A 48,328-nucleotide genomic window follows, 5' to 3' on the forward strand; every position below is an offset into this window, starting at 1 on the left:
AGATGGATAATTCCTTACTGGCTGTAAGGGATATTAACCATAAACATATTGTAGTAGAATGGAGAATACAAAAAATGAACTTATTAGAAGAATTCAAAAAAAATCCCGGATTCGTCTACCGAATCGGGACTGATTACTATTATATAGGAAAATGGATCTGCAAGCCATGCACAGACGAAGCTGTTACAGACTGCCATGCCATGTATGAAATGTGCATCCAGGCAAAAGAACAGGCAAACGCAGCCCTTTATTTTCAGAAGCTGCGTGCCTACAGTGAATTTGCCCTAGACATTCCATACAATCCGGCAAAGATCCTTCAGTACCAGACCGCTCTTGTCGAAGCACTTTCCGATGCTGATATCCAGTCTCTTACCGACCAGCTTCGGCATTTTCACGATCAAGCATCTTAATCACATCCAGAAGTGTAGGATACACATACCGGCATAATCCTCTCACTTCTTCATCCGGCTGTGCAAGATCCGGGATCATCACCGGGATCATACCCGCAGCCGAAGCCGAGCGGATTCCTGCCGGTGCATCTTCAAGCGCAATACTATGTACCGGCTCTGTGCCGATCGCCTCGCACGCTTTGAGGTAAATTTCCGGATCCGGCTTTGCATGTTTCACCGAATCGCCAAAAACCCCGCCATCAAAATATTTCCACAAACCGACTTTCTCAAGAGATGCCTTTGCGTGGATCTCTCTGGAGGACGTCGCAAGTCCGACCTTGTATCCGTGTTCCTTCGCATAGATAAGAAGCTCCCTTGCTCCCTCTTTTACGCCGATCCCTTCTTTGTCACAAATGCCGTAATACTTCTCCCGCGTCAGCTCATTAAACTTGTCCATCGGAAAATCTTCGCCATATACACTTTTAAAATACTGCTCTCTGCGGACTACATTGAATCCCAGCGTATGATAAATATGCTCCCCGATCCGTCCGTATCCGAGCTTCTCTCCTGCATAATTCCAGGATCTCTGCACAACACGTTCCGAATCAAGGAGCAGTCCGTCCATATCAAATACCAGTGCTTCTACCTTCATCAGAATTCAATTCCCTTTCCGAGGGCATCTTTTAAATACGTGGTTACGTCTTCCAGTTTTTCCAGAATTTCTTCACGTTCTTCCCACTCTTCGCCGGTCATATCTTTGCTGACCAGTGCCTGCTTGACATCTTTTAATTTTTTGATCAAATCTTCTGTCATAGTAAATCCCCCTTTTCTTATCAATTACTGTTTTTCTATAAATTTATTTTACCGATATTGTCAGCAAATTTCAACAGTTCATCCGAAAATGTAAACAAATCTTAACATTCACCGCTATAAAAAACTCTTAGCTAACTTCCATTTTTCTACTTCCATTATATAGCAAATGTGCTATAATAATTCAGTATGTAAAAAAGTGTTATATTCATAAGGGGATTAAGAAATTGGATGACAACAAATTAGAAGCAAAACTGCTGAAGATTAAAGCGCTTGCCGAACGGGGAGAAGGTGGCGAGAAAGAGGCCGCCATCAAAATGTATCATAAGCTTCTGAAGAAGTATGATATTGATGAAAAAGCATTACAAAAAGACAAGCTCAGCAAGCACTGGTTTACATATGAGACAGATATCGAGGAAAATCTTCTGGTCCAGATTTTTTACATGGTGACCGGAGATCCCGAATATTTCCGCCGGACAAGCCGTACACGCGGAACCCAGTGCGGATGCATATGTACCGATTTTGAGAAAACTGAAATTCGTTTTTATTTTGAATTTTACAAAGATGCACTCAATCAGGAACTGGAAGCCTTTTTGATGGCTTTCAAATTAAAAAATCATCTGTTTCCGGATGAAAGTGCAAGATGCTTTGTTCCTGAGGAAGAGGAAGAGATATCAGAAATGCTGTTAAAAGCGCAGAAATTTGCAGAAGATATTGATAAGTCCAACCCGGTTCGCCGGATTGCATCTGCCGATCTTTCTGCTGATCCGAATGCACTGGAATCATAGGTATATACGCCGTTCTTTTGCGATATGCATTATAGCAAAAAAGCTGTTCTTAAAACAGGAGGGTATGACTCATATTAAATCATACCCTCCTGTTTTGATTTCTTGCGCTGTATCTGTGATAAAACTTATCTTCTGTACAATCTATAGCCTGCCGATACCGCCTTAACAACTCTTTTCCATCTGTCTGACCGCCTAGGCAAGATCCCGAAGCCTTGCAATTTCTTCTTTATGCCCCGCATCATCCAGTGGCGTTTCCAGATAAAACGGCAGATCTTTTAATTTCGGGTGACGCATGACATTTAAAAGCGCCTCCATCCCGATCTCTCCGCCGCCGATCATCGCATGCCGGTCTTTTCTTGAACCAAATGGCATCATACTGTCATTTAAATGAATCGCTCTCAAAAGCTCAAGTCCAAGTACTTTGTCAAACTCTTCCAGCACCCCGTCCAGATCATTAACAATATCATATCCTGCTGCAAACACATGACAGGTATCCAGACAGATTCCGATCCGCTCCGGATGTGATACCCCGTCGCGGATTGCTTTCAGCTCTTCAAATCTCCAGCCAATCTCTGTCCCTTTTCCGCTCATTGTCTCAAGCAGAACCGTAATATTCTCTTTTCCGGTAATCGCCTGGTCAAGCCCCGCAATGATATTCTGAATTCCTGCTTCTGCGCCAATTCCGGTATGGCTTCCCGGATGAAACACCAGATTCTCAATCCCCAGTCTGTCCATCCGCGTCACATCTTCCCGGATCACCGTGCAGGCGAATTCATACACCTCCGGCTTCGCACTCGCCAGATTCATCGTATAAGGTGCATGCGCCAGAATCGCTCCAAAACCGGCCTCTCTCCTGATCCTCTGAAACTCCTCCGCTTCCTTCACCGTCGGATCCTTATAATTCGATCCCCGCGGATTCCTGCTGAAAATCTGCATCGTATCTGCATTCATCTTCACCACATTCTCTGCAGTCTTCACAATCCCTTTCGCAATCGACATATGTGTTCCTATTACCATATTTATTAGATCGCTCTCGTATACTTCTTCAGCCATTCTTTCTCTTCATCATTCAGATAAGGAGACACCTTCTCATATACAGTTGCATGATAAGTATTCAGACGTTCCTTGTCTTCTGCATTCATGATATCCGGATTGATCGCATCCAGGTCAAATGGCACATAAGTAATCGGTTCAAAATACAAGAATTCTCCATACTCATTCTTCTCGCCTTCACAAACAAGCAATTCATTTTCCAGACGCACACCGTGAGATCCTTCGATGTAGATTCCCGGTTCATCCGTAATGACCATACCTGGCTGGAATGCATCAGACTCACCGGCTCTGTAAGTATAACGGAAGCCTGCCGGTCCCTCGTGGATGTTCAGAAGGTATCCAACCCCATGTCCTGTTCCGTGATTGAAGTCCAGTCCTCTGTCCCAAAACGGCTTTCTTGCCAGATAATCAAAGTTCATTCCGCAGCAGCCTTTCTTGAAGATCGGACTTGCAAGGTTCAGGTTACTGATCGCAACCAGTGTAAAATGATCTTTCATGATCTGTGAAACTTCTCCAAAAGCATATGTTCTGGTGATATCAGTAGATCCTTCGTAGAATCCTGCTCCTGTATCCGTCATCAGGAAAGTTCCCTCATGAAGCTCTACATTGGTCTCCGGTGAAGAAGAATAGTGTACGATCGCACTGTGCTCCCCGAATGCAGAGATCGGTCCGAAGCTTGGACGGATAAATCCACCCATCTCGGCACGGAACTCATCCAATTTGTCAGAAGCGCTCATCTCTGTGATCGTCTCTTTGCCAACATTTTCTTTCAGCCATTTCATAAATCTGACATGAGCCACGCTATCCTTGATCTCAGCGATACGGATATTTTCGACCTCTGTCGGATTCTTTACACATTTGAATAAGATCGCCGGATTTCTCTCTTCCACTTTCTTCACATTCTCCGGAATGTTCTTGTAAAGTGCAAAGTTCAGTCTTCCCGGATCTACCATCAGGACTTCTTCTGCTGCAACCTTCTTGATGTCCTCATAAATATCATTGTATGGGTGCAGAATGACCCCGTCTGCTGCAAGATGTGCTTTGATCTCATCGCTTAATTTTTTCTCATTCACAAAAAGATCCACTTTGTCCATTCTGATCACTGCATAGGTCAGAACCAACGGAAAATATTCTACGTCATTTCCACGAATGTTCAGTGTCCAGCAGATGTCATCCAGTGTGGTAAGAACGTGTGCTGTCGCACCTGCTTCTTTCATTGCTGCACGTGTACGTGCAAGCTTGCTCTCCACAGTCTCTCCTGTGTATTTCTGTTCCAGTTCAAATACCGGCTCTTCTGAAAGAATCGGACGGTCTTCCCATACTTCATCGATCAGATCATATGCATAAACGACCTTTCCGTTCTTCTCAGATGCGATCTTCTCGTATTCTTCTCCTTCTGTTACAGAAACAACACGTCCATCAAATCCTACAGTTTCGCCTTCTGCCAGAGCTGTTTCCAAATATTCCCCAATCTTCGGAACGCCCGGCTGTCCCATCTTCATCAGTTCTACTGTTGTTCCCTCCAGCTGCTTTGCCGCCTGGATAAAGTATCTTCCGTCTGTCCACAGGCGTGCTTCTGTCTTTGAAACCACTGCTGTTCCTGCAGATCCCGTAAATCCGGTAATATACTCTCTTGCTTTAAAATGCTCCCCCACATATTCGCTCTGATGAAAATCTGCAGTCGGAATAATATAAATATCTATTCCCTTTTCCTGCATTTTTGCACGCAATTTTTCAAGTCTTTCCGGTATTGTAGACATTTTAAAAAACCTCCTTTAATTTTTCCATTCTCTGACCATTATAACCCGTAAACTTTTGAAAAGCAACCTAAGAAAAGGAATCGGATTCAGCAAGACTAACTTACCTGTTCCAACTCCCTTTTCTATCCTCACAATCTGCCATTAGCAGACACTTTATCTCTCGAAATAATATCCGTCAAAAGAATATTTGTACACTCTGTATATAAATTTTTCCACATCCATCGTGTAAGATGCAATCAAGTTATGTTCTGCATCATACTCCGCAAAGACTCCTGCAAATCCGCTGTCAATCACATCATTTTCATTGACCAGATATTTATAATAATAAGATGTCTCTCCGTCTTTTGCTGTATTCGCGGTAAGCCCGATTGATGACCAGTCAAACTCCGGATTGGAAATACTCTTCCTCTTTTCCAAGAAGTGACGACATATGATCTTCGGTCCACTCCGTTGTACTCGCACCGGCTTCCGTGCTGGTTGTTTTTTCAGCTGACTTTTTTGCCCTGACAGCCTTCGCTCCGATGTGATTTTTCTGTGAAATCAGGACTGATGCATTGCTGCATGCTCCTTTTCCAGTTCTTTAAAAAGTTCCGGCACAGTCCACTGACTGTTTGTGTCTGTTAGAACCGCTTTATAATCAATACGTTTCATACCCTTCTTTCGCATCATAAATAAAATCTGATCCAGATGGCTGCCTGTCACTCCGGCAAATACCATCATCTCATCTGCCAGCTCTTCACCCTCATAAATCCTGTCTGTCTCTGACGCTTCTTTCATTCCGGCAAGTACACCAACCGTCTGAAAATACTCTTCTTTTTTTATCAGCCGCACCCGAATCCTGAGTGACATACAGATCATCTGCAGCTCCTGCGCACGCTTCTTATCTTTTATATTAAATAATAATACTGTTTCTCTCATAAATTTCCTCGACTACTCCGCTTTTCTCAAACGGTTCTTTTTATGTTTATTCCACTCTCCGATTACCTCACTGACAGTTGATACCGTAACAAACGCACTCTGGTCTGTCTCATGGATAAATGCAAGAAGCTTTGCATATTCACTCTTTTCCAGAATTGTAACCACTTCTGTCTGTTCCTGATTGCCCAGTCCTCCGACTGCCGGATAAAGAGTCGCCCCTCTGTGCAGCTCATGTACAACAAACTGCTGGATCTCCGGATATTTCTTTGACAGGATACACACCCTCTTACGGATACTGAAACCATCGATAAAATTATCCAGAACAATCCCATAAAGATAAGTTCCCAGAAGGCTCACTACCAGTGTCTTTCTGTCGTAGACAAGGATAGACGTCGCAGCGGTCACAAATCCTGCGATCGTAAGACTCTTTCCAATTTCAAAATGCAAATATTTATTTAAAACTTTTGCAACAACATCAAGCCCACCAGAAGATGCATTGACATTAAACAAAATCGCCTGTCCAATGCTGATCACCAGAATATGGCACAGCATATTGATAAACATATCATCCGTGAGCGGCGGAACATCTGGTGTCACTGTTTCAAAAATACGCAGATAAACCGGGAGCATTAAAGATGTAATGACCGTCTTACCTCCGAATTCTTTTCCGACAAACACAATCCCTATGATCAGAAGTGCTACATTTAGAATCATCGTCATCGTCGAAACCTTCAGCGGAATAAAATTTGCCAGAACCATGACAAGTCCCGAAATACTTCCCACAACAAAGGAATTCGGCATCATCAGATAATACACTGATGCCGATACAATAAACATTCCTACCGTGATCGTTGCATACTCTTTCAATATGTTTTTTGCTTTGTTCTTCTCTTTCAATTTTCTTTCCTCTCTTTCATACCGGTGCCTCTTATTTCCCCAAATATGCGGCACACTATATTTTCCAACATAGCATGTTCATCATAACATACTTCTCATCAAACTTCTACGCTATGTTTCTCATTAAAAACATGAAATCTTCTTTCCATTTATAGTAGTTTCAATTATAATAAAGGAAGAGTGAATTTTTTAACAATTTAGAGAAGAGAGGGTTTATTATGAATGCTGATGGAAACGTAATCAAAATCAAACATGACGTACTGTTCGAAGTAGCAAAGCTTGCTTTTGCAGGTGAACTTGAAGAACAGCGTGATCACCTCCCGCTGAAGCTTATTCCGGGACCGACCCCGCAGTTCCGCTGCTGTATCTACAAAGAGCGTGAGATCATCCGCCAGAGAATCCGCCTCGCAGAAGGCAAAGCTCCGGGACCGGAAGATGATGGCAATATCATCCAGGTTATTTCTTCTGCCTGCGAAGACTGTCCGATCTCCAGCTACACAGTAACAGAGAACTGTCAGAACTGTCTTGGAAAGGCATGTATCAATGCCTGTAAGTTTGGGGCAATTGAACCGGGACATTACCGTTCCCACATTGACGCATCCAAATGTAAAGAATGTGGTCAGTGCGCCAAAGCCTGTCCGTACAATGCCATTGCACATTTAAAACGTCCGTGTAAATTCAGTTGTCCGGTCGATGCGATCACCTACGACGAGCATGGCATTTCCATAATCGACAAAAACAAATGTATCCGCTGCGGTAAATGTATCCACAGCTGTCCATTCGGTGCAATTGCTTCCAAAACATTTATTGTTCCGGTAATCAATGCTTTAAGAGAAGGCAAACACATCTACGCAATGGCTGCTCCTGCCACAGAAGGTCAGTTTGGTGCTGACATTACCATGGAAAGCTGGCGCAAAGCAATGAAAGAGCTCGGATTCGTAGATTTCTACGATGTAGGACTCGGTGGAGATATGACTGCTGCTTACGAAGCTGAAGAATGGGCTGAAGCTTACAAAGAAGGACAGAAAAAAGTAACCTCCTGCTGCCCTGCATTTGTAAATATGGTTCGCCTGCATTACCCACAGCTTGCTGACAATATTTCAACAACTGTTTCTCCGATGTGTGCAATTTCCCGTATGATCAAAGCACAGGATCCGGAAGCGATCACTGTATTTATCGGACCTTGCCTTGCTAAGAAATCCGAAGTTGTCGATCAGCAGATCGAAGGAAATGCAGATTATGTTCTTACATACAGCGAGATCCGTGCGATCATGAAAGCAAAAGACGTTGAACTCGAGGCCTGTCCGAACGACAACCAGACCGCTTCTACCTTCGGAAAACGCTTTGCAAATTCCGGCGGTGTAACAGCAGCCGTTCTGGAAAGTCTGAAAGAATCTGACAACTGCATCGATGCGAAAGTCTGTCGTGCAAATGGTTCTCAGGAATGTAAGAAAGCCCTCCTTCTCATGAAGGTTGGACGTCTTCCGGAAGACTTCATCGAAGGCATGGCATGTGACGGCGGATGTGTCGGCGGTCCAAGTTCATTCAATGACCAGATGGCTTCCAAGAAGAACCGTGATGCCTTGATCTCTCAGGCTGACGATCGTGGAATTCTTGATAATCTGAAGAATTACGATATGGATAAGTTCTCTATGCATAGAGACTAAAATTATAAGGGCGTATGAAAAATGAGAAATCATTTTTCATACGCCCTTTTTAACAAAAATTCTTATTCAAATGCATCAAAAATCGTGCAGGCATCTATTTATTATCCCCTATACCACGGCAGCCTGTCCCGCAGCATCATCTTTTCCATCCGCTCCAGATTCTTATCCGAATGCTCAATCTCCCGCGAATACCGGTACACCAGCTCTACGATCTCTTCTGGTGTAAGCTCTCCTTCATTTTTTATCCACCGTGCTTTCCACAGCTCATAAATATGGAAAGTACTTATTACTGCCATCTGCACCTTCGCATAAATCCTTCCATCATAAACTGCGCCACAGAAATAAGTGAAAATGAAATACACCAGCAGCTGCTCTGCCTGGATCTGGATATTGCTCTCTTCCTTCGCCCACCTCTTAAAGTCAGACGAGATTCCTTTATACGCATCTGCTCCATGTGAATACAGAAGTTCTTCGCTCTCCATCAGAAGCATATCCCAGTCCTCACGTAGAAGTTCCAATTCATAAAGTTCCCGGAACATCTTATGCGCCATCTCCCATCTTTCCTGCACAGACGGCTTTTCTTCTTTCCAAAGTTTCCGTACAAACTTTCTGGCACTCTTTGTCTGATAACGTTCAATGACTTCCTCGCAGGAAAATAACTGTTCCCGGTTAAATCTGCCCTGCAGATCATGCGCCATTCCAAGAATCAGTCCCACTCTTATTTTTAATGAATGCTCCCGGTCCTGCAGAATTCCAAGCATTGCATCTCTCGCATCTACAAGCATAGAATACAGAAACGGATCAAATTCCTCGTATTCCTCTTCTCCTTCTTTTTCATAAGTAAGAAAACGGACCGGCTTTTTCTTCTCCATCAAAATCCTTGCCACCTCCGGACAGGATACCGACAGGGTAATCTCCCGTACATCCTCAAACTCCTCGACATGTCTCGGATACAGGCGGCAGGTTTTACACAGACTTTTCTCTCCGAGATTCGCATACATCTCACACAGATTACAGTCATTTAAAAATGCACATCGCTTTTCTTTATCCTGCCTGAAAATGCCACGGATCCAGTCCACGGATTTCAACATCGTAAACCGGAATTTTCCTTTCACATGCTTATATTTATTCAGTGATTTTTTGTCAATTACAATCTTCCACCCTGCACAACAGGTATCTTCACATTTGTCTGCGATGCAGGTGAATTCTTTATAATAATCCGGAATTGTATATTGCATTTATTTTTCTACCCCAACCTTCTTACAGATATCCGCCAGACAGCATCTGTCACAGTGCGGCTTCGTCCTTGCCGTACAAACTTCTCTTCCGTGGTACACCAGTCTGTGACAGAAATCGCTTCCTTCCTCCGGCGGAACCAGCTTCCAGAGTTCCATCTCTACTTTCTTTGGATCCTTAATCCCGTCTACCAGTCCAATACGGTTCACCAGACGGATACAATGGGTATCCGTTACGATCGCAGGCTCACCAAATACATCTCCCATGATCAGGTTCGCGCTCTTTCTCCCAACACCTGGCAGCTTTAAGATCGCATTAAAATCCTTCGGAATCTTTCCGCCATACTCATCCCGAAGCATCTTCATACAGGCACTGATATCCCGTGCCTTACTTTTCCCAAGTCCACAAGGACGTACAATCTCTTCGATATTATTTACATCTGCTTCTGCAAGTGCCTCTACTGTCGGATATTTTGCAAATAAACCTTCTACGACTACATTTACCCTTGCATCCGTACACTGTGCCGCAAGACGCACACTGACCAGAAGTTTCCATGCCTGATCATAATCCAGAGTACAGTCTGCATCCGGATATTCCTTTCTTAAGCGTTCTATTACTTCCAATGTTCTCTGTTTCTTTGTCATCTTTTTTATCCTTCTTTATCTCATATTTTGTATAGTAAGATAATTCATCTGCTTCATTAGTTTAAGATCTTCTTTGTTAAATGCAAGAAGATTCATAAGCTTTTCTTTATTTACAATTTCTTTTTCCGAAATCACTGCTTTAAAGGTCACCGGAAGCATCGTATAATTAGAGAGACCGGACACCAGTGCCAGCTGCTGTCCCGGATTCACCAGATTATTTACACAGGAGATCATGATATGTTCTGATTTCAGAGCCTGGTTATGAAGCATATAGGTTCCGATAAATCCTTCCTTTTCATACTCACCAGTATAAAGTCCGCCACATTCCCCCGGTTCTTTGACCTCACTTACATCATTAAACAAATGCACTTTATATTTGTTATTCTTTCCTTCCACCGCCTGCTGTTCAATCACACTTTTGACAATTACTTTTCCAATCCCGTCATAGCTGTACATGTACAATTTTTCAATCGTCTCCACATAAGTACATTCTTCCTCTTCCTCAGCAATCTCATCTCCGATAATTGCAAGAGGTGACACCTTAAAAATCTTAGACAATTCAAGAAATGTCGAAATATCCAATGAAATATCCCCTTTTTCGTATTTAGAAACTGTTGACACACTCTTATGCAGTCTTACAGCAAGTTCTTTCAGCGTCATATTATATGCCATCCGGTATTTTCTAATATTACGCCCTACCTTCTCATCTACATTCATACCAATTTTCTTTCCTTTAAATCAATTTTTTTATGATATGTGCATAAACTTTAACGCATTTCCCCAATTTTCTAGTATGCACCATATTTTTTCTCTTCTTTCAATAATAACACGTCTGATTTTTTCGTGTCAATAAAACGCACCTCTTTTGTCTTTTCTGATTTACCCGGATAAAATGATAGCATAAAAACACAAGCCACGGAGTCATCCGTATGACAAATATGTGGAAGGAGAATGCAAATGAAAGTAGAAAAAAGGTTACTCAAATACATCGCAATCAAAACACCATGCGATGAAAACAGCGATACAGTTCCAACCTCTCAGTGTCAGTTTGATCTTGCAAGAATCCTTGCTGATGAACTGAAAGAACTCGGACTTGACAAGGTTGTTCTGGACGATAAATGCTTCGTTTATGGAATCCTTGCAGCAACACCAGGATATGAAAATAAGAAAAAACTTGGATTTATCGCACATATGGATACTGTACCAGAATTTTGCGAGGCAGAAATCCATCCGGTCTGTACACCAGATTATGACGGATGTGATCTCGTTCTCGGAGACAGTGGACGTGTTCTTACAACCAAAGATTTCCCGCATCTGAAAGGATTAAAGGGACGTACACTCATCACTTCCGATGGAAATACCATCCTCGGAGTTGACGACAAAGCCGGTATTGCTGAAATCATGCAGCTTCTTGAGATCCTGATCACAGAAAAGATTCCGCACGGACAGATCAGTGTCGCATTTACACCGGACGAAGAATGTGGAAGCGGCGCTGCACATTTTGATTTTGATACTTTTGACGCAGAGGTTGCCTATACGCTGGACGGGGACGGCGAAGGCGAGATCCAGTATCAGAACTTCAATGCATGCGAAGCAAAATTTGAGATCAATGGCAAAAATGTACATCCGGGTTCTGCAAAAGATGTGATGATCAATGCCGTTCTCATTGCCGCAGATATCAACAATATGCTCCCAAGATTCGAGATTCCGCGTCATACCGAACAGTATGAAGGATTCTACCATCTTCTGAGCATACACGGAGATGAAGGGCATGCCGTATCCGAATACATCATCCGCGACCACGACAGCGCAAGCTTTGAAGCCCGCCGCAATACGCTCCGCCATATCGAAAAGATCTTAAATGAGCTCTGGGGCGAGGGTACAGTCACACTGACACTTACCGATGAATACCAGAACATGGAATGTATCATCAAAGATCACATGTATCTGATTGATTATGCTAGAGAGGCCTGTGCGAAAGCAAATGTTCCGGAGGATATTTCTCCAATCCGCGGAGGTACAGACGGCTGCAAGCTTTCCTTTAAAGGTCTTCCTTGCCCGAACCTTGGAACAGGCGGACACGGATATCACGGACCACTGGAGCACGTCACCATCGAAGGTATGGAAGCAGCTGTCCGTGTCATTGTAGAACTTGTAAAAATCTTTGCAAATGAGTAAATACCAAATAGGAAACGGAGATACTGATTATGAAAAAGAAAAAAATATCTTTCCCTTCTGCGCTCACTGTATTATTTATCGTCCTTATTTTCGCTGCAATTTTAACTGCAGTGGTACCGGCAGGGCTTTATTCCAAATTAACGTACAACGCAGACCATGATGTATTTGAAATCACAACACCGGAAGGTGAAGTGACAGAAATGGCTCCTACCCAGGAATCCCTGGACGAGCTGGGTGTTACCGGAAACTTAAATAAATTCCTTGATGGAAGTATCAGCAAACCGATCGCTGTTCCTGGAACCTACGAGAGAGTCGATCAGGAACCGCAGGGCGTATTTAAAATCCTCCTTGCAGCAATCAGTGGTGTTTACGATACCATTGATATTATCCTTTTTGTATTTATCCTCGGCGGATGTATCGGTGTCCTGAATTATATGGGTGCATTCAATGCGGCAATCGCAGCACTTTCCAAAGTCACCAAGGGCAAAGAATATATCCTGATCATCCTGATCACGATCATTATCGCAGCCGGTGGAACTACCTTCGGTCTTGCAGAAGAAACCATTGCACTTTACCCGATCCTTGTACCGGTATTCCTTGCAGCCGGATATGATGTTATGGTTTGTATCGCTGCAATTTACATGGGATCTTCTATCGGAACCATGTTCCCGACCATCAACCCGTTCTCTGTCGGAAACGCATCCAATGCAGCCGGAATCAGCCTTGCTGACGGTATGGGAATCCGTGGTGTTGCTCTGGTACTCGGCACTCTGATCACTTTGATCTACATCCTTCGCTATGCAAAGAAGGTAAAAGAAGATCCTACAAAATCAATCTGTTACGACCAGTATGAACATCATATGCAGAAATTCGGTCATCAGGGCGAGGTTCCTGAATTTACCGGAAAAATGAAGCTTTCCCTCCTCGTATTCGGCGTATCCTTCGGTGTGCTTGTATGGGGACTTGTAGCTCAGGGCTGGTGGTTCGACAACATGACTGCCCTCTTCCTTGCCTGCGCGATCCTGCTTGCATTTACTTCAGGAATCGGCGAAAAGAACTTTATGGATCAGTTTATCGGCGGTGCCGCTGACCTGATGGGCGTAGCTCTGGTAGTCGGTGTGGCACGTGGTATCAACATCATTCTGGAAGACGGTATGATTTCTGACACCATCCTGGAATTCTTCTCAGGTGCGATCAGTGGAATGAATCCGATCGTATTCATCATCTTGATGATGCTTGTATTTATCGTACTCGGATTCTTTATTTCCTCTTCCTCAGGGCTTGCAGTTCTGTCCATCCCGATCATGGCTCCGCTTGCCGACACCGTAGGTGTTTCAAGATCAGCAATCGTATCTGCTTATGCATACGGTCTTGGTCTGATTTCTTTCATCACACCAACCGGTCTGATCCTTGCATCCCTTGCGATGGTGGATGTTACTTATGATAAATGGCTGAAATTCATCATGCCGCTGATGGGTATGACTACCGTCTTCAGTGCGATCATGCTGATCATTCAGTTATATGTATAAGCTTCTTGCATAAGGAGGTAAACTCTTATGGATTTTGAAAAACAAATACAGACAGACCGTGAAAGTCTGATCCAGGATATTATGAAACTGGTGTCCATAGACAGCGTGGAAACCGCACCGGATGCAGGAATGCCTTTCGGTGCAGGCGCTGCCAAAGCACTTGACTGCTTTCTCGAAACGGCAGAATCCATTGGTCTTAAAACAGAAAATTTTGATCACTATGCCGGACACGCAGATTATGGGGATCAGGAAGAAACTCTCGGAATCCTCGGTCATGTTGACGTGGTTCCATGCAGTGGCAGCTGGGTATGTGATCCGTTTAAACCGGAAATCATTGACGGAAAGCTGTATGGTCGTGGCGTACTTGATGATAAAGGTCCTCTTCTTGCCTGCCTCCATGCAGTCAAGATTTTAAAAGAAATGGGTGTGCCACTCAGCAAAAAAATCCGTTTTATTGTAGGTGCGAATGAAGAGACAGACTGGAAATGCATGGACTATTATTTCAACAAGAAAAAGATCCCTGCTCCACAGATGTCCTTCACACCGGATGCAGTATTCCCACTTATTTACGCTGAAAAAGGCGTCTTTCAGTATCAGCTTGTAACCGATGTCTCAGAGGATATCACTTTATCCGGTGGAAATGCATTTAACGCAGTCGCAGACCATGCTTCCGTCCTGCTTCCTCTCGAACTGGAAACCGTGATCCGCAAGAGCCTGCTCTCCTGGGAGACACAGACCAGATGCCATTTCACAGTAGAAAATGCAGGTGCATCCCTCCGGCTGACCGCAGAAGGTTTTGCCGCACACGCAGCACATCCTTCTACCGGAATCAATGCGATCAGCGGACTGATGTCAGCTTTATCTGAGCTTTCTCCGGAAAATGAGTTGGCAAGGATTGCCACATTTTACATGGAGCACATTGGTTTTGACCTGACCGGAAAGGGACTTGGAATCGATCTTACAGATGAGATCTCCGGCAGATTAAGTTTCAATGTCGGAAAGGTTGAAGTATGCGATCATAAGGTGATTTTCTCCATCGACAACCGTGTACCGGTTACTTACCAGTGCGCCCAGGTTCAGGAGCTCATTCAGAAACAGCTTATCGGTTCCGGATTCCGTTTTGAGAACCCATATGCAACTGAATCCATCCACGTACCTGAGGATTCTTTCCTAGTTCAGACTCTGATGGAATCCTACCGCAATGTCACCGGTGATATGTCCGCAAAACCTCTGGTAGACGGTGCCTGCTCTTACGCAAGAGCACTGGATAACTGTGTCGCTTTCGGCGCACTCCTCCCAGACCAGCCTGATCTGATGCATCAGACAAATGAATGTCTGGAGCTGGATAAACTGGATCTCTGGATGAAGATTTATCTGGATGCAATCTACCGGCTTGCAAAATAAACAATAACGTACAACTAAGAGAGAATAACGTAATGCTTTTGTTATTTTTTACGTTATTCTCTCTTTTTTTGTTCATTTTTTGTTTATTATGTATATTTTCTATCCATTTCACATACAAATTCGATGACATCCCAGAACATTTATGGTATAATTTAGAAAATCTAATTACTTATTTGTTAAGATACCAGGGTCAAAAGGTCAGAAAGCCGATGCAAGCTTACTTGCAAGAGGATTTTTGACCTCTTGACCCGCCAAAAACATGAGTAAGTAGCCATTTTTCAAAGAAAAATGAGTGGATTACGAATGTTTTTGAGGATTGCGAGAGTGCAAAGCACGTAGCAATCTGGTATCAAAGGGGGCAAAAATACCTTTTGACCCCAACTTCTTGTTAACGCACAATATGAGGGGGATTTTACATGAAAAAATTATCACGTCATGAACTGATGCAATACGGAACGGCTATCATTTCGTTCCTTATTGTAATGACGTTCACACTTCTGATTTTTTTCTGGTTTGTACAACAGAGCGTTGATAAAAGTGTACAGAATGTTCTTCAAAAAAATACACTGCAGCAAAAGGATCACTTGGAACTGGTTCTGGAAAAAGAATATGAATTTCTGGAGGGGCCTGCTGCATACTTCGGAACAACTTCCGATCTGTTCAGCAACGATAATCTTCAGCTTCTTGCTGAACTGGCTTCTTCCAGCTCCTATCATCGGCTTATGCTTTTTTCTCCAGACGGTATCGGGCACTCCAGCGATGGAAAGAAGACCGATGCAAGTTCACGGGACTATTTTCAAAAGACATTGGAAGGCAGACGCGTCATTAGTTCTCCTCTGTCAAGCAGCGTAGACAACGAAACCCTTGTTGTCCTCACAGTTCCTGTTTATGACAAAGATCAGAATATTATCGGTGTCTTTGGAGGCTCCATCGATGTTACGGAACTGACTACCATGCTCTTTGAGGATCTGTATTCCGGTTCCGGCTACTCATTTATCACAGACTCGGATGGCAACATCATTTCCATTGAATCTACACACAACGAAATCCAAGAGAACTTTTTTACTTCTTCCTCTGACTGGGTATTTCAGACCTCGGAAGATGGTGCTACCCTTCAGGAAGATTTTAAGCAAGGACACGCAAACTGCCGCAAGATTACAGCAGATTTATCACATGCACGCTATATTTCCTACCAGCCACTAAAGTACAACGACTGGATGCTCTGCTATATCGTTCCTGCTGTCGAAGCCCGTCAGCACTTTGCTTTTATCAACAACTTTGAAATCATTCTGTTCGCCTTTTTTATCTGCATTGTGCTGCTTCTGATCTTCGCACTCTGGAAGATCAACCAGAAGAATCAGACTTCGCTTCTTCGCCAGGCGCATACAGATGCTCTGACCTGACTTCTGAACAAAGTTTATGCAGAACACACGATTTCCGAATGGCTGCGCGAAAAAGATTTTGAAGATTTACAGGCTTTAATGATGATCGATATGGATTATTTCAAGCAGATCAATGATACTTATGGACATGCAACCGGTGACCAGGTACTGAAAATATTTGCCGGATTTCTGAAAGAACAGTTCCGGACAACCGATATCATCGGTCGTGTCGGTGGTGACGAATTTATGATCCTGATGAAAAATGTACGTCTGGATTACAGTATCCATCTGCATTTGCAAAAGCTCTATACAAATCTTCAAAATATAGATATCCCGGAACTAAATGGTCGGAAACTTTCCTGCAGTATCGGCTGTGCTGTTGCTCCAACGGATGCTGAATCTTTCAGCCAGTTATACCGCCTTGCTGATCATGCTCTATATACAGCTAAGCAAAACGGACGTGGACGTTTTGTTATTTACCACGATATCAAGAACCAGCAGGAAACCGTTTTATCCTGATCAACGTCAGAAATTCTGGTACAGGTCAATATTCCTGTCATTTAATCTCAAAATTCCCGCCGGGCAGATCCTGTACCTGTCCGGCGGGAATTTCATTCTTCTTTATATCTCAGATATGCCCCGGCACATCCAGTCATTTTTAATCATCGTAAGTATCCAGGAAATTGTGTCTTACACCTTTTGCCTTGTAACCGACAACCGTATCCAGATTGACATTTTCCACACTCTTGAAAATATTGCCCTCCACAAACGGGTTCGTCTTCTTAAGCTCTGCAATCAGTTTTTTGATCTCCATACGCTTTGACTGATTTTCTTCATTGTTGCAGGTTGTACAGGTATCGGTAAACTTACATGCACACTGGATAAAATGCAGATCATTGTAATCTCTCCATGCCTTGATGTCATCCTCACGGATCAGATACATCGGGCGGATCAGTTCCATCCCTTCAAAATTTGTACTGTGAAGCTTCGGCATCATAGTCTGCACCTGTGCACTGTAGAGCATTCCCATCAGGATCGTCTCGATCACATCATCATAATGATGTCCCAGTGCGATTTTGTTGCAGCCCATCTGCTGTGCAAAATTATAAAGATATCCACGTCTCATCCTTGCACAGATATAACACGGTGATTTTTCAATCTCAAATACCGATTCAAAAATATTGGATTCAAAGATCTGGATCGGAATCTTCATCTTCCTTGCATTTTCTTCAATGACCTTCCGGTTCTCCGGACTGTATCCCGGATCCATCACCAGGAACTTTACTTCAAAGTTAAATTTGTTGTGACGCTTTAATTCCTGGAAAAGCTTTGCCATCAGCATTGAATCTTTTCCACCGGAAATACATACTGCGATCCGGTCACCTTCTTTGACCAGTTCATATTCTCTGACAGCTTTTGTAAATTTGGACCAGATCTTCTTTTTGAACTTCTTGCGGATACTAAGCTCCACATGTTCACAGACATCATCTGCTTCCTTTTTCTTCATATCTGCCATCAGCCATCCAACATAACCGCCCTTCAGGCTGTATGCTTCATATCCCTGCTCCTGCAGTTCTTCTGCGATATCCCTGCTGATCTGTCCTCTGCTGCAGCAGATAATGATCTTCTTTTCCTTATCTTCCGGCGGATTCTCCATCAGTACATCTGCTGAGCTTGCCGTCGAATTCGGCAGGATTCCATGGGCGCGCTCAATCTCGCCACGGATATCAAAAAGCTCGTAGGACTCTGCAGGAAGCGCTTCCATTTCCTCGATCGTAATATCTATACTCATTGATTTTCTCCTTGTAAAAAGAATGTCCCCTGACACATAATCCTCTTTATTGAACAGAAAGTTCCATCTGGATTGTTGTCAAATAAAAAATGCGCATGTATCGGTACATATCATAGCATAATCTCTGCATCTGGTCAAAGGGAGATCCATCCGAAAATACTGGATTTCCGCTTATTTCCGCTTATCGCACAGCATTTTCAACACTCCTGACTGCCGCAATTCCTTTCGGAAATGTAGCTGCACATGATCGGAATGGATTTCAGAAAAGCATTTTTTCTGATCTGTGCCTTTGTCATAGTGTTTTCTCCTTAAAATTTTCTGTGCACATCGAAAAAGACGAAGGTTTCGAAAAACCTCCGTCCAAAATTCCTGTGTGTATAATATTTATTTGCCCTGAACCGCTGCAAATCCACCTTCAAGATCTGCGATGATATCATCGATATGTTCTGTACCGATAGAAAGACGGATTGTGTTCGGTTTGATTCCCTGATCAAGCAGTTCTTCTTCTGTCAGCTGAGAATGTGTTGTTGTTGCCGGATGGATAACAAGGCTCTTAACATCTGCAACATTTGCAAGCAGCGAAAAGATCTTCAGGTTGTCGATGAACTTGTGAGCTTCTTCCTGTCCGCCTTTGATCTCGAATGTGAAAATAGATGCTCCACCATTCGGGAAATATTTTTCATAAAGTGCATGATCCGGATGATTCGGCAGTGACGGATGGTTCACATGCTCTACCATTGGATGATTAGAGAGGTATTCTACTACTTTCTTTGTGTTCTCTACATGACGGTCAATTCTAAGTGACAGTGTCTCTGTTCCCTGCAGAAGAAGGAATGCGTTAAATGGAGAAATTGTTGCTCCCATATCACGAAGAAGGATTGCACGGATGTAAGTTACAAATGCTGCCGGACCTGCTGCATCTACGAAAGATACTCCGTGGTAGCTTGGGTTTGCATCTGCGATTGCCGGGTATTTTCCACTTGCTTTCCAGTCAAATTTACCGGAATCTACGATGATTCCACCAAGAGTTGTTCCGTGTCCACCGATGAATTTGGTAGCAGAATGTACAACGATGTCTGCTCCGTGTTCGATCGGACGGATCAAATACGGTGTTCCGAATGTGTTGTCGATTACAAGCGGAAGTCCATGCTTGTGTGCAATTTCAGCGATCGCATCGATATCCGGGATATCACTGTTCGGATTACCAAGAGTTTCAAGATAGATAGCTCTTGTGTTATCCTGAATTGCATCTTCTACCTCTTTCAGGTTATGTGCATCTACAAATGTAGTTGTGATTCCGTAATGTGTCAGTGTGTGTTCAAGAAGGTTGAAGCTTCCACCGTAGATTGTCTTCTGCGCTACAATATGTCCGCCATCTGCTGCAAGTGCTTCGATGGTATATGTAATTGCAGCTGCTCCGGATGCTGTTGCAAGAGCTGCCACACCACCTTCAAGTGCTGCGATTCTCTTTTCAAATACGTCCTGTGTAGAGTTTGTCAGACGTCCGTAAATGTTACCTGCATCTGCAAGTCCGAATCTTGCTGCTGCATGTGCAGAGTTCTTAAATACATAAGATGTTGTCTGGTAAATCGGTACTGCTCTGGCATCAGATGCCGGATCTGGTTCTTCCTGTCCTACGTGAAGCTGAAGTGTTTCAAATTTATAATCGCTCATATTTTTCTACCTCTCTTTTCTACTGTCTGATGTATCGTGATCTCTATAGTGATCTTTCAAATTTGATAGTTGCATTATATCTACTTTTACCTACTTTGTCAATAGGTTAATAGGGAATTATTTTAAAAACATTTAATTTCAATATGTTTTATCTGTTTTTCTTCTATCAATATAAAAAAGACGCTTTTGGCGCCTTTTCTGTATAATAACATCCACTACTGCTCATCGGTGATCAGCCCGGCGATCAGTTCTGCTCCTGTCACAAGATCTTTGATTGTCGTATATTCATTTACCGAATGTGCCTGGTACATTCCATTTGACAGCACCAGTCCAGGAATCCCGTTCTTCGCAAAGCTGTTGTTATCACTTCCGCCAAATGTCTCTACAAGATTTCCTGCAAGTCCCAGCTCTTTGCTTACTCTTTCAAACCGTTTTACCGGCACACTGTCTTTTGCTGTCTCATAAGCGATCAGATGAACTTCGCAGGTAAGTTCTGATTCAGCTCCGTGTTTTTCAGCCACCTTTTTGAAGGTATTTCCCACTTCTTCTACACAACGAGTCGCTTTTTCATGTGAATAGCTCCGGATTTCTCCCTTTACGATACATTTTTCTGGAACAATGTTCGTTCCGCTCCCACCTTCGATCAATCCGATATTGCAGGTTGTCTCTTCATCCACATGTCCCTGACTGATCTGCATGATCGCTTCGGATGCAATAGCGATCGCATGAATGCCGTGCTCCGGATCAAATCCGGCGTGGGATGCCTTCCCGGTTACTACCACCTGATAAGAAATCAGAGACGGTGCTTTATATGCTGCGCTTCCAACCGGTCCGCTGATATCCAGTACATACGCTTCTTTTGCACGAACCTTTGAAAAATCAAATACGCTGCTGCCCTTGATATAAAGCTCTTCTGCAATTGCAAAAAGAATCTCAATATCCCGGTGTGGTACTCCCGCTTCTTTTACACTGCGGATTCCTTCCAGGATCTCCACAAGTCCTGCCACATCATCAGCTCCAAGAACTGCTTTTCCTGCGGAACGGATCACACCGTCTTCTCCGATGATCCCTTTCTTGCCTTTGGACGGCTCAACCGTATCCATATGGCCGGACAAAAGGACCGGATCTCCCGGAAGATCTCCCGGAAGATATGCATATAAGTTTCCGGCATTTCCTCCGAAATGTTCTCCGGCATTGTCTTCCTCTACTTCAAAACCAAGTTCTTTTAATTTCACGATCAGCCGGTCTGCCATCTGACGCTCCCCAAAGCTTGGTGCATCGATCGCAGTCAGTTCCTGAAATTCATCGACTGCCCGCTGTTCATTTACCTTTATTTTACTCATTTCTGCCACTTCCTTATCTGCACGGTCATTTTTACTGCAATATACTCATATCTACTTTAATACAGCTTCCAGATCTGCAATCAGATCCTCTGCTCCCTCAATTCCAACAGACAATCTCAGAATTCTGTCTGTAATTCCGTTCCGGTCAAGCTCTTCTTTGGAAAGATCCGCATGCGTCTGGGTAATCGGATAAGTGATCAGAGTCTCAGTTCCTCCGAGGCTTTCCGCAAACTGGATCAGTTTTACATTTTCCAGAATGTGATATGCTCTCTCTTTGGAATCTACTTCAAAGGTCAGGATCGAACCAAATCCTCTTGCCTGCTTTTTCATCAGTTCGTAGCCCGGATGTGATTCAAGTCCCGGATAAAGTACCCTTGTCACATACTCCTGCTTCTCCAGAAAATGTGCGATCTTCAGTGCATTTTCCTGTGCCCTGTCCATACGGACTCCAAGCGTCTTGATCCCTCTGAGGATCAGCCAGCTGTCCATCGGTGCAAGGGTTGCTCCTGTCGTCTTGATGATAAAACGAAGCTGTTCCTGAATGTCCTCGCGGTTTGTTATCAGAAAACCAGCAAGTGTGTCATTATGTCCACCCAGATATTTTGTCCCGCTATGCACAACAATGTCAGCACCAAGCTTCAGCGGATTCTGGAAATATGGTGATAAAAAGGTATTGTCCACGATCAGAAGAAGTTCATGTTTTTTTGCTATCTTTGAAAGTTCTTCCAGATCGGATACACGCATCATCGGATTGGTCGGTGTCTCTGCATAAATTGCTTTTGTGTTATCCTGGATATAATCCTCTACATCCACACTGCTTAAATCCACGCTGGTAAATGTCAGTCCATTTTTCACATTGATGCTGTGGAACAGACGGACACTTCCTCCATAAAGATCCTCATCAATGATGATGTGATCGCCCGGTTTGAAAATCTCCATCAGAGCTGTGATTGCTGCCATTCCTGTCGAAAATGCCAGTGCATCGATCCCTTCTTCCAGCGATGCTACGATCTTCTCAAGATGTTCTCTCGTCGGATTCTGTAATCTGGAATAGTCATAACCACTTCCTCCGCCTACTCTGTCTCTTGCAAATGTTGCAGACTGATAGATTGGATAACTGATTGCCCCATATATTTCATCCTTATTATCGTCAGCCAGATGCTGACATCGTGTATCAATTCCGTACTTCATTCTTGTCTATCTCTCCTGTTTCTATAAATCAATGTCGCTATTTACTGTACAATATCTTTCTGCCAAAATCCAGTTTTCTTTTCATAAATTTACGCAAGTTCTTTCTCCGTCATCACACATTCAAACTCTCCGGAGCCGCTTACCTGTGAAAAATCTGCGGTATAGCCGAGCTTTTCATAGAATCCAAGTGCCGCTTTTCTGGAATTGATATAGATTTTTGTCACGCCTTTTTCGTGCATCCAGTTTTCCGCCTCAATGATCCCTGCCTGTCCGTAATGTTTTCCCCTATAGGATTCCAGTGTTGCCACGCGCTCAATTTTTCCGGTATGTTCATCCAGATAATGCAGCCTGCAGGTGGATACCGGATAAATTCCGTCCATCACCAGAATATATTCATCTTCCGGTGTGTCATCTGAAAATTCTCCCTCAAGCGGGATCTTAAATCCCAGGCACATTGCCTGTGTCCGCACATAGTGTACGCCGGCTCTCTGCCATTCTTCTGTCACTCTGACTGCTTTCATCATTCATTCCCCTCTTTCTTTATTTTCCGGATAATTTTTCTCTTCCGTGTGGTGTCATCCATAAGGTTTCATCCGGTCCATTTGGCACGATCGCAAATTCATTGGACGGGCAGCAATCGATATGATAATGCTTCTTGATCGCCGCAAAATTCGTTGTGTCGCCAAATCCCGGTGTCTGATACAAATCTCTTGCATATGCCCACAGATTCGGATAATCGCGGAGAAGCTTTTTATTCAGACGAAATACCGGATAATATGCACAGTCAAATCGTACCAGTGTCACATAAAGACGCACATCAGATTCAGTCAGTCTGTCACCAAATAAGTATCTCTGGTTTGCAAGCCTTTCTTCCAGCCAGTCCAGACGGTTAAATACCATATTGTAAGCACGGTCATAAGCCTTCTGTTTTCTTGCAAATCCAGCTTTATAGACACCATTATTTACCTCACGGAAAATGATATCATTCAGCTTATCGATCTCTTCTCTTAAATCTTCCGGATAAAGATCCGGTGCTCCCTCTTTGTGATAAGGCTTCCATGCCGTCTCAAAGTAAAGTGTCAGGTTGAAATAATCATTATTTACCACCTTACCGGACGGGATATCTACAAGTGCCGGTACGGTAAAGCGTCCGGTATAATCCGGATCTGCTGCAAGATATGCCTCACTGATATAGTGGATTCCAAGAACCGGATCCACATCTCCTTCGTCCAGTGTAAATGCCCAGTCGCTTCTCGGCACATCCGGTCTCTTCGGATCTGCTGTTCCGAGACTGATCACATCTTCAAGGCCAAGGAGCTTTCTTACAATCACGCTGCGGTGCGCCCACGGGCATACCGGTGCCCACAAAAGGCGATAACGCCCCGGCTCTACCGGAAGCTCACCTTCGCCCTCACCAAACGGTGTTTCAAACTGATTCTTCTGACGGTTGAAATTTCCTTCACTGTCTACTTCTTTATTTACCCATTCTGTCGATGTATTTTCTCTCATAATCTTTTCCCTTTCCTACGCTGTCTGATTCTGTTTTTCCTGCTCTTGTCTGATGCTTCTTGGCGATACATATGGCTGTCTCTCATAATCGTTGTCACCAAAACGATAGCCTTCTTCCAGAAGAAATCCGGTATCTTCCATCCACTTCAGACTTTCTGCATTTCCATTGTCTGTCACCAGTCTGATACTCATTGCTTTCGCTCCCTTCTTTTATCCTGTTGGAAAAAATCGACTGATCCCTCAGCCGATTTTGTTTTTTCTCTTAAATTGAATAATCCGGTTCTTCCATCCGGTTGATCTTTGTAAAGAACTCTTTGACACGTTCGTTCTTTGGATTTCCAAACACTTCTCTCGGCGTTCCGTCTTCCAGGATCTTTCCTCCGTCCAGGAAGATCACTCTGGTTGCAACGTTTCGTACAAAGCTCATCTCATGAGAAACCAGAAGCATTGTATATCCTTCATTTGCCGCTTTTTTGATCGTATCCAGAACTTCTCCGACAAGCTCCGGATCCAGTGCAGATGTCGGCTCATCCAGAAGCAAAAGCTTTGGCTCCATCGCAAGTGCTCTTGCGATTGCAACCCTCTGCTGCTGACCACCTGACATATGTCTCGGATAATGGTTTGCGTGATCCAGAAGACCTACATTTTTAAGCTGCTCTCTCGCAATCCTTTCTGCTTCCTCTTTTTTCATCTTCTTTACCACGATCAGCCCCTCCATTACATTCTGAAGCGCTGTCTTCTTTGAAAAAAGATTGAAATTCTGAAAAACCATGCCGGTCTTTTTCCGAAGCTCTGTCAAATCTTTGCCATGAATATGTGCAAGATCCTGTGTCTCACCGTCAATCGTTATGGTTCCGGTTTCCGGTTTTTCCAGTCTGTCCACACATCTTAAAAATGTGGATTTTCCTGTTCCAGAAGGTCCGATGATCGCTACGACATCTCCCTGATTGATGGTAAGGTCGATCCCATCAAGAACCTTATTATTTTTAAATGTTTTTGATATATTTTTGATTTCGATCATACCTTATTCCACCTCTGTATCTCTGATATCTAAAAGTGCCGGTGCATCTTCCGGTACCCGGAGCTTTTTCTCAAGATAGCTGATCACTCTCTCAAGTACGAAAGTAATTACCCAGTAAATAATTGCCAGTGAGATATACACTTCAAAGTAACGGTAATTTCTTCCCGCAAGAATCTTTCCTTCTGCGGTCATCTCCACTACGGAACAGACAAATGCAAGAGAAGTTCCTTTGATCAGTCCGATAAATGCATTTCCAAGGGATGGGAGTGCTACCACGGTTGCCTCCGGAAGGATGATCCTTATCAATGCCTGGAAATAATTCATTCCTAAAGCGCTTGCTGCCTCAACCTGTCCTTTATCTACTGATTCAAGAGAGGCACGGATGATCTCTGCGTTAAATGCAGATTCATTGAGTGCCAGAGCAACGAATGCATATACGATTGGTGCGACTCCATTGACATTGTAGTTGGTTCCACATTTAAAATTGATATATTTCAGGAGCATCGGAATACCGAAATAAGTCACATATAACTGAACCAGGATCGGCGTTCCGCGGATAACCGAGATATAGATACTTACCAGCTGTTTCAGTACCGGTACCTTTTTAATCTTCACAAGTGCAAGGAGCAGTCCCAGGATGAGACTGGCGATCATTGCTGTGACAGCCAGTTCCATTGTGACCGGAAGATATTTTAAAAGTAGCGGTATCTGTGTAAATACCAGTTTTCCATCAAATAATTTACCCATTAATTAATCGTCTCCTCGAACTTATCATCCTCCGGTGCGGCATCCTGACCATACCATTTTTTACTGATCTCAGTCAGGGTTCCGTCTTCCTTCAGCTCCTTCAGCGCTTTGTCTACCTGTTCTCTTAAATCTTTCTGATCCTGTGGGAAAATATAATATGCATAAGAGTTTTCTGCAATCATTTTTGCTTCATCTTCCGGAATATCATTTTTCTGCACATCATAGTTAAATTCTTCCATGTAAGAGTTGTACATTGCCAGATCGATGATCGTAAAATCCTGCGATCCGTCTGCTACATGCTGTAAAAATACAGATGTATCTGCATCCGAGTAAGTAATATTGATCGCTTTATCCGGATTCTTTTCATTCCATGCTTCTACTGCATTGGATACGCTGATTCCTGTACCACCTTCAAAAGAAAGTCCTGCTGCATCTTCAAATGATTTGATCTCTTTTCCACCTTTCTTTGTTACGAATACATAGCTGATCTTGTCATATGGATAAGAGTAAAGATAACTTGCTCCACGGTCTTCGTTGTAAGAGAAGTTGTTGACTCCGATCTGATAATTTCCACTGTTCAGTCCGGAAAGTACAGATCCAAAATCAGTCACTTCGTATTCCAGTTCATAATCCGGAAGTTTATCAAAAACTGCATTCAATACATCCACATCGTATCCTGCCGGCTTGTCATCATCGCCTACATAGACATATGGTTTTGCGTTTGCTCCGGTTGCTGCTTTGATTACTGTCTTTCCACTGTCTGAAGAGCTGTCCTTTGAAGCACTTTCTGAAGAAGATCCGCATCCTGTAGCCAGGACTCCTGCTGCCAGTGTAACTGCTAAAATGCTTGCCAACTTTTTCATAATATTTTTCCTCGTCTTTCGTCTGTTATTTTTCTGCTTTAAATTTGTGTGCCGGATCTTTACTGAGTGATTCTCTTCCTGTCGGTGTCTTCCAGATAGTATCCCAGTCTGTTTCCTGCACCACGATATCATAGTATGTATTTTCCCAATACTCTTCATCTGCTTCATTCAGATCGACAGATGCCGCAAAATCCTTAAAATATGTGTTATGTCTGAATGCCGGGATCTGATACAGATCTCTTGCATATCCCCACAGATTCGGGTAATCTACCAGACGGTGTTTGCAAGGTCCGATATTTCTTGAATAAGACACATCCAGTCTTGCGATGGTTGTATAAAGACGGATATCACTGTCTGTCACATAATCTCCGAATAAGAATCTCTTGTCTGCAAGTCTTTCCTCCATTGCATCAAGCCCTGCGAAAAATGTCTCATATCCATCGGCAAATGCCTGTAAGGATTCAGCGAACTGCGCTCGATAAACAGCGTTGTTTACATTTTCAAAGAGCCATTTGTTCAGCTTATCGATCTCCGGTCTTAATTCTTCCGGGTAAAGATCCGGCGCTCCCTTTTTGTGGAATGGTCTGAACGCTGTTTCCAGATGATTTGTAAGCCAGTGGTAATCATTATTTACCACTTTCTTTGTCTTATAATCTACAAATGCCGGAACGGTTGTACGTCCTGTGTATTCTTCATCCGCATTGTAGTAAAGCTCACTTAAGAACTGTGCGCCCGTTTCCGGATTGATATGATCCGGGGAATTTACAAATTCCCATCCAAGATTCTCTTCCCGGTCTGTCCAGTCTACGATCTCAACTTTCACTGCATCCTCAAGTCCGAGAAGCTCTCTTGCGATCGCTGCCCGATTGGACCAGTTGCATCCTTTTGCCCAGAAAAGAATATATCTGTCTTTTTCTACCGGATTTTTCCTTTCTCCAAAACCTTCCGTGAAGCGGTTGGGCTGACGATGGAAATTTCCATATTCATCAATTTCCTGTGCAGTTTCTCTCGGTCTTACTCTGATCTGTCTTCCATTTACATCTACATATTCAAAATCTGCCATAATTCGTTCCTCCTACTGTTCTTCTGCCTTAAATTTATTGCCCGGATCGCTGCTTAAATGTGCACGGTCATGCGGTGCACCCCAGTATGCATCAAAATTGATCTCATCCAGAAATCTTGCATTGAAAGATTCAAAAAATAATGCGCCGACCTTCTTGTTGTTTGGATTTGCGAAATCCTTAAAGTAGGTGTTGTTTCTGAATGCCGGAATCTGATACAGATCTCTTGCATATCCCCACAGATTCGGATAATCGATCAGGCGGTGTTTGGTATGTCCAAGCTGCCAGGTGTAACGAATATCCAGTCTCGCCAGCGTCACATACAGTCTCACATCACTGTCTGTCACATAATCTCCAAAGAGAAATCTCTGATTTTCCAGACGTTTTTCCAGAATATCCATTGCTGCATAAAAAGAATTATAGGCATCCCAGTAAGCTTCCTTTGATCTTGCAAAGGTTGCTTTATAAACTCCATTATTAATGTTATCAAAGAGCCATTCATTCATCTCATCGATATCTTTTCTGAGTTCTTCCGGATAAAGATCCGGTGCTCCTTTTTTGTGGAACGGTTTAAAATCTACTTCAAAATAATTGGTAAGCCAGGTGTAATCGTTATTTACAACTTTTCCTGTCTTTGTATCGATCAGAGCCGGTACCGTTGTTCTTCCTGTGTAATCATCATCTGCTTTGTAATAAGCTTCACTTAAGAACTGGATCCCAAGGACCGGATCGATATGATCTTTGTCGTATACGAATTCCCATCCAAGATTCTTCTCATGCTTTGCATGATCAACCATGTTGACACTGATTGCATCTTCCAGTCCAAGAAGTTCTCTTACGATCGAAGCTCTGTTAGACCAGTGGCAAAGCTTTGCCCATACCAGATGGTATCTGCCTTTTTCTACAGGATTTTTTCCTTCTCCAAATCCTTCTGTAAAATGATTTGGCTGGCGGACAAAATATCCATTCTCATCTATCTCCGATACGACTTCCTGCGGACGTACACGGATCTTTCTTCCATTTACTACTTCATAATCAAATTCTGCCATTATTTCTTCCTCCGTTCATATTTATCAGTACTGGTTATTTTGTATAACCTTTATTTCCTATCAATTTAGTTGGTATAATATCATCTATTACCTACTAAGTCAATAGGTTAATTTATTTTTTTGTTTTTTTCTTGAAACACATATAACCCTACGGTATAATAGGTAAAAAAGCACCAGGGTTCATAAACTCTCTGGTGCTGCTATTGTACATATAAAAAAATGGGGGAAAACTAATTATGATTTCTACAAAAGGACGTTACGCACTCCGCGTGATGATTGATCTCGCCCAGCATAAGGACGAAGAATATGTTCCGCTTAACGAGATCGCAATCCGCCAGGAAATTTCCGAAAAATACCTGGAAATTGTCCTGAAAATTCTTGTAAAGAAGAAACTCTTAAAAGGACGCCGTGGCAAAGGGGGCGGATACCAGCTTACCAGGGAACCTTCTGAATACACTATCGGCGAGATTCTTGAACTTGCGGAAGGCAATCTTGCTACAGTCGCCTGCCTGGTTCCAGGTGCCGAGGTCTGCAGCCGTGAAGAGCAGTGCATTACGCTTCCTTTGTGGAAGAAATTTGATGGAATGGTACATGATTTCTTCTACGAGATTACATTGGAAGATGTGTTAAACGGAAATATTTAAGGAGATTTTTTATGAATACTTCGAATTTTGAATGGCCAGTTGATAAAAAGCCACTGTATTCCCTGCTTTCAATCCGCCTCCGCGGTCTGATTGACGGAATCCCTCACCAGATCTCAAATCTGGCAAATGCATCGGCCCTTCTCGGTGATGCGCTTCTGAACATCAACTGGGTTGGTTTTTATCTGATGAGAGAAGGCAGGCTCGTCCTTGGTCCTTTCCAGGGCAAACCTGCCTGTATTGAAATTGAAATCGGTAAAGGTGTCTGCGGAACCGCTGTGGCAAACGATCAGGTTATGCTGGTAAAGGATGTCCACCAGTTCCCGGGACATATCGCCTGCGACAGCGCCTCTAATTCCGAGATCGTGATTCCGCTTCATAAAGGAAATGAAATCGTTGGCGTTCTGGATATCGACAGCCCTGTTCTCGCCCGTTTTGATGAAGAAGATCAGGAAGGGCTGGAACACTTTGTCAGAATCCTGGAATCTATTTTTGACAGATAAGCTGTTCTTCCAGATAGCTTACAATCACCTCAGCTGCATATCCATGTGACTTTTCCCCCGGATGCCGGAGAGAACCCACTTTTTCCTCCGGCGTATCCGGGAGTTCTAAAAATCCATAAATCTTTTCATAGCGTGATGGCACATTATGATCCGGATTATTATCACATCCTGACAAAACTCCCCATCCTCTCTGCGAAACAGCCCGGAATTCTACTATTTTCCACACTTGACATTTTCCTTTTCTGCTTATACATTATTACATTAGCAAAACTATTTTTATTTGGAGAGATTAAGATGAATGAATTATTAAAAAAGATCCGCCTAAAAGATGCTTCCGCATTTACACATAGTGGAAAATTCCACGCAGATGATGTATTTTCCTCTGCATTGTTATTATATTTAAATCCGGAAATTACAATCCTTCGTGGTAATAAAGTACCCGAAGACTTTGACGGCATCATATTCGACATTGGGCGTGGCAGATATGACCATCACCAGAAAGACAGCCGCATCCGTGAAAATGGCATCCCTTACGCGGCATTCGGCCTTCTCTGGGAAGAACTTGGTACCAAAATCCTGGGGGAAGATCTTGCTGCTAAGTTTGACGAAGCTTTTGTCCAGCCACTGGATAATAATGATAATACCGGTGAAAAAAATGAACTGGCTTCACTGATTGGAAGCTTCAATCCTTCCTGGGACGAAGATGGCGGAACCGATGAAGCCTTTTTCCGTGCAGTCAGTGTTGCCGGAATGATCCTTGACAATAAATTTGCCCGTTACCTTGGAAATGAACGTGCTGACAAGCGGATCGAAGAAATTCTCGAAACACAAAATCCTGAAGCTGATTCCCGTATTCTGGTCCTTCCTGAATTCATTCCATGCCAGAAACGTCTTTCCGAAACAGATATCGCTTTCGTTATTTTTCCATCCAACCGCGGTGGTTACTGTATCCAGCCTCAGAAAAAAGAATATTCCCTGAATTATAAATGCAGTTTTCCATCTGAATGGCTCGGTCTGGAAAATGAAGAACTCCAGAAAGAAACCGGTCTTTCGAGTGCTTCTTTCTGTCACAAGGGCGGCTTTTTAATGACTACAGCTACTTTAGAAGATGCACGAAAAGCATGTCAGATCAGTCTGGATACCTTTACTGACGAGATTACCCTTGTAAATCTCAGTTCCGACACTTCTACAGACACACTTTTAATGAAACTGCCAGAACTCGCGCATGTAAAAATTATCCACAAACCTCTGCCTGATCTCCCTGCTTTAGATATCAATGGAATTTATGCTGAAATAGAAATGAAAAAAACAGAGTGGAAAAAATATATCAAAGATCTGGTAAAAGATCTGCTGAAAACGAAACCGGAAGCTGTCTATGTCGATGGAGATATGTTTTCTATTTACCCGGTCGTGCATCAGCTTCGCAAAAAGCATATCCCGGTTCTTACTTCTGTTACAAAAAACGGTGAAAAACTTATTATCCGTATCCCATCCGGTTCCTGATTTTTTATTATCAGGAATTTGATGATCTGAAAGTGTCAAAAAGAATGTGCCATAACACATTCTTTTTGACAAATGAGAGCTTAATTATCCCAGTATAATTTTCGCTTTTTATCATCCAGTCCATCCACAAACCTTCTTTTAAATACAAGGAATTCTTCCAGATCCATCAGGATATGGTACAGCATCGCACGGCTCTCAAATTCCTCTCTGGTCTTTGGAAGTGAATTGTTTCTGATAATCGCAAAAAGTTCATGTAGTTCATCCAACTGAGCTGTCGGAACTGTATGTTCCTTCACACATACCAGCATATCAAACACATAACTCGAAATGATCATTGCCTCATCTGGCATATGCCTGATTTTCTTCATCTCATAATGTAAGTTATGGATCACGTTGCACTGCTTCATACGCATTTCAAAATAATCGATATAGTATCCCGGATGTGAGTGAAACGTATTATCCTGATATTCATAGGCATCCTGGATAAAGCCCTGAACCTCTTTTTCCAACGCACAGATATCATCCCATACATTTCTCTGCATTTCCTTATTCGCCAGATATGCCGAGATCTCTCCAAGTATCATCTGCAGACGTTCTTCCGTATATCGCATATTTTCGACCAACGCCTTCCGCTGACTTCCATAATCATAAAACAAGTTCAGGACCAGTGCCATCGTAATTCCGATCAATACCAGCATAAATTCATTTGCAATAAAATCAACTTCAAAATCTCTGACTTCCAGAAAATGCATTCCGATCAGTGCATTTACAGAAATCGTCGCTCCCCATCCGATCATCTCTGAGATAATAACCACAAAAAAAACATAAATACCATATGCCATCCATTCTGATTCTACTGCCGAGAATATAATAAGCGCCATAAGTACTGAAATTATAAATGTTACAACCCTCGCTACCGATAATTTGACAGTTTTCCACTTTGTAGTCACCATCGTAAGAAGTGCAACACTCCCTGCCGCCAGTGAATACTTCAGTCCAAACAGATTGGCTATGTAAATCGCCAGACTGCTTCCTATCGCAATTTTTAGTGCCTGCATCCCAATCTTTTTACTTTTCATTGTTCCTCCTGAAATCTCATGCGTATATCCCCACAAATTCTGTACACTGCTGCATCATCCAGATCTTCCTGTTGTTTTTGCTGTTGCTTTCCATGCATGACAAGTATTTTTTCAATAAGCTCTGGATTATCTTCACCATCAACCATACCGTCAAAAATCATGAGTACTTTTTCGTTTTTCACATCATAATAGTATTGTGTATCATTAGCTGTGTTCCTTTTTTCGTCTGTCACTTTGATGCATACACAGTCATATATAATGCATTCGGAACCGACTGATCATAGCTGAACCACACACATCCATGTCACGCTCATATTACAAATATCTAAAATAATCCCTGTAATCATTATTATACCGATTAACAGACTAATAAACCACCTTTTTTTATCTTTACTCTCCTATAATGGTCTCATAAATTTAGACACTTTTTCGGACAGATTATAATGAATCTGATATACTAAAATCAGTATGGAAGAAAGAATTTTTGAATAATGCAGCCGTTATATTCGACGATAAGCGTGAAGAAAATCTCAAAGAAAAACTCGCCGAAGAACGAAAAGAAAAAGCTGCATATACTCTGTATTGGGAGAGACAAAATCGAACATGATTTTAGAAATTTTTTGAAATTATTTTTTGAAGTGCAAAAAGACATAAAAAAGATGCCAGGATTTCTCCTGACACCATAGTGACTGAACCAATATTCATGAGCTTTCATTTTACCATCTCCCCTTGTTTATTTAAATATGCAACTTTTGATGAAATATACAAACTTGAAGTTAGCGATTTCTTTTTCCGGTATTCTCTGTCCCACGGATTTCCTCATGATAGAAATAATCTACGATCACCGGATGCCCCTGCGGGACTCTGCCATAAGGCATTTCATTATCCACAAAGGCACAATCATACTTCTTAGCCATTTTCTCAGCTTTTACTTCAAGTGCTTCAAAGTAGCTGCGGTTATGCTTGTTATAGATCTCGTCGTAAAGTGGTACAAGATCAGGATATTTTCCGGCGATATAATCCATAATTGTCCTTTTGAAACCGCCTCGAAGATTGAGATTTTCGAGCCAGAACAGATCGCACTGATCTTTTACTCGCTCAAAGATTGCTTCAAAATCCGTGATACCGGGGAATACCGGGGATACGAAACAGACTGTACGGATACCTGCTTTATATACCTGCTTCATAGCAGCGATACGGCGCTCAATGCTCGAAGCAGAGTCCATATCGTTCTTGAAATTTTCATCTAATGTGTTGATCGACCATGAAACGGTTACACGTCCAAGCTTCTTCAGCAGATCAATATCCCGTACCACAAGATCCGACTTTGTGCAGATCAGAATATCTGCGTCACTGCCGATCAGCTGCTCCAGAAGTTTTCTGGTATTCCCGAATTGCTCCTCCTGTGGATTGTAGCCATCTGTCACAGAACCGATGACCACCCGCTGTCCGGCATATTTCTTCGGATTTTTAATTTCCGGCCAATGCTTCACATCAAGGAAAGTGCCCCATTCCTCCTTGTGCCCGGTAAAGCGCTTCATAAAAGAAGCATAGCAATACTTGCAGGCATGTGTACAGCCCACATAGGGATTGACCGAGTAACCGCCTACCGGCAGACTAGACTTAGTCATGATGTTCTTTGTTTCCACCTCACGAATGAGGATTCCATTTATTACTTCTGCCATGATTTCTGTACCTCTAACACTTTATTAGGATCTTTGCAAATACCGCGTCTCTCCATTCCGGCTTCCATCCGGAGAGATCGCTCATGCCGGCAAGAAGAAAGTTCTGCGGACATTTCTTTTCCATCATCTTGAGCTTACCCGGAAAGAATTCAGGGTCAGCGAAGTCATCAATCATATGCCAGCGTTTCACGTTGTTGCGGGCATAACAATATGCACACCCCACTGTGCATCCAATGACAATATTCATGTTCTGAATCTGATCTTTGATACAAATACTCATGACTTCTGCCACTCCTCAAGATTCTTTCTGATGCGGTCGAGGCATTCCTCAAACCGGGTAATTTCTTCCTCTGAAAAACCTTTGTAGTAAATACTGCCCATCTCATCAGATACAGAATCGTACTCGCCCTTTAAGGCATGTGCTTTCTCAGTCAGAAACAGGAGTGTTTTCCTTTTGTCCGTTTCAGACTGAACACGGCTTATCAGCCCTTGATTTTCCATTCTTTCCAGCATCGTAGTAAGAGATGTTATCGCTAATCCGCATTTAGTCGAGAGTGACCTGATTGAGATACCATCCTCCTGCCACAGCACATAAAGAATACGCCCCTGGGCTCCATTAAACGCATCAATATTCTTTTCACTGAGAATCTTCTCGAAAATCCGGTCTCCAAGCTGTTTTATTTTGGTTACAAGAAATCCTCCATTCATTTCCATACAAAAGCTCCTATATAGTAGTTTATTAACAACATACTATATAGGAGCTTTATTGTCAACAGTTTATATGTCCTAATAGGTAAATTCCGTTTTTTTTAATTCTCCAAACTTGAATTGTTCAAGCTTTTCAAATACTAACGTCCTTAATTCTGTTCAATAATTGATTTATAGTAGTTACCAAAGTCAGCAAGTGAATTAACAATTGGAAGCATTTTTGTTCCAAGTTCCGTTAAGCCGTATTCAACTCTCGGTGGCTGCTCATGGTAATCGTGGCGATATGCCAGCCCATCACTCATCATTTGTCTTAAACTATCTGTCAAAACCTTTTGTGAAATACCATCTATACTTCGTTGTAGCTCATTGAATCTCCATGGACGCTCTTTCAAGTTACGCAAAATCAGCAGTTTCCATTTTCCTCCGATAAGAGATACTGCTGTTGCAACTGGGCATTCCGGTAATTCTTCTTTTGCTCGCATAATTCTCACCTCCGAGTCTATTGTAACACATTCATTTTTGAGTGTACAGTTACAAAAAGGTGCGTACTTGTTTTTGTATGTGTCTCACACTATACTAATACCAAGCAACCAGAAACTACAAATTAACTATGGAGGTTATTATGGCAAATTACACAAAAACAACTATTGGAAAGGAAAACCGAATTGAGCTGCATGAAAAGTTGTCTTTAACAGGTGCAGAAATCAGTTTAAACGAACTACCTGCAGGAGCAAATGTCCCATTTGTTCATTCTCATAAAGAAAATGAAGAAATCTATGGAATTCTTTCAGGTAACGGCAAAGCCATAATTGACGGAGAAGAAATTAGCCTTTCAACTGGAGACTGGCTAAAAATCGCACCTACTGCAAAGCGTCAGTTTTTTGCATCCGATATTTCTGGAATTACTTATATCTGCATTCAGGTAAAAGAAAATTCTCTGGAACATTTTACAGCAGAGGATGCCGTAATCGGCTAATTAAAAGTATTTATTTACAAAAATGCACAGTTCACGATAAGCTAAGAACTGTGCATTTCTTTTTGTTCAATATTACGTTTTCTCAATTTTTCAAACAAAAAATTATCAGTGGTTATCTTTTAGAAAACAGCCAACTACAGCGACGCCAAATCCAAGAACACCTAGGACATATCCCCAAAAATTATTTGTTGTCACAGCAATTCCTAAAGGTATTATTGCAATCCCCAATAACTCAATCTTAATTCCTTTCATCGCAAATACCTTCGTTACAAACTTGAAATTGTCAATTTCTTTATTATCTAATCTGTTAGTAATCTATCCAACAGCATCTGCCTGTTGTTTATAAACATTTCTGTTACCTGGTAGCTCTCTGTATCCTCATATTCGCACAGATGTATGCGTCCATTATCAAAACAATAGATATCTGCATCTGGTATTCCTAACAAAATCGGCGAATGCGTAACTATAATAAACTGTGCTCCCTCTTTTGCACAACTATATATTTGCATCAACAATGTAAGCTGTCTCTGTGGGGATAATGCAGCTTCCGGCTCATCAAAAAGATACAAGCCATTTGGATGCAGATTGTTCTGTGCCAATGCGAGAAAACTCTCTCCATGTGATTTTTCATGATATTTGGCAGAAGGATGTGCGAGATCTGCATATTCTTCTTCCTTCGTTGCAACATTATAAAAACTTTCAGCCCTAAGAAAATACCCCCACTTTTCCTTCCGATAACCTTTGGAAATTCTTATCGCATCACACAGCTCTGAATGTGTATCATGCGTAGAAAAAACATAATTCTTTGTTCCACCTTCAGGATTAAAACCATGTGCTACGGCAAGTGCCTCCAATAAAGTTGATTTACCACTGCCATTTTCTCCGACAAAAAAGGTGATTGCTTTGTTGAAATCAAGTTTTTGAATCCCCTTAAAAGCCTTAATTCTCTTTAAATAACTATCGTTATCAATTCTATTCCAATCGAATATTACCCCTTGTAAGAATTGATCATTCATCTAATCACCTTCCTGTAAAAGACACTTTCTAATCCACCAATCCTTCGTTCTAAAGAACTCGGTCAACTGGAATTTCTGGATGCGTATAATGTGCGAAAAAAACTTAACTCCATCTTAAATATAGTGCTGAGTTTCACTGCCATTCTTTAACACCATTTTCACCACACCAAGCAATGCTGCAAACAAAACACCAGCAACCGGCCATACAATCCATGTAATATCCCAGCTCATCGTCCAGAAGCTCCATGCAAGGTAAATCGCTGTAGTCAAGCACCAATATACACCAGAAAACGTGTCAGTCTTTTTCTTAAACAGTTTTTCTTCTTTTGTATATTCGCCTTCCTGAAGAAGGGTATCGTAACTGCTTTTTACCATCCCAACACGAATCAACAGATTCACTCCTATTGCAAGTATGAATAGCAGCAATCCAACGGAAAGGCCGCAACAATAATCAGACGTTTCCATGGCTCCGGCAATAATTGTCGGAATCACTGCCAGTATACAAAGCACTACCCCAACAGCTGTTCCTCTGATAAAAATCGGTTCATAGGAATCTTTTTTTTCTCGTACTATTCCAGATACACCATACTCTGTTTCAAAGCATTCTTTTTCAAAATGTTCCATATGTGATTCTCGCATTCCATATGTAATAAACAAAAAGACGGCTGCCGCAACCATTCCAAGCAAAAAAACACATCCAAATACTGTTGCCAGAGATTCCGAAACATGAAATACGCCATCTTCTGCCATTGTCACAAGAACAATCAATAATATTGGACTTGAGATACACATACTTGTTGCGTTTGCCACTACTTTGGATCCATTTCTTTTCATGTCAAGAAATTCATTTGCGTTCTCCATAGTTACTTTTTTCAACGGTTCTGCATAGCTTTCAGTACTTTCGTGATAGGTGATATTTTCTGCTTTCATTTCATCTTTTAATAGGTAATCTGTACTAACACAAAATAGCTCCGACATCTGTAAAATTCTTTGCAGATCTGGAACAGCTCCTGCACTTTCCCACTTAGATACTGCCTGTCTGGATACGCCCAACTGATTGGCTAGTTCTTCCTGTGACCATCCATTCTTTTTTCTTTCCTCTGTAATCTTATCAGCTAAAATCATTTTTTTCTCCTTTTGCAGATTTTATGAGCTCAATATAACAGTTTTGCTGTTTGCATTCCACCATTTCAGGCTGTAAATCTGTCAACCGGCAGTTGCAAATCACAAAAGAACTCTATGAATTCCGATTTTCCAACAATACAAGCAGGAAATTATTTATCATCTGTATTGTTTTCCTTTTTCTTATGAGTCGAACCCAAGCAAAGAAATGAAGAACCAAGACATAACCATACTATAGCCATAGAACTTTCATTTCCACTCATAAAGCCAATAGCTGACGCTATGAAAAACAGAACTGATGCAATGTAAAATAAGATTGATTTGTTTATCCCTTTTTTCATAAATAAGAATCTCCTCCAAATTCCGATTGTTACATTGGCGAATGAATCCACATGTATCCCAAAATCAAGACACTAAGCACTATTACAAGCAGCAATGTTATACCAATTGCTTTGTGCTTTCGCTTAAAAGCGATAAAACTTCCCACACTCATTACTATGTATGCGAGAAGCAATAACATCGTAAAACTCATATGACCTCCTTAAATTCAGATTTCTCAGTTTCAAAAACTTGAATTTGTAAATATCATTTTACATTTTTATATGAAATCACAATATGACTTGGTGCAAATAATACTGATGCAATAATCAATAGCACTGACCTACTCACAATCCCACTAAATAAGAACAACATTGAAGGAATAATAGAAAGTGCTAATGCTCTGAAAACGCTGTTTTTCTTAAAACATATAATCCAAATAGCACAATAAAGCATTACCAATATGGTATCTACAATCAGATATAGTGCAAATGCTTCGTCAGACCACCACCCAAACCAAGTTCCCGGAATATTGATTATCATGAATCCGAAACAACCCAATCTCCCTACTTGTTCTGTGACCTCAACATATTTATTGTTCCACTTATTATCAAATCCATCTTTGCACTTAATCGCAAATACAACATTGGGTATCATAATGACTGCAATAAAAATCAGCCCAAAAACATTAAACCATTCCATATTATCTACCATTACAAACTTCGATTTTCTCAATTCTCCAAACTTGAATTGAGATTTCATCTATTCCAAGTAATTTAATAATTGTTATATTTTATTATCAAATACCTCTCAAGCCCTTGAAAACACTAAGTTTATCACAGGTTAGCTTTCCCTTATTATTTCCCTTGTGTTATATCGTCCCGTCAGTGTTTACGAACTCTCATAAGGGCAAATACAAGGGCAAGAAAAATCTATAAAACAGTATAACACAAAATAAAAGTGACTTGGTGAACTGATTGAAATGCTTCTGATGTTTATAACGAATGATTGATTGAATGATAAGGAGATTCGATACGATGATAAAATATTTGCAGAATACAATCCACACAGGAACAGCATTGATGTTTATACTTCTGCTGGTTATACGCTTCGCATTGACTGTTAGGAAGCTGAGAAGAACTTAAAGACCACTCCCGGATCGGATTGTGCACATTAAACGCACTTGCCATTGATGAGCCATTAGAATATGCCCAGTTATATCTTGACGGTTTCTCTTTCCATCTGACCGCCCCATACAGTGAAGAACGCCGAGAGGCGGCGTGAGAGTATGCCAGAGAACATGATGCTGCCGACAGGCTGAAATGATGTGGATTTGTTCATAAGTTTGTGTTATACTTCTTTAATAACTGGTCAACAAACAGAAAATGGAGGAATCTATGAAACATAACAACATTATAATCATGTCTGCATTAGCACTTGTGATTAGTTTAACCGGGTGCGGAAATACAAATAAGCTTTCCGAATATGACATGACCGGAATTAGCTTTATAGAATATAATGACATAGATACAGTATGCGAAGATGAAGAACTGATAACTGCTGGAAGCAATTTGCTATCTGACCAAGAGGACAATTTGCTCCTCTCCTATGTAGTAGATAGCGCTATTGAACTTTCTGCCGAGCTGGGAGATTATGACCATTTGGTGTTTACAAATCCCAAATGGATTGAAAACTTTGGCGATTCTGGCAAATTAAAACCCATAGAATATAGCAGCTTATCAAAAAGTATGCAAGAGTTTTTAGACAGTCAAATGCCGATATTGACAAACGACGGAAGTGTATTGCCAGAAGGAACAGGGTTATACGAATACGAAGGTGGCGGTCTGCTTGCATTTCCTGTAAATGTAACTCTTGGAGCAGCGAAGCCGATAGAAGCAAAAAATCCTCTGGTTATGCTAATAGACAATCCGGCAAAAATACTGAAAGCTGATTCTTGTTTGTTGCCCTTGACCTCAAGTGGAAATGTGTTGTTTTTGGATAGCGATAATTTACAACAAGCTTTTGAAAATAGTGAGCTTAAAGATTACGGAGATATTCAAAAGTTTAATGAAAAATAACATTTTACAATTACATAACCAATCCGAGAGGACAGTCGAGAAAATCGATTGTCCTTTTTCTATGCCTATGAGCAGAAAGGAGCGACCACCCATGACAAAGCCAAGAGAGAAAACCCGCGAGGAGCTGCAAGCCGAGATTGAGGGGGAAAAGAAGAAAATACGGCAGTTTGAAAATCGGGAAAAGATGTTGCGTCAGAAGCTATTCAAAGAGGAACGCAGAACGCGCAGCCACCGCCTTATCGTCCGGGGCGCAGTCTTTGAAAGTATTGTGCCAGAAGCAAAGGACATGACTAACGAGGAATCTGCCACCTTTCTCCGGCTTGCATTAACGAGGCAAACTGTATTTTATATCTAGTACAGTTACCAATGTACTTATTGAATGAATGGTTAAATGAAGGCGCAAAAGAGCCGCCCATAAAATAGTAGCTCTATGCGTCAGCTATTTTACGGGCGGTATTCTTTATTAAGAATATATTTAAGTAAATGGACTGCTTTTACTAATACATTTATTCTTAATAGTATCCCCTTGTTTCCCGCCATCCCTTTACATACCACCTGATTCCAACATATACTAGTTGCACGAATAATAAGAGAAATAGCAGATTGATTGGCAATACTGCCTTTATCCAATCCCAAAAGTAGATAGCTATTGCCATACTTACGAGTATCACCATTATGGTAATCATATCCCAACAGTATTTCTTATATAGCCCTGCAATCTTTATTTCGATGAATGCCAAAAGTATTCCCACACCCACCAGACATCCACCGGAAATCAGTATTCTTATCATCCAGTATATAATTCCGGCAACGACAGGATTGGATATTCCATTGCTAACTTGTGCCACATTCTTCCCTGCCAGTATAGTCAATCCTGCAATGTTCTGTATAAAAGTGGCAATTGTATCAAAGAATACCACGCAATCAGAAATAAATATTTTTGACCGTATCATCTGAAAAAGAGTAGTTGATACGGAATACCATATCAGCAGAAACATCAATGCTTCATATATAGCTGTTTTTGCTTTATATCTGCCTGCCAGTTTTTCTCTCTGTGTATCATACCTTTCCTTAGCTTTCAGATAAGCTGTCTGTTTACAATTCCCGCACTTTTGATAGAGCACCGGCTTTTCAACCGGTATCTCTACTTTTTTCTGATGGGAGAGTGCATAATCCCGTTCCTGTTCTGCCTGTCTCTGCTTATCTCGACATTCCTCTATCATGGCTTGGGCGGTGTGCGTTTTCTTTTTCTCGCTCTGCAATAATTCTTTTGTTTTCCTCAAGTCGTTCTTTAAGGCTTGAATGTTCCCTGCTCTGTTCTCGCTGTTTAACCTCTCGTTCAAGGTCAGCGATTCGTCGAGCTGCACTTTCAGTTCCTCGATAGTCCGGTCTTTCTGGTCGAGTTCTTCCTGCATCTGCTCCGTCAGCAGTAGCAATTCTTCCAGTTGATCGTTGCTCTTTGAGTTTTCGTATTCTACCATCTATATCCCTCGCTTTCTCTATCTGCTGTTCAATGTCAGCAATTCGCTGTTCTGTTTCTGCAATAGCCGGTTCTCGCTGTTTAATTTCTGTGCTAATTCCTGCCATTGCTGATTCTCGTCTGTAAGTCGCTGTATCTGGTCTGCCTTTTCTTCCAGAAGCATCAGCAGTTCTTCTGTATCCGGCAAGATTTGAAGCAGCTCTGATAATTCTTTCTCTAATTGCTGCAATCGTTCTTCCTGCTCCTGAAAGCACATCAGCTTCTCGTCCTTTTCCTGTATCTCCTGAAGCATCTCTGCCATGATATTCTGTTGTCCCTCTATCTGTGTAATCATTGCTTCCATCATGGGAATTACTTCTTTGCTTTCTTCTAATGTCATTCAAACACTCCCTCCACATAGACAATGCACCGGATACCTTACCAAAGGTTGCAATTACCTTTTGCAGCAGTGCATTTTGTTTTTTAATCATCTGGTTTTCCTCAACCTTCCATGAACCTTTCCTTATCTGTCCGGTGAGATATTTTTCCTCAATCTTTCTTGCATCCGCACCCTCATGAATCGTAGGGACTTTTAATTTGCCCTGTCTTTCATAAGAGCGGTGGTCAATCTGATTGTCTATGGATAAATGCCGGTTACACATCCTAGCCCATTCGCTTCGCCATAACTCACAATTCTTTGGATTATTCCAGCCGGTAGCATCGGTCAGAACCCGTTTCCATTGTTTTCGGTTTCTTGCCCCGACTTTCTGTACTCCGTTTTCATCAAGTACCGGAATGCGGATTCCATGCCGGTCAGGATTTTTCTTATCCTGCCACCAGTCCGGGTGGGATTCATCAACCACGATATTTCCGTCAGTATCTCTGACAAAATCCCAGTCCTTGACTTCCTTGTTGCCCCATGAGTGGTCTGGATTGAATGGTCGCATGGTTACAAGTAAATGCACATGTGGATTTCCATCGTTCTTATCGTGTATGCTCCAGTCGACACACATTCCCTTATCCACGAAAGTCTTTTGAATATATTCGGTTGTATAATCAATCTGTTCCTGTCTGCTCCATTCTTTCGGCAGGGAAAATTCAAATGAGCGTCCAAGCTGTGCATCTGCATTTTTTTCTATCTTTAAGACCTCATTCCATAGACGCTGTTTCTGAAATGTGATTTTAAACTTTTCCAGTGCGGCATCTTTATCATCCGCTCTTTTATAACGGATAGACTGTTGAAACCTTTTTATATTTTCTTCCGGTACATGCAGCCATTCAGGAGGTGCATTTTCGCACATCATCAGACTGGTGTAGACGACTTCCTTTTTGGAAGTATAGTAACTGATTCTGCCTGTTTCCTCATTCTTCATCACATCTCCATTAAGATATGCCGATGCGGATATGACAGATTTTCCTTTACTGCGCCCGACAATCTTTACTGTAAAGTGAAATATCGCCATGATACGATTCCCCCTTTCTGCCGTATCCGGCATTGATTTCCGACAGCATCTTCTTCTGGTTTTGCAGGAGTGAAGCTGTCGGAACGCCCTCTGCGCAAGAGTGCCCCCTGCGGCATGAGCAGGTCTGGCTGAAAGCCCCGCCGACGGAACGAGCCCGGCAAGCGTAAGCGCAGACCGGTTGCCACTTGTGGCAAACTTATAAGGACGACCTCTGGTTGTCCATAAGTGCGCCCTTCATTCAAAGGCAATGAAGGGAATGGAAAAACCACTCCCTCCGCCATTACACTTCCTCCATATCTGTAAGTGGCTCTTTCTGCATCGCCTTTGAGAAAAACTTTCCGTTTGTTTCCTGCCTTTTTAAGAAGCCTATCAACTTTGGTAAATCTTCCTCCTCAATCGGACAGCCAAGAACCGATTCCACTGCGCCACCAATCTGACAGAGCCTGTGGGTTCGTTTTTTACTTTCCTCTGCTTTCTTTCGCTTTTCCAGTTCCTTCCGCTGTGCAATGAGCTTTTTTGTAGCTTCAATGCTTTCCTGTTCCTTTTTCTCTAATGCACGTATTCTTTCTTCATAAGTCTTTGTTGATTTCGCCATATCGTCTTCATCCTTTCTTTTTCCGATAAACAACAGTTCCCGGTTGCATATCAGTAGAAGCACATGGTATAATCCTCTTGCGTGTAGGTATATCATGGCTTCGGTCTGATAGAACCTTTGGCGGTTTCTTAGGAAGCCGCCTTTTTAAGTTGCCACATTTCTTGTGACAGCTTTTACATTTCCTTTATCCCTCAGATCACGCCCCTCGTTGGCTTCCATGAACTTTTCCAGAATGTCAGTTTTAATAAGGACTTTTCTTCCGACCTTTAATACCGGAAGCTTCTTCCATTCAACCAGCTTTCTCAAAGTGTTTCTGCCAATTCCTGTATAGTCGGCTGCTTCCTCGATGGATAATGCAATCTTTCTTTCCGTCATCTTGTCACCTCCTTATAAATTGCATTATGCAATTTTTGTTGTGCTGTTAGTATAGCGGTTTTATATTGCGTTGTCAAGCGTTATGAAATTTTAAAAATAATCATTAAATTGCATATTGCAATCATGTGAGGTACATGCTATAATTCATACATACCGAAAAAGGAGGCAATCAGCATGAAAGATAAAGAACTACGCAAGCTGATAGGTAGCAGGGCAAAACAGCGTCGTCTGGAATTAAATCTGACACAGCCTTATATTGCAGAGAAGATGGGAGTTACCGCTTCCACAATCCTGCGTTATGAGAATGGTTCGATTGACAATACCAAAAAGATGGTGCTGGAAGGTCTTTCGGAAGCACTTCATGTATCTATTGAATGGCTCAAGGGGGAAACCGATGAATACGAAACCGATATTACGGATAAGAAAGAATTACAGATTCGTGATGCAATGGGCGATATTCTCAAACAGTTACCTCTCGACCTTAGTAAAAAGGAAGATGCTTTTTCCAAAGATTTACTGCTGTTGATGTTAAAGCAATATAACCTGTTTCTGGAATCATTCCAGTTTGCCTGCAAGAATTACAAGGGCAACACGAATGAAGCGGATATTGCAAAGGCAATGGGATTTGAATCGAATGATGAATATAACGAGATTATGTTTCTCCGGGAGATCACCCATACCGTTAATGCCTTTAATGATATGGCAGATATTGTAAGGCTCTATTCCAAGAAACCGGAAATGGCAGAACAAAGGCTTGAAAATCTTTTATCAGAAGTTTTGTATGAGAATTCCGATTCGGTATAGAACGACAACCGGAGTTATGATACAATGAGCACGAGCAAGTCAGGCTGTTTACAGATTTGACGAGCGGCGAATTGGCTTATGGACTTGTCCATAAGATGCCTACACGCAAGAAGCATTTCATCAGTTCCGATTGTCTGATATCGAAAGGAGACACACGATTATGGCAAAAGGATCTGTAAGAAAAAAAGGAAAGAAATGGTACTACCGCTTCTATGTAGAAGATGCAAGCGGCAATCTGGTTCAGAAAGAATACGCTGGAACAGAAAGCAAAAGTGAAACGGAAAAACTGCTCCGTCAGGCAATGGACGAATACGAAAGCAAGAAATTCATTGCAAAGTCGGAAAATATTACAGTTGGAGAATTACTTGATATATGGGCAGAGGAAGAATTAAAGACCGGTACGCTCAGTAATGGGACAGTCCAGAATTACCTCGGTGCTATTACCAGCATCAAGAAGCATCCAATTTCAGAGAGAAAGTTGAAAAATGTAACATCTGAGCATTTACAAGCCTTCTTCGATCTGCTTTCCTTTGGTGGCACTTATCCCGATGGTTCAGAAAGAAAAGGTTACAGCAAAGATTACATCCGTTCTTTCTCGGCAGTATTACAGCAGTCATTCCGATTTGCAGTATCACCAAAGCAATATATCACTTTCAATCCGATGCAGTATATTAAGCTGAAATACCAGACGGATGAGGTTGACCTGTTTTCCGATGATGACATGGATGGCGATATACAGCCAATTCCACGAGAGGATTATGAAAGACTGATTGAATTTCTACAGGATTACAATCCACCGGCAATTCTTCCAATCCAGATAGCTTATTATACAGGACTTCGTATCGGTGAAGCGTGTGGTCTGGCATGGCAGGATGTGAATCTTGAAGAACAGTGCCTTACAATCAGACGCAGTATCCGATATGATGGTTCAAGGCACAAGAATATCATCGGACCAACCAAGCGAAAGAAAGTAAGGATTGTTGATTTTGGAGATACGCTGACTGAGATTCTTCGCAATGCCCGAAAGGAACAGCTTAAAAACCGAATGCAGTACGGAGAACTTTACCACAAAAACTACTACAGAGAAGTAAAAGACAAAAACAGAGTTTACTATGAGTTCTATCATCTGGACGGAACAGAGAACGTTCCAGAGGATTATAAGGAAATATCCTTTGTCTGCTTAAGACCGGATGGAAGTCTGGAACTGCCAAGCACGTTAGGAACTATTTGCAGGAAGATTGCTCAGAAACTGGATGGATTTGAAGGATTTCATTTTCACCAGCTGCGACACACCTACACAAGCAACCTTCTGGCAAATGGAGCAGCACCAAAGGATGTGCAGGAACTTTTAGGACACTCAGATGTCAGTACCACCATGAATGTCTATGCACACTCTACAAGAAAAGCCAAGCGGGAATCCGCAAAGTTACTTGATAAAGTGGCAGGCAACGACTAAATGAAACTTTCCCTTATTTCCCTTACGATTATCTCATAAGGGCAAAAATAAGGGAAAATACATATCATTTCACTAATGAATGGACTGGAAAGCCTGTAAAATAGGGAAAGTTAGAAAGATATTTCTGCAAACTTGAATTTATATATTTGTTTTAATACCATGTTATATTATCAATTTCATTTAGTAATTTTTCCCAATTACTTTTTTTGTTCCATTCAATTTTTCCTTCTATAATGGAACCTAACTCTATATCAAAGCATTTTTCATTACGATTAAAAAATTTCCAGTTCAACCCATTGGTATATATAACTTTTCTAAATGACTCAATATGCCCACGTAATTGTTCATCTTTATCATTTAAAGCTATTGTTGGCATTTTAGCTTCTATACATCCATATATAAGAGCATCTTGAACTTTTTTTCTTTCAAGCAATACAAAATCTGGGAAACCTGAAAGGCCATAATATTTTGCTGAAATTTCACTTCTTTTTCTTGAGGACACATCTCGTACAGATAATTTCTGCTTATTTTTAGATTCTCTAATTACACTTGCAATTAGTGAATAGAGTTCAATTTCCACACAAGCATTTTGAATAAAAGCTAACTCTATTTCTTCTTTAAAATCATCAAAATTTCTTGCTATTGACATTATATCAACCTCCACAAATTCCGATTTCACGATATCATTTCTAATACAGATTTTACCGTATTTTTTAGATTCAGTCCATCTTTTAATCCCAACCGATAGAAAAACTTTTCTGTATCTGCTCCACTGCTGAAAATTGCATTACAGTATTCCGTAATCACTTCTTCCTGTTCTGGGGATAACGTTTCCAGTAATTCCTGGTATTTCTTTTCAATCTCACTTACTGGCTCTTTACCAACACAATATTCACCGCTGCAAGTACCAGCCAAACAGAAGCTGCAATAATTCGAAATGGCAATTTTATCAAAAATCTCAACATATACTGCCGGATATTCTTCACTTTGCTTGTACTCCTGTCAAGACTGAAAAACACATACTGGATGTGTTCATACCCGACTTTCAGCAAACGGCTCTTGACCACTTGTGTAGGCACAGCTTCCCCGTTGATCTGCTGATATGGCTTTGTCGAACATATTGCATCCAGCATCAGCTCTACCAGCTCTTCTACCGTCCCGATTTTGATACGATACCGATTGCATCTGTTGCTTTTATCCATTGCTACGGTGTCAGCGTAAAAGCATTATCACCAGATTCTGCTTTAAACCTATCAAATTCGATAGGTTTAAAATTGGTCATCTGCCTTGTACTCAACAAAACTTTCCGGAAGTGCAATGATAAACTCCCGTCCTTCAATACACTTCCCAGCTGTTCCGCTTGTATTCAGTATTATCGTATGGATTATGGCATGGACCAAAAAAGCACTCGATAAAAAGGAGGGGATCCTGATGTTGATCCTCTATGCCATTTATGTTGTATATATCTGTATACGATAAATATGAAAATTGATTCACTGATGTGATAAAATTCTACCTTTATATTGGAAACAGAAAACAGAAAAATCGCTTGCCGGCAGATAAATTTCTGCCGGCAAGCGATTTTTATTTTTTCAATTAAAATCCTGTCAATCTGAAAAACATCAATTCATTTGCTGATCCG

At 41.8% G+C, this 48,328-nt stretch carries 57 protein-coding genes and 2 pseudogenes; 17 read left to right on the forward strand and 42 right to left on the reverse strand.

What is annotated here, in order from left to right:
* Positions 1–410 (forward strand): hypothetical protein (locus tag PGY05_RS03935; RefSeq protein ID WP_270475388.1); only part of this gene is annotated, 410 nt, incomplete at its 5' end.
* Here the strand turns inward: PGY05_RS03935 and PGY05_RS03940 are convergent.
* Together PGY05_RS03940 and PGY05_RS03945 are read right to left on the reverse strand one after the other, a co-directional pair.
* On the reverse strand, positions 370–1,041 hold the full coding sequence (locus PGY05_RS03940; protein ID WP_270475389.1) for an HAD family hydrolase: 672 nt from the start codon (positions 1,039–1,041) through the stop codon (positions 370–372). The two genes, PGY05_RS03935 and PGY05_RS03940, sit on opposite strands and share 41 nt — an antisense overlap.
* Entirely contained in the window at positions 1,041–1,202 is a 162-nt protein-coding gene (locus tag PGY05_RS03945; RefSeq protein ID WP_008369991.1) for a hypothetical protein, read from the reverse strand. The genes PGY05_RS03940 and PGY05_RS03945 overlap by 1 nt, the downstream gene beginning before the upstream one ends.
* 224 nt (positions 1,203–1,426) lie before the next feature.
* On the opposite strand from PGY05_RS03945, the gene PGY05_RS03950 reads away from it, so the two are divergent.
* A complete protein-coding gene (locus PGY05_RS03950) occupies positions 1,427–1,987 on the forward strand; it encodes a hypothetical protein (RefSeq protein WP_195250059.1) in 561 nt (186 codons plus the stop codon).
* 192 nt (positions 1,988–2,179) lie between these two features.
* Here the strand turns inward: PGY05_RS03950 and PGY05_RS03955 are convergent, their stop codons facing one another.
* From PGY05_RS03955 to PGY05_RS03975, 5 genes are all read right to left on the reverse strand, one after another.
* The gene (locus PGY05_RS03955; protein ID WP_270475390.1) at positions 2,180–3,040 is read right to left on the reverse strand and encodes a deoxyribonuclease IV; all 861 of its coding nucleotides are present in this window, start codon (positions 3,038–3,040) and stop codon (positions 2,180–2,182) included.
* Entirely contained in the window at positions 3,010–4,800 is a 1,791-nt protein-coding gene (locus PGY05_RS03960; RefSeq protein WP_008369981.1) for an aminopeptidase P family N-terminal domain-containing protein, read from the reverse strand. The genes PGY05_RS03955 and PGY05_RS03960 overlap by 31 nt, the downstream gene beginning before the upstream one ends.
* A gap of 153 nt (positions 4,801–4,953) precedes the next feature.
* Complete coding sequence (locus PGY05_RS03965; protein ID WP_270475391.1) at positions 4,954–5,217, reverse strand: hypothetical protein; 264 nt, start codon at positions 5,215–5,217, stop codon at positions 4,954–4,956.
* Between the two features lie 123 nt (positions 5,218–5,340).
* The gene (locus PGY05_RS03970; RefSeq protein ID WP_055156200.1) at positions 5,341–5,718 is read right to left on the reverse strand and encodes a DUF3783 domain-containing protein; all 378 of its coding nucleotides are present in this window, start codon (positions 5,716–5,718) and stop codon (positions 5,341–5,343) included.
* Positions 5,719–5,730: 12 nt separating this feature from the next.
* Complete coding sequence (locus PGY05_RS03975) at positions 5,731–6,615, reverse strand: YitT family protein (RefSeq protein ID WP_082424298.1); 885 nt, start codon at positions 6,613–6,615, stop codon at positions 5,731–5,733.
* 218 nt (positions 6,616–6,833) lie between these two features.
* On the opposite strand from PGY05_RS03975, the gene PGY05_RS03980 reads away from it, so the two are divergent.
* Positions 6,834–8,282, forward strand: coding sequence for a 4Fe-4S dicluster domain-containing protein (locus PGY05_RS03980; RefSeq protein WP_022220021.1), 1,449 nt, complete (start codon positions 6,834–6,836; stop codon positions 8,280–8,282).
* 101 nt (positions 8,283–8,383) lie between these two features.
* Here PGY05_RS03980 and fliB read toward each other — a convergent pair whose 3' ends face one another.
* From fliB to PGY05_RS03995, 3 genes are read right to left on the reverse strand one after another with little or no spacing between them, the layout of a single operon-like run.
* Complete coding sequence (gene fliB, locus PGY05_RS03985) at positions 8,384–9,520, reverse strand: flagellin lysine-N-methylase (protein WP_022220020.1); 1,137 nt, start codon at positions 9,518–9,520, stop codon at positions 8,384–8,386.
* Positions 9,521–10,162, reverse strand: a complete 642-nt coding sequence (locus tag PGY05_RS03990) for an endonuclease III domain-containing protein (RefSeq protein ID WP_055156204.1) — start codon at positions 10,160–10,162, stop codon at positions 9,521–9,523.
* Between the two features lie 15 nt (positions 10,163–10,177).
* Positions 10,178–10,879, reverse strand: a complete 702-nt coding sequence (locus tag PGY05_RS03995; protein WP_270475392.1) for a helix-turn-helix domain-containing protein — start codon at positions 10,877–10,879, stop codon at positions 10,178–10,180.
* Between the two features lie 240 nt (positions 10,880–11,119).
* On the opposite strand from PGY05_RS03995, the gene pepT reads away from it, so the two are divergent.
* The 5 genes from pepT to PGY05_RS04020 all read left to right on the forward strand — a co-directional run bounded on the left by pepT (position 11,120) and on the right by PGY05_RS04020 (position 17,174).
* Positions 11,120–12,340, forward strand: a complete 1,221-nt coding sequence (pepT, locus tag PGY05_RS04000; protein WP_195479639.1) for a peptidase T — start codon at positions 11,120–11,122, stop codon at positions 12,338–12,340.
* Between the two features lie 29 nt (positions 12,341–12,369).
* Entirely contained in the window at positions 12,370–13,869 is a 1,500-nt protein-coding gene (locus PGY05_RS04005; RefSeq protein WP_173692278.1) for a YfcC family protein, read from the forward strand.
* 27 nt (positions 13,870–13,896) lie between these two features.
* Complete coding sequence (gene pepV, locus PGY05_RS04010; RefSeq protein WP_195230183.1) at positions 13,897–15,273, forward strand: dipeptidase PepV; 1,377 nt, start codon at positions 13,897–13,899, stop codon at positions 15,271–15,273.
* A gap of 416 nt (positions 15,274–15,689) precedes the next feature.
* Positions 15,690–16,676: a cache domain-containing protein gene (locus PGY05_RS04015; protein ID WP_270475393.1), complete on the forward strand. Its 987-nt coding sequence runs from the start codon at positions 15,690–15,692 to the stop codon at positions 16,674–16,676.
* A gap of 3 nt (positions 16,677–16,679) precedes the next feature.
* Positions 16,680–17,174 carry a GGDEF domain-containing protein gene (locus tag PGY05_RS04020; RefSeq protein WP_270475457.1) on the forward strand — a complete coding sequence of 165 codons (495 nt, stop codon included), beginning with the start codon at positions 16,680–16,682 and terminating at the stop codon, positions 17,172–17,174.
* A gap of 139 nt (positions 17,175–17,313) precedes the next feature.
* On the opposite strand, the gene PGY05_RS04025 is transcribed toward PGY05_RS04020, so the two are convergent.
* The 12 genes from PGY05_RS04025 to PGY05_RS04080 form a co-directional block, all read right to left on the reverse strand.
* On the reverse strand, positions 17,314–18,447 hold the full coding sequence (locus tag PGY05_RS04025; RefSeq protein ID WP_008369954.1) for an ATP-binding protein: 1,134 nt from the start codon (positions 18,445–18,447) through the stop codon (positions 17,314–17,316).
* Positions 18,448–18,831: 384 nt separating this feature from the next.
* On the reverse strand, positions 18,832–20,121 hold the full coding sequence (locus PGY05_RS04030; RefSeq protein ID WP_008369949.1) for an O-acetylhomoserine aminocarboxypropyltransferase/cysteine synthase family protein: 1,290 nt from the start codon (positions 20,119–20,121) through the stop codon (positions 18,832–18,834).
* A 215-nt stretch (positions 20,122–20,336) separates the two neighbouring features.
* Positions 20,337–21,464, reverse strand: coding sequence for a M20/M25/M40 family metallo-hydrolase (locus PGY05_RS04035; protein ID WP_270475394.1), 1,128 nt, complete (start codon positions 21,462–21,464; stop codon positions 20,337–20,339).
* 51 nt (positions 21,465–21,515) lie between these two features.
* The gene (locus PGY05_RS04040) at positions 21,516–22,655 is read right to left on the reverse strand and encodes a trans-sulfuration enzyme family protein (RefSeq protein ID WP_195479642.1); all 1,140 of its coding nucleotides are present in this window, start codon (positions 22,653–22,655) and stop codon (positions 21,516–21,518) included.
* 89 nt (positions 22,656–22,744) lie between these two features.
* Positions 22,745–23,179: a GNAT family N-acetyltransferase gene (locus PGY05_RS04045; RefSeq protein WP_270475395.1), complete on the reverse strand. Its 435-nt coding sequence runs from the start codon at positions 23,177–23,179 to the stop codon at positions 22,745–22,747.
* 16 nt (positions 23,180–23,195) lie between these two features.
* Positions 23,196–24,164, reverse strand: coding sequence for a glutathione S-transferase family protein (locus PGY05_RS04050; RefSeq protein ID WP_270475396.1), 969 nt, complete (start codon positions 24,162–24,164; stop codon positions 23,196–23,198).
* A gap of 15 nt (positions 24,165–24,179) precedes the next feature.
* The gene (locus PGY05_RS04055; protein ID WP_270475397.1) at positions 24,180–24,356 is read right to left on the reverse strand and encodes a hypothetical protein; all 177 of its coding nucleotides are present in this window, start codon (positions 24,354–24,356) and stop codon (positions 24,180–24,182) included.
* A gap of 70 nt (positions 24,357–24,426) precedes the next feature.
* Positions 24,427–25,185, reverse strand: coding sequence for an amino acid ABC transporter ATP-binding protein (locus PGY05_RS04060; RefSeq protein ID WP_055249387.1), 759 nt, complete (start codon positions 25,183–25,185; stop codon positions 24,427–24,429).
* A 3-nt stretch (positions 25,186–25,188) separates the two neighbouring features.
* A complete protein-coding gene (locus PGY05_RS04065; protein WP_055158585.1) occupies positions 25,189–25,932 on the reverse strand; it encodes an amino acid ABC transporter permease in 744 nt (247 codons plus the stop codon).
* Positions 25,932–26,795 carry a transporter substrate-binding domain-containing protein gene (locus tag PGY05_RS04070; RefSeq protein ID WP_227120778.1) on the reverse strand — a complete coding sequence of 288 codons (864 nt, stop codon included), beginning with the start codon at positions 26,793–26,795 and terminating at the stop codon, positions 25,932–25,934. The genes PGY05_RS04065 and PGY05_RS04070 overlap by 1 nt, the downstream gene beginning before the upstream one ends.
* A 25-nt stretch (positions 26,796–26,820) precedes the next feature.
* Complete coding sequence (locus PGY05_RS04075) at positions 26,821–27,858, reverse strand: glutathione S-transferase C-terminal domain-containing protein (protein WP_270475398.1); 1,038 nt, start codon at positions 27,856–27,858, stop codon at positions 26,821–26,823.
* A 12-nt stretch (positions 27,859–27,870) separates the two neighbouring features.
* Positions 27,871–28,905: a glutathione S-transferase C-terminal domain-containing protein gene (locus tag PGY05_RS04080; RefSeq protein WP_227120776.1), complete on the reverse strand. Its 1,035-nt coding sequence runs from the start codon at positions 28,903–28,905 to the stop codon at positions 27,871–27,873.
* Between the two features lie 236 nt (positions 28,906–29,141).
* Here PGY05_RS04080 and PGY05_RS04085 point away from each other — a divergent pair, with 236 nt between their 5' ends.
* Both PGY05_RS04085 and PGY05_RS04090 read left to right on the forward strand, forming a co-directional pair.
* Positions 29,142–29,549 carry an RrF2 family transcriptional regulator gene (locus tag PGY05_RS04085; protein ID WP_055158591.1) on the forward strand — a complete coding sequence of 136 codons (408 nt, stop codon included), beginning with the start codon at positions 29,142–29,144 and terminating at the stop codon, positions 29,547–29,549.
* 11 nt (positions 29,550–29,560) lie between these two features.
* On the forward strand, positions 29,561–30,049 hold the full coding sequence (locus PGY05_RS04090) for a GAF domain-containing protein (protein ID WP_055158593.1): 489 nt from the start codon (positions 29,561–29,563) through the stop codon (positions 30,047–30,049).
* Here the strand turns inward: PGY05_RS04090 and PGY05_RS04095 are convergent.
* The gene (locus tag PGY05_RS04095; protein ID WP_022220014.1) at positions 30,033–30,275 is read right to left on the reverse strand and encodes a hypothetical protein; all 243 of its coding nucleotides are present in this window, start codon (positions 30,273–30,275) and stop codon (positions 30,033–30,035) included. The two genes, PGY05_RS04090 and PGY05_RS04095, sit on opposite strands and share 17 nt — an antisense overlap.
* 68 nt (positions 30,276–30,343) lie before the next feature.
* Between PGY05_RS04095 and PGY05_RS04100 the strand changes: the two genes are divergently transcribed.
* A complete protein-coding gene (locus tag PGY05_RS04100) occupies positions 30,344–31,552 on the forward strand; it encodes an MYG1 family protein (protein WP_270475399.1) in 1,209 nt (402 codons plus the stop codon).
* A gap of 80 nt (positions 31,553–31,632) precedes the next feature.
* Here the strand turns inward: PGY05_RS04100 and PGY05_RS04105 are convergent, their stop codons facing one another.
* The 6 genes and pseudogenes from PGY05_RS04105 to PGY05_RS04130 form a co-directional block, all read right to left on the reverse strand.
* Positions 31,633–32,631, reverse strand: coding sequence for an aromatic acid exporter family protein (locus PGY05_RS04105; protein WP_117557582.1), 999 nt, complete (start codon positions 32,629–32,631; stop codon positions 31,633–31,635).
* Entirely contained in the window at positions 32,628–32,864 is a 237-nt protein-coding gene (locus tag PGY05_RS04110; RefSeq protein WP_270475400.1) for a hypothetical protein, read from the reverse strand. Before PGY05_RS04110 ends, PGY05_RS04105 begins: the two co-directional genes overlap by 4 nt.
* A gap of 543 nt (positions 32,865–33,407) precedes the next feature.
* Positions 33,408–34,316, reverse strand: a complete 909-nt coding sequence (locus PGY05_RS04115; RefSeq protein WP_055249396.1) for a radical SAM mobile pair protein B — start codon at positions 34,314–34,316, stop codon at positions 33,408–33,410.
* A 28-nt stretch (positions 34,317–34,344) separates the two neighbouring features.
* Positions 34,345–34,596, reverse strand: a pseudogene (locus PGY05_RS04120) (radical SAM mobile pair protein A); the annotation flags it as partial.
* Complete coding sequence (locus tag PGY05_RS04125) at positions 34,593–35,030, reverse strand: radical SAM mobile pair system MarR family transcriptional regulator (RefSeq protein ID WP_004853467.1); 438 nt, start codon at positions 35,028–35,030, stop codon at positions 34,593–34,595. The pseudogene PGY05_RS04120 and the gene PGY05_RS04125, both read right to left, overlap by 4 nt.
* A gap of 143 nt (positions 35,031–35,173) precedes the next feature.
* Positions 35,174–35,506: a winged helix-turn-helix transcriptional regulator gene (locus PGY05_RS04130; RefSeq protein ID WP_008373705.1), complete on the reverse strand. Its 333-nt coding sequence runs from the start codon at positions 35,504–35,506 to the stop codon at positions 35,174–35,176.
* A gap of 140 nt (positions 35,507–35,646) precedes the next feature.
* Between PGY05_RS04130 and PGY05_RS04135 the strand changes: the two genes are divergently transcribed.
* Positions 35,647–36,000, forward strand: coding sequence for a cupin domain-containing protein (locus tag PGY05_RS04135; protein ID WP_020993869.1), 354 nt, complete (start codon positions 35,647–35,649; stop codon positions 35,998–36,000).
* Positions 36,001–36,105: 105 nt separating this feature from the next.
* Here PGY05_RS04135 and PGY05_RS04140 read toward each other — a convergent pair whose 3' ends face one another.
* The 5 genes from PGY05_RS04140 to PGY05_RS04160 form a co-directional block, all read right to left on the reverse strand.
* Positions 36,106–36,252, reverse strand: a complete 147-nt coding sequence (locus PGY05_RS04140; RefSeq protein ID WP_008373708.1) for a hypothetical protein — start codon at positions 36,250–36,252, stop codon at positions 36,106–36,108.
* Between the two features lie 47 nt (positions 36,253–36,299).
* The gene (locus tag PGY05_RS04145; protein WP_055262101.1) at positions 36,300–37,016 is read right to left on the reverse strand and encodes an AAA family ATPase; all 717 of its coding nucleotides are present in this window, start codon (positions 37,014–37,016) and stop codon (positions 36,300–36,302) included.
* 114 nt (positions 37,017–37,130) lie between these two features.
* Positions 37,131–38,141, reverse strand: a complete 1,011-nt coding sequence (locus tag PGY05_RS04150; RefSeq protein WP_173690797.1) for a helix-turn-helix domain-containing protein — start codon at positions 38,139–38,141, stop codon at positions 37,131–37,133.
* A gap of 149 nt (positions 38,142–38,290) precedes the next feature.
* Positions 38,291–38,479 carry a hypothetical protein gene (locus PGY05_RS04155; RefSeq protein ID WP_008373714.1) on the reverse strand — a complete coding sequence of 63 codons (189 nt, stop codon included), beginning with the start codon at positions 38,477–38,479 and terminating at the stop codon, positions 38,291–38,293.
* A gap of 244 nt (positions 38,480–38,723) precedes the next feature.
* Positions 38,724–39,170 carry a hypothetical protein gene (locus PGY05_RS04160; RefSeq protein WP_195251525.1) on the reverse strand — a complete coding sequence of 149 codons (447 nt, stop codon included), beginning with the start codon at positions 39,168–39,170 and terminating at the stop codon, positions 38,724–38,726.
* Positions 39,171–39,472: 302 nt separating this feature from the next.
* On the opposite strand from PGY05_RS04160, the pseudogene PGY05_RS04165 reads away from it, so the two are divergent.
* The 3 genes and pseudogenes from PGY05_RS04165 (at position 39,473) to PGY05_RS04175 (ending at position 40,889) form a co-directional block, all read left to right on the forward strand.
* Positions 39,473–39,740: pseudogene (locus PGY05_RS04165) on the forward strand (DUF6061 family protein).
* Between the two features lie 113 nt (positions 39,741–39,853).
* Positions 39,854–40,534 carry a DUF6619 domain-containing protein gene (locus PGY05_RS04170; protein WP_270475401.1) on the forward strand — a complete coding sequence of 227 codons (681 nt, stop codon included), beginning with the start codon at positions 39,854–39,856 and terminating at the stop codon, positions 40,532–40,534.
* A gap of 91 nt (positions 40,535–40,625) precedes the next feature.
* Complete coding sequence (locus tag PGY05_RS04175) at positions 40,626–40,889, forward strand: DUF3847 domain-containing protein (RefSeq protein WP_270475402.1); 264 nt, start codon at positions 40,626–40,628, stop codon at positions 40,887–40,889.
* Between the two features lie 157 nt (positions 40,890–41,046).
* Here the strand turns inward: PGY05_RS04175 and PGY05_RS04180 are convergent, their stop codons facing one another.
* The 5 genes from PGY05_RS04180 to PGY05_RS04200 form a co-directional block, all read right to left on the reverse strand.
* On the reverse strand, positions 41,047–41,757 hold the full coding sequence (locus PGY05_RS04180) for a DUF6040 family protein (RefSeq protein ID WP_270475403.1): 711 nt from the start codon (positions 41,755–41,757) through the stop codon (positions 41,047–41,049).
* Positions 41,735–43,456, reverse strand: coding sequence for a MobA/MobL family protein (locus PGY05_RS04185; protein WP_270475404.1), 1,722 nt, complete (start codon positions 43,454–43,456; stop codon positions 41,735–41,737). Before PGY05_RS04185 ends, PGY05_RS04180 begins: the two co-directional genes overlap by 23 nt.
* Entirely contained in the window at positions 43,432–43,737 is a 306-nt protein-coding gene (locus tag PGY05_RS04190; protein WP_118024518.1) for a hypothetical protein, read from the reverse strand. The genes PGY05_RS04185 and PGY05_RS04190 overlap by 25 nt, the downstream gene beginning before the upstream one ends.
* Positions 43,737–44,051 (reverse strand): hypothetical protein, encoded by a 315-nt coding sequence (locus PGY05_RS04195; RefSeq protein ID WP_014080633.1) that lies wholly within the window; start codon positions 44,049–44,051, stop codon positions 43,737–43,739. The genes PGY05_RS04190 and PGY05_RS04195 overlap by 1 nt, the downstream gene beginning before the upstream one ends.
* 144 nt (positions 44,052–44,195) lie before the next feature.
* On the reverse strand, positions 44,196–44,426 hold the full coding sequence (locus tag PGY05_RS04200) for a helix-turn-helix domain-containing protein (RefSeq protein WP_003505382.1): 231 nt from the start codon (positions 44,424–44,426) through the stop codon (positions 44,196–44,198).
* 174 nt (positions 44,427–44,600) lie between these two features.
* On the opposite strand from PGY05_RS04200, the gene PGY05_RS04205 reads away from it, so the two are divergent.
* Entirely contained in the window at positions 44,601–45,230 is a 630-nt protein-coding gene (locus tag PGY05_RS04205; RefSeq protein ID WP_262581902.1) for a helix-turn-helix domain-containing protein, read from the forward strand.
* A gap of 160 nt (positions 45,231–45,390) precedes the next feature.
* Complete coding sequence (locus PGY05_RS04210) at positions 45,391–46,686, forward strand: tyrosine-type recombinase/integrase (RefSeq protein ID WP_270475405.1); 1,296 nt, start codon at positions 45,391–45,393, stop codon at positions 46,684–46,686.
* 151 nt (positions 46,687–46,837) lie between these two features.
* Here PGY05_RS04210 and PGY05_RS04215 read toward each other — a convergent pair whose 3' ends face one another.
* From PGY05_RS04215 to PGY05_RS04225, 3 genes are read right to left on the reverse strand one after another with little or no spacing between them, the layout of a single operon-like run.
* The gene (locus PGY05_RS04215) at positions 46,838–47,335 is read right to left on the reverse strand and encodes a hypothetical protein (protein ID WP_195251523.1); all 498 of its coding nucleotides are present in this window, start codon (positions 47,333–47,335) and stop codon (positions 46,838–46,840) included.
* Positions 47,336–47,361: 26 nt separating this feature from the next.
* A complete protein-coding gene (locus PGY05_RS04220) occupies positions 47,362–47,601 on the reverse strand; it encodes a hypothetical protein (protein WP_055262113.1) in 240 nt (79 codons plus the stop codon).
* Positions 47,553–47,888 (reverse strand): DUF6017 domain-containing protein, encoded by a 336-nt coding sequence (locus PGY05_RS04225; RefSeq protein WP_195251252.1) that lies wholly within the window; start codon positions 47,886–47,888, stop codon positions 47,553–47,555. The genes PGY05_RS04220 and PGY05_RS04225 overlap by 49 nt, the downstream gene beginning before the upstream one ends.
* Positions 47,889–48,328: the final 440 nt, after the last annotated feature.

Source organism: Coprococcus sp. AF51-11b1 (assembly GCF_027682785.1).
Lineage (GTDB): Bacteria > Bacillota > Clostridia > Lachnospirales > Lachnospiraceae > Allocoprococcus > Allocoprococcus comes.

What these genes read in the sequence shown, in the direction of transcription:
- PGY05_RS03940 (WP_270475389.1), bottom strand. Translation starts at nt 1,041, where the DNA reads ATGAAGGTAGAAGCACTGGTATTTGATATGGACGGACTGCTCCTTGAT.
- PGY05_RS03945 (WP_008369991.1), bottom strand. Translation starts at nt 1,202, where the DNA reads ATGACAGAAGATTTGATCAAAAAATTAAAAGATGTCAAGCAGGCACTG.
- PGY05_RS03955 (WP_270475390.1), bottom strand. Translation starts at nt 3,040, where the DNA reads ATGGCTGAAGAAGTATACGAGAGCGATCTAATAAATATGGTAATAGGA.
- PGY05_RS03960 (WP_008369981.1), bottom strand. Translation starts at nt 4,800, where the DNA reads ATGTCTACAATACCGGAAAGACTTGAAAAATTGCGTGCAAAAATGCAG.
- PGY05_RS03970 (WP_055156200.1), bottom strand. Translation starts at nt 5,718, where the DNA reads ATGAGAGAAACAGTATTATTATTTAATATAAAAGATAAGAAGCGTGCG.
- PGY05_RS03980 (WP_022220021.1), top strand. Translation starts at nt 6,834, where the DNA reads ATGAATGCTGATGGAAACGTAATCAAAATCAAACATGACGTACTGTTC.
- fliB (WP_022220020.1), bottom strand. Translation starts at nt 9,520, where the DNA reads ATGCAATATACAATTCCGGATTATTATAAAGAATTCACCTGCATCGCA.
- PGY05_RS03990 (WP_055156204.1), bottom strand. Translation starts at nt 10,162, where the DNA reads ATGACAAAGAAACAGAGAACATTGGAAGTAATAGAACGCTTAAGAAAG.
- PGY05_RS03995 (WP_270475392.1), bottom strand. Translation starts at nt 10,879, where the DNA reads ATGAATGTAGATGAGAAGGTAGGGCGTAATATTAGAAAATACCGGATG.
- pepT (WP_195479639.1), top strand. Translation starts at nt 11,120, where the DNA reads ATGAAAGTAGAAAAAAGGTTACTCAAATACATCGCAATCAAAACACCA.
- PGY05_RS04005 (WP_173692278.1), top strand. Translation starts at nt 12,370, where the DNA reads ATGAAAAAGAAAAAAATATCTTTCCCTTCTGCGCTCACTGTATTATTT.
- pepV (WP_195230183.1), top strand. Translation starts at nt 13,897, where the DNA reads ATGGATTTTGAAAAACAAATACAGACAGACCGTGAAAGTCTGATCCAG.
- PGY05_RS04015 (WP_270475393.1), top strand. Translation starts at nt 15,690, where the DNA reads ATGAAAAAATTATCACGTCATGAACTGATGCAATACGGAACGGCTATC.
- PGY05_RS04025 (WP_008369954.1), bottom strand. Translation starts at nt 18,447, where the DNA reads ATGAGTATAGATATTACGATCGAGGAAATGGAAGCGCTTCCTGCAGAG.
- PGY05_RS04030 (WP_008369949.1), bottom strand. Translation starts at nt 20,121, where the DNA reads ATGAGCGATTATAAATTTGAAACACTTCAGCTTCACGTAGGACAGGAA.
- PGY05_RS04035 (WP_270475394.1), bottom strand. Translation starts at nt 21,464, where the DNA reads ATGAGTAAAATAAAGGTAAATGAACAGCGGGCAGTCGATGAATTTCAG.
- PGY05_RS04040 (WP_195479642.1), bottom strand. Translation starts at nt 22,655, where the DNA reads ATGAAGTACGGAATTGATACACGATGTCAGCATCTGGCTGACGATAAT.
- PGY05_RS04045 (WP_270475395.1), bottom strand. Translation starts at nt 23,179, where the DNA reads ATGATGAAAGCAGTCAGAGTGACAGAAGAATGGCAGAGAGCCGGCGTA.
- PGY05_RS04050 (WP_270475396.1), bottom strand. Translation starts at nt 24,164, where the DNA reads ATGAGAGAAAATACATCGACAGAATGGGTAAATAAAGAAGTAGACAGT.
- PGY05_RS04055 (WP_270475397.1), bottom strand. Translation starts at nt 24,356, where the DNA reads ATGAGTATCAGACTGGTGACAGACAATGGAAATGCAGAAAGTCTGAAG.
- PGY05_RS04060 (WP_055249387.1), bottom strand. Translation starts at nt 25,185, where the DNA reads ATGATCGAAATCAAAAATATATCAAAAACATTTAAAAATAATAAGGTT.
- PGY05_RS04065 (WP_055158585.1), bottom strand. Translation starts at nt 25,932, where the DNA reads ATGGGTAAATTATTTGATGGAAAACTGGTATTTACACAGATACCGCTA.
- PGY05_RS04070 (WP_227120778.1), bottom strand. Translation starts at nt 26,795, where the DNA reads ATGAAAAAGTTGGCAAGCATTTTAGCAGTTACACTGGCAGCAGGAGTC.
- PGY05_RS04075 (WP_270475398.1), bottom strand. Translation starts at nt 27,858, where the DNA reads ATGGCAGATTTTGAATATGTAGATGTAAATGGAAGACAGATCAGAGTA.
- PGY05_RS04080 (WP_227120776.1), bottom strand. Translation starts at nt 28,905, where the DNA reads ATGGCAGAATTTGATTATGAAGTAGTAAATGGAAGAAAGATCCGTGTA.
- PGY05_RS04085 (WP_055158591.1), top strand. Translation starts at nt 29,142, where the DNA reads ATGATTTCTACAAAAGGACGTTACGCACTCCGCGTGATGATTGATCTC.
- PGY05_RS04090 (WP_055158593.1), top strand. Translation starts at nt 29,561, where the DNA reads ATGAATACTTCGAATTTTGAATGGCCAGTTGATAAAAAGCCACTGTAT.
- PGY05_RS04100 (WP_270475399.1), top strand. Translation starts at nt 30,344, where the DNA reads ATGAATGAATTATTAAAAAAGATCCGCCTAAAAGATGCTTCCGCATTT.
- PGY05_RS04105 (WP_117557582.1), bottom strand. Translation starts at nt 32,631, where the DNA reads ATGAAAAGTAAAAAGATTGGGATGCAGGCACTAAAAATTGCGATAGGA.
- PGY05_RS04115 (WP_055249396.1), bottom strand. Translation starts at nt 34,316, where the DNA reads ATGGCAGAAGTAATAAATGGAATCCTCATTCGTGAGGTGGAAACAAAG.
- PGY05_RS04125 (WP_004853467.1), bottom strand. Translation starts at nt 35,030, where the DNA reads ATGGAAATGAATGGAGGATTTCTTGTAACCAAAATAAAACAGCTTGGA.
- PGY05_RS04130 (WP_008373705.1), bottom strand. Translation starts at nt 35,506, where the DNA reads ATGCGAGCAAAAGAAGAATTACCGGAATGCCCAGTTGCAACAGCAGTA.
- PGY05_RS04135 (WP_020993869.1), top strand. Translation starts at nt 35,647, where the DNA reads ATGGCAAATTACACAAAAACAACTATTGGAAAGGAAAACCGAATTGAG.
- PGY05_RS04140 (WP_008373708.1), bottom strand. Translation starts at nt 36,252, where the DNA reads ATGAAAGGAATTAAGATTGAGTTATTGGGGATTGCAATAATACCTTTA.
- PGY05_RS04145 (WP_055262101.1), bottom strand. Translation starts at nt 37,016, where the DNA reads ATGAATGATCAATTCTTACAAGGGGTAATATTCGATTGGAATAGAATT.
- PGY05_RS04150 (WP_173690797.1), bottom strand. Translation starts at nt 38,141, where the DNA reads ATGATTTTAGCTGATAAGATTACAGAGGAAAGAAAAAAGAATGGATGG.
- PGY05_RS04155 (WP_008373714.1), bottom strand. Translation starts at nt 38,479, where the DNA reads ATGAAAAAAGGGATAAACAAATCAATCTTATTTTACATTGCATCAGTT.
- PGY05_RS04160 (WP_195251525.1), bottom strand. Translation starts at nt 39,170, where the DNA reads ATGGTAGATAATATGGAATGGTTTAATGTTTTTGGGCTGATTTTTATT.
- PGY05_RS04170 (WP_270475401.1), top strand. Translation starts at nt 39,854, where the DNA reads ATGAAACATAACAACATTATAATCATGTCTGCATTAGCACTTGTGATT.
- PGY05_RS04175 (WP_270475402.1), top strand. Translation starts at nt 40,626, where the DNA reads ATGACAAAGCCAAGAGAGAAAACCCGCGAGGAGCTGCAAGCCGAGATT.
- PGY05_RS04180 (WP_270475403.1), bottom strand. Translation starts at nt 41,757, where the DNA reads ATGATAGAGGAATGTCGAGATAAGCAGAGACAGGCAGAACAGGAACGG.
- PGY05_RS04185 (WP_270475404.1), bottom strand. Translation starts at nt 43,456, where the DNA reads ATGGCGATATTTCACTTTACAGTAAAGATTGTCGGGCGCAGTAAAGGA.
- PGY05_RS04190 (WP_118024518.1), bottom strand. Translation starts at nt 43,737, where the DNA reads ATGGCGGAGGGAGTGGTTTTTCCATTCCCTTCATTGCCTTTGAATGAA.
- PGY05_RS04195 (WP_014080633.1), bottom strand. Translation starts at nt 44,051, where the DNA reads ATGGCGAAATCAACAAAGACTTATGAAGAAAGAATACGTGCATTAGAG.
- PGY05_RS04200 (WP_003505382.1), bottom strand. Translation starts at nt 44,426, where the DNA reads ATGACGGAAAGAAAGATTGCATTATCCATCGAGGAAGCAGCCGACTAT.
- PGY05_RS04205 (WP_262581902.1), top strand. Translation starts at nt 44,601, where the DNA reads ATGAAAGATAAAGAACTACGCAAGCTGATAGGTAGCAGGGCAAAACAG.
- PGY05_RS04210 (WP_270475405.1), top strand. Translation starts at nt 45,391, where the DNA reads ATGGCAAAAGGATCTGTAAGAAAAAAAGGAAAGAAATGGTACTACCGC.
- PGY05_RS04215 (WP_195251523.1), bottom strand. Translation starts at nt 47,335, where the DNA reads ATGTCAATAGCAAGAAATTTTGATGATTTTAAAGAAGAAATAGAGTTA.
- PGY05_RS04225 (WP_195251252.1), bottom strand. Translation starts at nt 47,888, where the DNA reads ATGGATAAAAGCAACAGATGCAATCGGTATCGTATCAAAATCGGGACG.